Source organism: Pseudomonas sp. KU26590 (assembly GCF_026153515.1).
In the GTDB taxonomy this organism is placed as follows: Bacteria; Pseudomonadota; Gammaproteobacteria; order Pseudomonadales; family Pseudomonadaceae; genus Aquipseudomonas.
The window spans coordinates 4,645,264-4,702,934 of sequence record NZ_CP110644.1 but is presented as its reverse complement, the minus strand read 5'-3'; the positions used below and the strand labels follow the sequence as shown (position 1 = coordinate 4,702,934).

Sequence of the window (57,671 nt, the reverse complement as noted above, 5' to 3'; positions counted from 1 at the left end):
GCGGCGTGACACGCGAGGATTGCGCCGAGCTGCTGGGCACCCGCCACACTGTCTTTCTGCACAGCGTCGGCGTGGTCCCGAGCCAACCGCCGCCGCCCGTTGAATCGCTGATGCAATGGCTGCAGCTTGATGACGCCCAGCAGCAACAGGCGTTGTCCCTGGCGGGCCGGATCTGCTTTGGCCAGGGCGGGCAGGCGGGTGCTGATGACGCCGGGCACATGCATGAGCCCTGGTGCCGCGCGGTGGCCAAGGCGTTGCGGCCCGGCTTATGGCTGGACGCCTCGGTGAATGATGCGCGCACATTGCTGGCGGCGTGGGCGGGCGAGCCTTGCTGGTCGCGGCTGCGCCTGTCGTGGGCGCCGGATGCCTTGCCGCCACCCTGCGCCGAGCTCCCCGAGAACAAGCTGCAAACCCTGTGGCACTCGGTGTTATGGCGGGTGACGACGCCTTGATGATTGCGGTTACCTCATTTTCCCTAAGGAGCTGAACATGCTCGCCAAGCGTCGTCTCGTGTTGTCTTCATCCGCTGTGCTGGTCACCAACATCCTCCGTCGTGAAGACCTGGCTGGTACCGTGCTCGCCGCTGAAGTGCTGGACAATGCCCGGGCAGAAGCCGAGCAGATTCTGGCCGCTGCCCACGCTCAGGCGCAGCACGAAAAGGATCAGGCGCTGGCGCAATTCTGGGACAGTGCCAACGGTTTTCTGCAGCAACTGGAACAGCAGCGGCAGGCATTGGCCGAAGAGTCGATGGAGGCCGTGGAAGCTTTGCTCAACGAGGCCCTTGCCGAATTGCTCGACCAGACCACACTCGCCGAGCGCAGCCGCGCGCTGATGAGAAATCTCGCCGCCGGCCAGACCGTCGAAACCAAAGCGGTGCTCAGCGCCCATCCCGACATGCTCGACAGCCTCGGCGAGTGGTTGTCGGCCAGTCGATTCGCTGATCACTGGCAGCTCAAGGCCGACCCGGCGCTGGCGCCGCAGACCCTGCGCCTGAGCGATGCCAACGGCGCGTTCGACATCGACTGGGACAGCCTGCGCCGCGGGCTCGCGGGCCCTTCGACGCATTCATGAGCTTTTCTTGACCCGGTTGTGACGGTTCATGGAACCGGAGCGGCCGCAGGTTCCACTCAGGGGGTGAATCCCTTAGTTGGAGCCACCGGCATGATCAGTTTCAAATCCCTGCAAAACCACCTCGATCACTCCTATTCCCGCGCCCAGGACGACATGCAGGACGCCGCCGAAACCGCCTCGGAAAGCGGCAGCATGGAAGACTTTCAGGCGTTCAGCGATGCCTCGCAGCAGACCAACGTTGCCAACATGATTCTCAACGAGGGGCTGCGCGCCAAGCACGGCATCACCAAAGCGATCATCGATGGAATTCAGTGAATTCAGCGCGATCCTCGCTCAGTGGTGCGAGCGCCGTCCGCTCGCGCCGCTGGACTGCTGGATCGACGACGCCAACGCGCGACTGGCGGTGTCGGGCAATGGCATTCGCCTGAGCCTCGATGTGCTTGATCCCTATGACGGCAGTGACCCTCAACGCCTCGACGCCGTGCTGACTCAGGGCGGCGCCGGGGTGGCCTGTGCCTGTGAGGGCGGACTGGCGATCGACCCCGACACCCGCTGCGTGGTGTTGGTCAGTTGGATTCCCGACCCCTGTAATCCCACGCAACTGCTTGAACGTCTGGAGCGCCTGGCCAATCAGCGCGCCGCGATGCTCAGCCTCATGCAGACCTCGATTCGCGGCGCGACCGCCTCGGCGTCCCGCTCGACCCTCAAAACCTGGCAACCGGGAGTGTGAAATGCGCAAGGCCTTAATGTGGTTGCCTTTGCTGATGATCGGCATCGGCGCGCCGGCGCTGGCAGCGGTGCCGGACGCCTGGAAACACACCGCCTACGCCTACGATGCGCGGCAGACCGAACTGGCGACTGCGCTGGCAGACTTTGCCAAGGAGTTCGGCATCGGCCTGGACATGCCGGCGATGCCGGGCACGCTGGACGGGCGCATTCGTGCGCAGAACCCGCAGGAATTCCTCGACCGGCTGGGTCAGGAGCATCACTTCCAGTGGTTCGTCTACAACGAAACCCTGTACATCAGCCCGACCAGCGAGCAGACCTCGGCGCGCATCGAAGTGTCGCCGGAAGCGGTCGATGACCTGCAGCAGGCGCTGTCCGATGTCGGCCTGCTGGACAAGCGCTTCGGCTGGGGCGCATTGCCCGACGAAGGCGTGGTGCTGGTGCGCGGTCCGGCCAAGTACGTCGACTTCGTGCGCAGTTACAGCAAGAAGGTCGAGGCGCCGGAAAAAGCCGAGAAGCAGGACATCGTGGTCCTGCCGCTGAAGTACGCCAACGCCGCCGACCGCACCATTCGTTATCGCGATCAACAGCTCACTGTCGCCGGCGTCGCCAGCATTCTTCAGGAACTGCTGGAAAGCCGCTCCCGGGGCGAGTCCATCAACGGCGTCAACCTGCTGCAAGGGCAGGGCGGCGCAGGGGGATCTGCGGGCGGCGGCACCACGTCCTCGGGCCTGAATTACGGCGGCATGCAAAGCCAGGGGTTTGACACCGGCGCCATCGAACAGGGGCTGGATAAGGTGCTGGGTGCCAAGGGCAAACGCGGCGGTTCCTCCAGCGAATCGGCGAGCCGTTCGAAAATCCGCGTCAGCGCCGACGTGCGCAACAACTCGGTGTTGATCTACGACCTGCCCAAGCGCCGGGCGATGTACGAGAAGCTGGTCAAGGAACTGGATACACCGCGCAACCTGATCGAGATCGACGCGGTGATTCTCGACATCGACCGCAACGAGCTGGCGCAGCTGTCCAGCCGCTGGAATTTCAAGGGCGGCAGCGTGAGCGGCGGCGCCAACCTGTTCGACCAAGGCACCAGCACCACGCTGTTCATTCAGGACGCCGGCAAGTTCTCGGCGGATCTGCATGCCCTCGAAGGCAACGGCGCGGCGTCGGTGATCGGCAATCCTTCGATCTTGACCCTGGAGAACCAGCCGGCGGTGATCGACTTCAGTCGCACCGAGTACCTCACCGCCACCTCCGAGCGGGTCGCGGACATTGTGCCGATCACGGCGGGCACCAGCTTGCAGGTTATTCCGCGCTCCCTGGACCAGAACGGCAAATCCCAGGTGCAACTGATCGTCGACATCGAAGACGGCCAGATCGACACCTCGCAAATCAACGAAGACCAGCCGTCGGTGCGCAAGGGCAACGTCAGCACCCAGGCGGTGATCGCCGAGCATGGCTCGTTGGTCATCGGCGGATTCCACGGGCTGGAAACCACCGACAAGGTCAACAAGATCCCGTTGCTGGGCGACATTCCGGTGATCGGCAAACTGCTGTTCCAGTCCCGCAGTCGCGAGCTGAACCAGCGTGAGCGCCTGTTCATCCTGACGCCGCGGCTGATCGGCGATCAGATCAACCCGGCGCGCTACGTACAGAACGGCAACCCCCACGATGTCGATGAGCAGATGAAGCGCATCAAGGAGCGCCGCGACGGTGGTGAACAGCCAACCCGCAGCGACGTGCAGAACGCCTTCACCCAGTTGCTCGACGGCGTCACCCCGGTGGGCTTTAACAGCGGCGAGACCCTGCCGTTCGAAGCTGACAGCCTGTGCGATCCGGGTATTGGCCTGACCATGGATCGCCAGCGTTCGCAGTGGTTTACCCGCAAGGATTGGGGTGTCGCGGTGGTCGTGGCGCGCAACACCACCAGCAAGCCGGTGCGCATCGACGAAAGCCGCTGCGGTGGTCGCTGGGTGATGGGTGTCAGCGCCTGGCCCCATGCGTGGCTGCAGCCGGGGGCGGAGAGTGAAATCTACATCGCCCTGCGCCAGCCGCAGGTGTCGAGCAAGGCCAAACAGAACCGACCTTCGCTGCTCAAGGGGGCTACACGATGAACCTGCGCGGTTTGCTTTTGCTGTTTCTGGTGGCCGCCACGTTGGCGGGGTGTGCCACCCATGGGTGCTCGGGTTATTCGTGCAAGCGGCCGGATTCCAATGACCGGGAGCTGGTGATCTGGTGGCCGCCGGACATGCGGCAAGGGATTGATGAGCGTGACCATGAGCAGGATTTTACTGTGGTGCCATTGAAGGACTGAGCATGATTCGGGTATCGGAAAAGTCAGCGTTTTACGCCCACGTCGCCGCCGAGCGTGCGGCGATCTGGCCGGTGGCAACGGGCGTGGCGTTTGTCAGTCGACGTGAGCACCGGGACTGGGGCATCGCGCTGCATATAGAGGGCCGCGCCTTGCGGCCGGAGCAGTTGCGCGATGCGTTGGAGCGGCGGTTTTCGCAGGCGGAGTTGTTCAACGATTTCTTTTTGTTTTTGGATGTGCAGCGGGATTTTGTGGTCTGGCATGCGGTGCCGGATGCGCAGGGGGCGGGGGTGAGTCTGGACAGTATTCGTCGGCAGGAGCTGGAGCTGGCGGGGTTGGGGCATCTCAGTGATGCTTTGCAGTAATTCAAGATCAAGAGCCTCGGCCTAACGGCCTCGTGTTTCGCCTTCGGCGAGTTACTTGGAAAAGCACCCCAAGTAACCAAGGGTGCCTGCTCCTGGTTAGGCCCTTCCTTCGTCAGGGTTCCTTCACTCCGGTCTCGCTCCGTGGGCCCGCCGCCATCCGCCATCCATGGCGGGGGGCGGCTCTCGCGGCATCCATGCCGCTCGGCCCACTGCGCGAAACCTGCGTTCAGCCTGCACCCAAGTCGCGTTCTGCGGTGTCTGGACTTTTTGCGTAGGAAGATCAAGAGCAGAGCAACAGCTTCCCGGCTGAAGCCGTTTCTACGGGGGCGCCGCCGGTTTCAGTGACTGCACGCGTTGCTTTTTAGTGGGACCGGCTTTAGCCGGGAAGAGGCCCGTCCAGGCGCTGATGATCGTTCCCCACGCTCCGCGTGGGAATGCATCCCGTGACGCTCCGCGTCACTTCCCCAGGCCTGAATGCGCGTCGTATGAGGGACGCGGAGCGTCCGGGGCGGTGTTACCACGCGGAGCGTGGGAACGATCAGGAGATCAACAGCAGAGGTAATCCCCTGTAGGAGCGCGCTTGCCCGCGATGGCGTCCTGTCAGCCTCATCTATGCAGCTGACCCACCGCAATTCGCGGGCAAGCGCGCTCCTACAACTGATCTTCATCAAGCCGGCTGATTTGGCGTCGACTCAGCAATCGCGTAGCTCAAAGCTGATCGTTCCCACGCTCCGCGTGGGAATGCCTCCTGTGACGCTCCGCGTCACCTCCCCAGCCCTGAACGCGCGTCGTCTGCGGAATGCGGGGCGTCTGGGGCGGCGTTACCACGCGGAGCGTGGGAACGATCAGGAGATCAACAGCAGATGTAATCCACTGTAGGAGCGCGCTTGCCCGCGATGGCGTCCTGTCAGCCTCATCTATGCAGCTGACCCACCGCAATTCGCGGGCAAGCGCGCTCCTACAACTGATCTTCATCAAGCCGGCTGATTTGGTGTCGACTCAGCAATCGCGTAGCTCAAAGCTGATCGTGCCCACGCTCTGCGTGCGAATGGATTCTGTGACGCTCTGCGTCACTTCCCAGGCCTGAATCGGCGTCATCGTCGTAGCTGGCGGAATGCATTTTTCTGTAGGAGCCGCCGGGGTGGCGCTCCACCTTGCTGGCGAACGCGGTGGGTCAGGTACGAATATATCGACTGACAGAATGCATTCGCCAGCAAGCCGGCTCCTACAGTGTGGACTGGGTACAGTCAGTAGGACCGGCTTCAGCCGGGAAGCTTTTGATCTGCACCAGATCTGCTTTTGATCTTGATCTTCATACACAAAAATCCCAGTCACCGCCGAACGCGACTTGGGTGCAGGCTGAACGCAGGTCTCGCTTCGTGGGCCGAGCCGCATGGATGCGGCGAGAGCTGCCCCCCGCCATGGATGGCGGATGGCAGCGGGCCCACGGAGCGGGACCGGAGTGAAGGAACCCGACGAAGTCGGGCCCAACCAGGAGCAGGCACTTTTGCTTACTTTTGGTGCTTTTCAAAAGTAAGTCGCCGAAGGCGAAACAGTCTGCCCCCAGGCAGACGCTGTTGATCTCGATCCTGATCAAACATCGTCTATACGAATGACTTCGTCCGTCACTTCCTCAAGCTGCCGCACGATCTGATAAATATTCGCCACCGCCAACAGCGTCGTCCTCGGGATGTACTTGCCCGCCTTGACCTTATAAAGCGTCCGCGCCAGCCAGATACTCTGCACCACCGGAATCCCTGCCTTCTTCGCCCGCGCAATCAACGCCAGCGCCTCATCATCCTCACCCTTACAGTGAATCTGCGGCAGCGGCGTCGTGCCCGGACGGTAATACAGCGCCACCGCATAATGCGTCGGATTCACCACCAGCATGTCCGCATCCTCTACCGGCTTGGCCGGCGCGGTCGGTGCCTGGTTCAACAACTCATGGGCCAGTTGCCGACGATGCCCCTTCACATGGGGGTCACCCTCGGCCTGCTTGTATTCCTTCTTGATGTCCTCATGGCTCATCCGCAGCTTCTTCGCGTGGAAGTACTTCTGCAGCGCAAAATCCACCGCGCCGATCACCAACAGCAACCCCAGCGTCGCCCGCAAGATGTGCCGGAACACCTGCAACAGCGCATGCCAGTACGTCGTCAGGTCGGTGCTCGAGAGCAAAATCAGCGTGCCCAGCGACGGCTTCACCACCACATACAGCGTCGCCGCGATGGCCGTGGCTTTCAGGATGCTGAGGAGTAGCGTGGTCAGGCTCTGCGCCGAGAACATCTGCTTGGCGTGGGCGAACGGGTTGAGCTTGTTGAAGTCCAGCTTCAATGCCTTGGGCGCGAACAGGAACCCGATCTGAATCCAGCTGCCCACCAGGCGCATCAACATCGCGACGCCGACGCTGCTCAGAATGAACCCTATCAACACACTCGCGCCTTCACTGGCGACCTGTTCCAGCGTGTGCATGAAGGGCTGGCCAACGCCCTGGAACGACAGCGTCATCAAGTGCAGCAACCGCGCGACGCTTTCGTCCGCCAGGCCGAACGTCACTTCGCTGACGACCAGCAACACCAGCAGTTTGCTCAGGTCCTGGCTCTGCCCGACCTGGCCTTTTTCGCGGGCGTCGCGCAGTTGTTTGGGCGTGGCCTTTTCGGTTTTTTCGCTCACGGCACATGCACCAGTTGGCCGAGCAAATGCTTCAGATCGGCGAATTGCATGATCTGGCCGTTGCCCAGTTCCAGCAGCGTCGGCAGGTAGATGAGCAGGAAGGCAATGCCCGCCATGCTCTTGGCAGGCATCGCCAGAATCGACACGTTCAGTTGCTGCGCGTACAGGCCGATGATCGCCAGCGCGGCCTCGATCAACAGCAGCAAGCCAATGAACGGCGCCGCGTAGAGCATCATGTGCTGGAGGGTCTGGTTGAGTTGTTCGAGAAACAGGTCCAGCCCATCGACCGTCATGCCGGGCAGCCAGGCGGTGGGCGGCCAGACCAGATAGCTGTCCCAGATCACTTGAGTGATCAGCGACAACCCGCCGGACAGGATCACCAGCATGATCAACGTTTCCTGGAACAATTCGCCGAGCGGCGTCGCGTCAGGCCCCAGCGCCGGGTTCAGCTGGCCGCCGCTCAAGGCGCCGCGCTGGCTGTCGAGCAGCGCGCCCACCGAGGCGAACATCCAGAACGGCGCGTAGAGCAACAGGCCGAGCAGGGTGCCGAGCACGGCCTCTTTGAGCAGCAGCGCGCCGATGGAAAACCAGTCGTCGTTCATTCCCGACAGCGCGCGGCTGATGCTCGGCGCCGGCACCATCGACACCACCAGCACCACCGCATAACGCAGCGGGCCCTTGAGGTATTTGAAGCAGAACGCCGGCACTAGAATCATGCACGGCAGGATGCGTGCGGCGGCCAGTCCCATGCCCAGCATCAGTTCGAACAGGCCCTGGGCGTCGAAGGGCATCTAGTGCGCGCCGCCGGACCGGGCGATCAGGTCGAAGGCCAGGTTGATGAACTGGATCAGCTCGACGCCGATCCAGCGCCCGGTCATGGCCAGGGTCAGGCCGACGGCGGCGAGCTTGATGCCGAAGGGCAGGGTCTGGTCCTGGATCTGCATCAACGCCTGCAACAGCGAGGTGATGACGCCGACCAGTACGGCGACCCCCAACGGCGGCGCCGTGAGAATCACCACCAGAAACATGCCCTGTTTGAACAACGCCAGCGCTTCCATCACTGCCTCACATGTACGAGTAGAAAAGGCTGTCGAGCAGGCGCGTCCAGCCTTGCACCAGCACGAACAGCAGCAGTTTGAGGGGCAGCGAAATGGTCATCGGCGAGACCATCTGCATGCCCAGCGCCAGCAGCAAGTTGGAGACGATCAGGTCGATGACGATGAACGGGATGTAGATCAGAAAGCCGATCTGAAAACCGGCCTGCAACTCGGACAGAACGAAGGCGGGCACGGCCAGCAGCAGGTCGCTTTTGCTGGCCTGATCGGCCATGTCCTTGGGCCACATACGCTGGGTGTTGTCGAGCAGATGCGCCACAACTTCCGGGTCGGTGTTACGGCTCATGAAGCGCTGCAGCGGCTCGATGACGGTGTTGGCGCTGGCCTGCAATTTCTCGGTGCTGCCCATCTCCAGCGGGCGGTCGTGAACCCGCTGCTGAATTTCGTGGGCAACGGGGGCCATGACGAACATGGTCGCGGCCAGGGCGATGCCGTAGAGCGCCATGTTCGGCGGCACTTGCTGCACGCCGATGGCGTTGCGGGTGATCAGCAGGGTCATGGAGATCTTGAGGAAGGCCGTGCAGACGATCAACAGAAACGGAATCAACGACAGGGCGCCGAGAAACAGCGCCAGCATCACCGGGTTCATCCCGTCCATGATCATGTGTTGGACGCCATGCGCGTGATTTGCAGACCGAGCCGGCCCTCGACGCTGACCAGCTCGCCCTCCGCGACGATGCGCTCGCCATGGCACAGGGTGGCGAAGCCAGGCGTGACGCCGTTGACGGGTAAGACGGTGCCGGCAGCGATGCGGCGCAGGTCGCCGAGGGTCAGTTCGAGGCTGCCGCAGCGCAGGGTCAGGGCCATCGGGAGTTGATCGAGGGAATCGAGGGAGGTTTGGGTTGTTGATTGAGGCGCGTAGGATTCGTCCGCGTGGCCATCGGCGGCGGTTTCATCCTGCCACTCGTTTTCAGTGGCGTGAGGGTCCGGTGCTTCAACAGCTTCCCGGCTAAAGCCGGTCCCACGGTCAACGGTCTCAGGGCTGAAGCCGGTCCTACCGTTTAAACCGTGCTCGTTCGACTCATCGTCGGCGAGATCCTCGATCTCGTCTTCGTACAATTCTTCATTGACCATGTCCCAAGTCTTCCTCGTGGCTGAACCGTACATACAGCTGCTCTGCGCGGCTGTCCGTCTGCACTGCCCATTGCCGACCCGCCAGTTGCAGCCGCCCGCCGCCTTCATCATCGAAATGACACAGCGACGGCAGCAGCACGTCCCCCGGTTGCAGCGACGCCAACTGATCAAGGCTCAACGACAGCTCGCCCAACACCAGCGGCTGGCGGATGGGCCAGTCTGGCGACACGTCCTGCCGGTGCGGCTGCCAGTGGTGGCCGCCGAGCAGTTGCAGCAGGACCCGCGCGTCGGCGCAGAGCTGTGCGTGCAACACCTGCGAACCCAGCCGCAGGTGCAATCGGCAGGTCATCGGCGCGGTATCCGGGCTTTCGTCCTCGGCGGACAGCGCAGTGATATCGCTGAGTGGCCGCAGAGGGCAAAGCAGTTCCGCCAGTTGTGTACTCATGCGTTGATTCACCAACTGCCAGTACCACGGCTGGTGCTCGCCGCCGAGGGTGACCGGCAGTTCGCCGAGCAGGCTGAGCACCGCTTCGGCGTCGCTCAGGGCGAAGGGGCCGGTGGCGCTATCGAACCACGTCAGCGATGACGCGTTCCCGGCTAAAGCCGGTCCCGCGAGGGGCGAGCCATCCCGGTTTGCATCGTCGGGCATCAATCGCAGGGTCAGTTCGCCGTGCTGGCCCTGGGCGGTGTAGCCGCAGCTCACGCCGGCACCCAGCAGGCGCGAGGCCTCAGCGACGTCGCCGCTGACTTCCCGCAGCTGCAGCGGACTGAATGACGGGTTCCCGGCTAAAGCCGGTCCTACAGTGTTCGGACGGCTGATGTTCAGGTGGTTCACGTCCAATCCACCCATGTCCACGTTGCTCACATCCGAATTTATGTCCGAGTTCATGGCCGAATTCATGCTGGCGACTCCTCGTGCAACGACAAATCAACGTCACAGCCCAGCGCCTGTTCCAGTGCGCTTTCGCAGTTGCGTTGATGGGGCTGCAAGCGTTTCAGTACGCCGCGCCTTGCGAAGCCCAGTTCGATGCTCCACTGGTTGTCGCGCTTGTTGGCGTTGACCTGCACCTTGCCCAGGTTGGGCATCAGCAAGGTCAGGCTCAACGGGCCGTCCGGCTGCTGGGGCAGACGCTGGGCGAGCTCGTCGATGAGCTGCGTCGGCACGCCTTCAGCGGGGAACAACGTGCTGAAGCTGCTGCCGGCGAAGCCCGATTCGCTTTGCTCTTCGGTCACCGGCGGCACCAACAGTTGGGAAAAAAACATCCCGTCTGCACTCAACGACTCAGGCAAGGCGGATTCATCGCACAGCCGACGCAGGCGATCAGCATCGGTGCGACGCACAGTGGCCGACGGCTGGCGCGTATCGCCCGGCGCGGCAGGGGATGGCGAAGGCGTGGGCGCGCGGGGCGTCTCGGCACGGGGCTGCGGCTGAGGGCGAGGCGTGTGTTGGACCGGGCTGTTCATGTCGATTCACCTTGTTCGTTGAGGGCCTCGGCCAGGCAGGCGAGTTTTTCCACGGCGCGTTGGGATGCTTTCGCTGCGTCCTTCGCCTCGGCCAGACGCTGCTGTTGTTCCTCGATACCCAACGCCTGGCGGGCCATGTCCTGGCGGATATAGGCCAGCCGGTCGAGCATGCGGTTTTCCTTCTCGTGCCAGCGTTCGAGGTCGTCCAGCGACATCGCTTTGTTGACGTGGGCGCTGCTCAACACCTGCCGGCGTTCGCGCTGGTTATGGCGTTCCTGCCCGTATGAATCGCGAGTCTGTTGCAGGTGTTCGTGCATCTGCTCCAGGGTTTTCTGCGCCTGCCGTTGCGCGCGTTCGGCACTGGCCTGGCGATGCTGACGCAGCGGCGTGAGCACGCTGATGACTTGTTCCATGGCGAGGGTTTGCGGGTCGACTTCGAGCGCTTCTTCCACGCCATCACTCCGGGAGTTGCGACGTGAGTTGCATCAGCGCGGCCAGCGTCTCTTCTAGCGGCACCGGCTCGCGCAGGTCCTGGCGCAGAAACGCATTGATCGGCTCGTTCAGCCGGACGGCGCAGTCGGTGACCGGGTCGCTGCCGGGCTGGTATTCGCCCAGGCGCAGGAGCATTTCCACTTGCTTGTACGCCGCCATCAAACGGCGCAATCGGTTGTTCGCCTGCTGGTGCTCGCGGCCGGTGACGTTGCTGATGATCCGGCTGATGCTGGCCTGCACGTCGATGGCCGGGTAATGCCCGCGCTCGGCCAGTTTGCGCGATAGCACGATGTGGCCGTCCAGCAGCGAGCGCACTTCGTCGGCGACCGGGTCGTTCATTGAGTCCTGTTCGATCAGCACGGTGTACAGCGCGGTGATCGAGCCGTTTTCGCTCATGCCCGCCCGCTCGACCAGCCGCGGCAACAGGGTGTAGACCGAAGGCGGCAGGCCGCCACGGCCGAGGGGTTCGCCGGCGGCAATACCGATCTCGCGCTGGGCCCGGGCGAAACGGGTCAGGGAATCAAGCAGCAACAGCACCTTCAGGCCGCGCTCACGAAAGGCTTCGGCGATGGCCGTGGCGGTGAAGGCCGCGCGGGCGCGCTCCATGCTGGAACGGTCGGAGGTGGCGCAGACCAGCACCGAACGCGCGCGCAAGGTGGCGTCCAGTTCGTGGTCGAGAAACTCGCGCAGCTCACGGCCCCGTTCGCCGATGAGGCCGAAGACGATCACGTCGCAATCCATGTTGCGCGCCAGCTCCGCCATCAACGTGGTCTTGCCGCAACCGGCGCCGGCGAACAGCCCGACGCGCTGGCCTTCGCCGAGCAGAATCGCGCTGTCGATGGCGCGCACGCCGGTGGGCAACGCCCTGCTGATCCGCGGCCGCTGGGTCGGCGGCAGGGCGTCGGCGATCACCGGCAGGGTCACGCGGCGATCACCGGGGCCGGCGAACGCGCCTTCTGAATCGCCCAGCAACGGGCGGCCGAAACCGTCGAGCACGCTGCCCAGCAAACTGTCATCGACGCCGATGCGGTGGGCCATGCCCAGCGGCCGAATGTGCGCGCCGACCTGAATCCCATCCGGTGTGCCGAGCGCACTGAGCAACGTGCACTCGCGGGTAAAACCGACGATTTCAGCGAGCATGGTGCTGCCGTCGGATTTGCTCACTTCACACAGGTCACCGACCTTGGCTGCGGGAATCTGGCACTCCAGCAAGATGCCGCTGACGGCACTGACCCGGCCGCTGACTTTCACCGCAGAAAAGCCCTTCAGGCGCTGACGGTGAGCGGATTTCCATTGATCCAGCGCCGCGTTCACCAGCTCACCTCGTAGTGGCGATCGCCGTCGAATTGAATGCGGTTGTCGTCGATGCGGGTCAGGCGCAGCCCGGCCAGCTCGTCGCCGACGTACAGCCGGCGACCGTCCGCCGTGACCAGGTGCGCGTTGGGCCCGGACATGATCTGCACGATGGTGAACGGCAGGCCACTGGTCCCGGCGGCGACGTTGTCGATCAGCGCGACCGGCGTGTCATAGCGGTCCTTGAAACGCTGCAGCATGCGCTGATACACCAGTTGCGATTCAGGCTTGAGGTTGCCGCTCAACGCCAGGCCTTCCGGAGTTTGCTCCACGCTGACATCGCTCAGCAGTCGTTCGCTGAGCATCGTGTTGAGCTGGCGTTTGACGTCATCGACGCTGGTCAGCCGGATACGTTTTTTGGCCGACGCCTCGGTCGTTTTGCTCTTCTCGTTCGAAGGCTTGGCCGGCTGATTGCCCTGCTGCGCAAGTAGCTGCGCCGGCGTGCTGATCGCCATTTGCTCTGATACGGGCGTAGCGCTACGACTCAGGCTCCAGGCGCTGCCGGCGATGCCGAGCAGCAGGCCGATGACCACGCCCGTGGTGCGATTGAAAAAGCGCGAGCGCGACTCGACCTTCTCCAGCGGCGCGCTGGCCGGCGCTTCAGTCTGCGCCGTCTGCTCGGACTTCGCTTGGGGAATCACCGCCGGCAGTGAAGGCCACGGGTCTTCTGCCGGGGAAACGCAGAGCCACACCGAACCCAGCACAAATGCGGTGTTGGGGGTGAGCAGGGTGCTCGCGTGAAGATGCCCTTCCTCATCGGCGATGGGGCCTTCGGCCGCGTTGAGCAGCCAGCCTTCGCCCTGGCGTTGCAGCCGACAGTGCAGCTGTTCGACGCCGGGATCGTGCAGCGCCAGATCCTGATCGGCGTCAGCGCCAATGCCCCATTGCTCACCCACCAGCGGCAGCGCGGCGCCCTGGTGCAGGCCGGTCAATACGCGTAATTCAAACATGTGACGCTCTCCAGGCACTCAAGCGGCGTACTCGTTATCCAGCGCGTGCGGATCGTCTTCTTGATCGCTCTCAAAGTCGTCTTCCAGGTCGAAGCGCCCCAGCACCTTGACCTGCGCCGCGTTGCTGATCTCGGCAAACGACAGCACCGGCACGTGATAGAACTCATCCTGCAGCAGGGTGCGCAGCGGGCTGCGCAAATCCTGGGCGACCAGCAGCACGGCGCGTTGGGCGCTGCGCAGCGGGAAGGCGATGTGCAGCTGTTGCACCAGCAACTGACTGGTCTCGTTGTCCAGCGCGAAGAAGGTTTCGGTCTGGGTCTGGCGCAAGCCGTCGCGCAGAATGCCTTCGCTTTCCGGCGTCAGTACCCAGACCAGCAAGCCCTCGGGGCCGGAGTACTGATGGTAAATCTGTGATTTCAACGCGATGCGCACGTAGTCGGCGAGCACCGTGACTTCGCGTTCGTGCTGGCCGTGTTCGATGAGGGTTTCGGCGATGACCCGGATGGCCCGCAGCGGCACGCACTCCGAGGCCAGGCGTTGCAGCACTGCCGAAAAGCGCGCCAGCGGCAGCACGCGCTGCATTTCCTGGGCAAGCTCCGGCTGCTCCGATTCCAGCCAGCCGAGGATCGCCTTGGTTTCCTGCAGACCGATGAACTGCGGCCCGCAGGACTGCAGCGCGCGCTCCATGCGCTCAATGATCAGCGTCGTCGCGTCGATGCGTTCGATGTGTGCTTCCTGCAGTTGCGGCGAGTCGGTCGGCAGCCACAACCATTGGCCTTCCTCGCGCTCGAGGCTGCCGTACACGGCCAACTCCGGCGAACCTTCCACCGAACGCGCGTCCACCGCGACGTGGGTCTGGCTGAGCGTGGCCCGCAGCAGCGGCACTTCGTAGACCGAAAAGCGAAACTCGTCCGGCGGCAACAGCTCGCTGGTTTCAATGATGAACGAGGGCAGGGTCAGGCCGTATTGCACGACCAGCCGATTACGTCGCTGACGGATTTCGCTGACCAGCGCCTCGATCTGCGCCGGGTTCTGGCTGGGGTGAAAGTGCAGCACGAACTGGCGGCTGGGGGAGAAGGTGCGCAGGTCTTCGCGGCCGTTCATTTCCGGCGCGACGGCCACCACCTGGGCTTGCTCGGCCTTGGGCTTGGCGCGGTGCAACTGGAGCAGGCCGCCGACGCCGCAGATGATCGAGATGACCACGAACACCGCCGTCGGCATGCCCGGCAACGCGGCGAAGCCGAGCATCGCGACTGCTGCGATGATCCACGCCTTGGGCTGGCTGGTGATCTGCTCGGCGATCTCCCGGCCGATGTTGGCTTCGACGCCGTTTTCGCCGCTGGGCACGCGGGTGATGATCATGCCGCAGGTGACCGAAATCAGCAGCGCCGGAATCTGCGCGATCAGGCCGTCGCCGATGGTCAGCACGGTGTAGACCTGCAAGGCGTCGCCGGCGGTCATGTTGTGCTGCACCACGCCGATGGCGATGCCGCCGATCATGTTGATGGCGACGATGATCAGGCTGGCGATGGCGTCGCCGTTGACGAACTTCATGGCCCCGTCCATGGCGCCGAACAGCTGACTTTCCTTGCCCAGTTCGGCGCGGCGTTTGCGCGCTTCGTGGACGCTGATCAGGTTGGCGCGCAGGTCACTGTCGATGGACATCTGCTTGCCCGGCATCGCGTCGAGGGTAAACCGCGCGCCGACTTCCGCGACCCGCTCCGAACCCTTGGTGATCACCAGAAAATTCACCACCGTGAGGATCAGGAAGATCACCAGGCCCACCGCCAGGTTGCCGCCCACCACGAACTGGCCGAACGCTTCGACAATGTGCCCGGCGTCCTGATTGAGCAGGATCAGGCGGGTGGTGGAGATCGACAACGCCAGACGAAACATCGTCGTCAGCAGCAGCACCGCCGGAAAGGTCGAGAACGCCAACGGGCGCGGCAGGTGCATCGCCAGCATGATCAACAGGCACGAGATGCAGATGTTGATGGCGATCAGCACGTCCACCAGCCCGGTGGGCAGCGGCGTGATCATCATGAAGACGATGGCGATGACCACGAATGCACCGACGATTTCCGAGCGGCGCATGGCCGCGTGCGCGATCGAATTGAGCAGGTTAATGACACGATCCATCAGGCGAGGCCCCCCTGGAGCTGGTTCTGTTCCTGCCGAGTCAGTTCGGCCATGAGAATGAGCAGGTTGCCCAAGGCGTTCTGGCGGCTTTTCAGATCGCGCCAGAGCAGAATCGGCAGCTGTTGCAGCATGGGCCGCAGCCCGTTGAGAAATGCCAGTTGATGCTTGAGCTGCTTGCCGCCGATGTGCTGGGTCAGTTGCAGGGTTTCACCCAGGCTCATGCCCTTGCCCGACAGTGCCAGCAGGTGTTTGAGAAAGGCCGCCGCGTCCACTTGCAGCCCGGGGTTCTTGTTGCGCATGCGGCCCAGCAGATGCTCGCAACTGCGCAGCAGGGTGGTGACGTGCCGCGCGGTGTTCAGGCCGTGCATCAAGGTGCGCAGTTGCTGGGGCGAGGTGGACGGCGTGAGCGATGAAAGATCGTCGGCGAGGGCGCTGCGCATGTCCCGCAGGTTCAGCTCGAATTCGCCGGGCTCTTCCTGCTCGTTGATCAGCGCGTCGATCAGTCCGGTGATGTTCTGCTGCCCGGCCACCGCCACGCTGTACAGATTGCGCAGGGCGCCGCGCCGCTTTTCCGAGGTCGGCCGGGAAAACGCCTTGGCGCTGTTGATGCCGGCGCGGGTGCGTTTGCCGTATTGGCGACGCAGCTGCTTGAGCTGCTGGCTCAGCACCACGTGCTCGCCCATTTCACCGTCGGCCTGGGCCTGCTTTCTCGCCGCTTGCAGCATCACATGGGCTTTGGCCGGGTCGCCGTCGGTGTAACTCAGAATCTGCGCCAGGCTCGACGCGTTCTGGTTTTGCAGCTGCTTGCGCAGGTTACGCGCGGCATCGTCGAGGCCTTTGTCCTGACTGCCCATCAACAGCTGGTACAGCTCGCCCAGTTTCACCGCCCTTGATTGCAGGGCGTTGCCGCTGGCGAGCAGTTCCCGCTGGCTGAGGCTGCGGCTCTGCTGAACCAATGCCGAAGCGAACCGCGCGACCTGTTGCGGCGAGGTCCCATTGACGTTCGGCGGATTGACATGCAGCGGCGCCGGCGCAGGCGCCTGCATTTTTGCCGGCGTGATCGCAGGGGTTTGCAATGCCTGTGGGGCAGAGGGGGCGGCGATCTTCATAAGTCGGCTCTGGATAGCTCGGTTCGGGGCCTGGTCATGGGCTCTGAGTGGAGCGCGGCAGCAAAGCGGTTCCATCTATTTGCGCGCAGAGGCATCTGTGCCAAATCTCGTCGGAGAAACAGCGTGTTCGCGCAAAGATTTGCACAGCCTTGTTCTTGAAAATTTATTTATCTTATAAAAATCAATGGTTTATATGATTTTTATGGATGGCACGCATATCGCTATAGGGCTAATACACTCAAAACAAGGAAGAGCCCTGATGTTTTCCAACCTTGCGATTCTCGACATTGACTCCCCAGTGCGCCGTCCGGCCCAGGGGATTCGTCACCTGACCAGTGATCAGATCAAGATGATTCGCGGCTTCATTCAGAAGCGGGTCATGAACCCGGAAGATGTCGACGACATTCTGCAAAGCACCTTTCTCGAAGCGCTGCGCAGCGAGCACAAGTTTCAACACGCGAGCAAACCCCAGACCTGGCTGTGCGGCATCGCGCTGAACCTGATCCGCAACCACTTTCGCAAGATGTACCGCCAGCCGTATCAGGAAAGCTGGGAAGACCACACCCATTCCGAACCCGACAGCCATGGCGACATCGGCCATCAGGTCGACGGCCATCGTCAGTTGATGCAGGTCGTCAGGGCGATCGGCACGCTGCCGGCGAACATGCAGCGGGTGATCGAGGTGTCGCTGGAAATGGACGGCAATTATCAGGAAACCGCGTCGTCCCTCGGCGTGCCGATCGGCACCGTGCGCTCACGCCTGTCCCGGGCTCGGGAGCAACTCAAGCGGCAGATGGACCCGTTTGCCTGACTCTGGTGAGACTGGTTGAACGCGGACTGTGTAGGACCGGCTTTAGCCGGGAAGGCGTCGGGCGTCATGCTGCAGAATCGATGGCGCTCACACAGGCCTCTTCCCGGCTGAAGCCAGTCCCACTAAAAGCATCGCGTGCATCCAGTGGCACTGACGGACCGCAAACTTTGTGGGACCGGCTTTAGCCGGGAAGACGTGGGGCGTCACGCCGCAGGATTGATGGCGCTCACACAGGCCTCTTCCCGGCTGAAGCCGGTCCCACTAAAAGCATCGCGTGCATCCAGTGGCACTGACGGACCGCAAACTTTGTGGGACCGGCTTTAGCCGGGAAGGCGTCGGGCGTCACGCCGCAGAATCGATGGCGCTCACACAGGCCTCTTCCCGGCTGAAGCCGGTCCCACTAAAAGCATCGCGTGCATCCAGTGGCGCTGACGGACCGCAAACTTTGTGGGACCGGCTTTAGCCGGGAAGGCGTCGGGCGTCACGCCGCAGGATTGAGGGTGTTCATTCAGGCCTCTTCCCGGCTGAAGCCGGTCCCACTAAAAAGCATCGCGTATCAAGCGGGGCTGGCTGCCCGCTCGGTAGTTGAGAAACAAACTGCAACATTTATCGGAACCGACGCGGCGCAGCAGCCACACAGTTGCCATCCCCATACCCGGATGACGACCTCATGCGTATCTCAAGCACTCCTTACAACGGCGTTGCCCCTCAGTCTGCCGGCGCGGATGTCGCCGAGGGATCGCCGCTGACCGACGCCAAACCGGCGCTGTTACAGAAGGGGGGCGTCGATCCGAATATCCGCTTCGGCGCCTCGAACCAGCAGTTGCCGGCGAACAGTGCATTTGTTGGCAACAGCCCTTCTGGAAAGGCTCAAAGCACTGAACAGCAATTGCTTTCATCGCTGACTCAGCTCATACAGCTGTTCAAGGGGCAGGCTCAGTCGGCGCCCGGGACCGCCACATCATCTCCAGACACCGCTACGCAAAACGCGCCCACGTCTGGTGCCGTTCCTACGGGCAATCCGCAGCCTGTCGCCCAGGTGAACGCCGCTGCCCCCGCAGCGCCGGTCGAGGCGGCGAAACCGGCCGAGGACGCTAAAGCCGAGGAACCCAAAGCCACCGAAGCTGCGTTTCTCGATGACTCGAAATATTCGTCGCCCAAGGAGCTTGAACGCTGGGCGCCAATGGTCGCCAACCTGCCAGCGGATCAACGCGACCAAGCGGCCAAGGAGCTGAATCGACCCATCGCCGCCGCGCGCATGGCCGCGGAAAAAGGCCCGGACGCGGCCAAGGCCATGGACTTCATCAACGCCAACCCGTCGCTGAAAACCGCTGTCGACACGGGCAAGCACGGTGGCAAGGCGGACGGCAAGATCACCGACGGCGACCTCAAGGCCTTCGCCAAGAACATGCAAAAAGCCGCCGACAGCGCGGACAAGGACATTGCCAACTACCAGAAAGATCATCCGGACGCCGACCCTCAATCCCTTGAAATGGTCCGCAGCGCTGCGATGATGCGTGCCAACGAACCCCTGACCAAGGCCGCCGACCCCAAGCATGCGCTAGGCGCCGACGGCAAAACCAAGGTCGATGGCCTGACCAGCGCCGATGGCCTCAAGGCGATTCAGAACGACAACCCGGGCCTGGGCGGGCCGTTGAAGCAGGCGGCGAAAACCTGGTCGCAGCCCGGGTTTCTCACCCAGATCGATCAGGGTGGCCTGAGCGGTCGTTCGCTGGCTGCCCACAGCCCGGACAAGCTGTTCAACGCCAAAAACATCAGCGACTGGATCAAAAAGCAGGCGCCCACCAACGGCGGCGAATTTGCCAGCGTGCTCAGCGATGCCGCCACCCTCAATTCAGTGGCCAACGTCGACATCTCCAAGCTGGGCAAGGACGTCTTCGACAACCCGTCGGCCTACAGCGGCGAGCAGAAAGCCGCGGTCATGGTCAAGCTGCAGCAGACCCAGCAGAGCGTCGTCGCCGGCCAGGACCTGCGCAAAACCGGCAAGACCGAAGATGCGCTGAACGAAAAGATCGGCCAGCTGCAGGCCGATCCGGACGTGCAAGCCTTCCTCGACAAACAGATACCGCAGCAGTCGCGGGCGCTGGTCGCCAGCACGCCGACGTTGCAGAAAGCCGTCAACGAACAGATGCAGAAGGTCAACAGCGGCGAGGCCCTGCAGGCTGACCTCAACACCGCCGACAAGGCTACCAAAAAGGACAAGCCGAACGCTGATTACAGCAGCGCCTTGGGCGGGTTGTCGGCGCAGCTGCAGATGCAGAAAGACTTGCTCGGCGACAATGCCACTGTGCCGACAGCGCAGCAGGTACTGGGGCAGCGGCCTGATCTGCAGGGCAAGGTTCAGGATTCGTACGTGCGCAACTTCAGTGAGGGCGGTGCCGTCCGGCAATTGCTCGATCAGAAAAAAGCCGATGGCGAGGAGGCGCTGCAGAGCGCCGACGCGCAGAAGGCCGCCTACGACAGCGTACTGCCGGACACCTTCGTGCAGAGCCAGCAATCGCGCTATGTGGATTCGACCTTCCACCATCTGCAAGACACCAAGAGCGGCCGCAAGGTGCTGGAAAACGCCCAAGGCGATAAAGACCACGCGCCGTCGATGGCCGCACAAGTCGCCTCGAATATGGGGCCGTCGGCGCTGCGCTCGGTGGCAGGCTTTGCCTCGGTCTCGGACATGCTCGCCCGCGGCGACAAATCCGATGCCGCCAGGACGATTTACGACAGCACCAAATCCGGCCTGTCTGCGGCCAAGACCGGTTACGACGCCGTGGCGAAATCCGCCGGGCGCGCAGGGCTGGGCGAGGTGGCGGCGAAAGTCGGCGGTCGCGTTGCCGGCATGGTCGTGGGAGAGGCCGCAGGGCTGGCCGCCGGTGCGGCCATTGGTGCCTCGATTCCGGTGATTGGCTGGATCGCCGACGCCGCCATGAGCCTGGGTTTCGGCATCTCCGCCATCATCGAAGCCGTCAAGAAGCACAAGGCCCAGAAGGCCTTCGATCACAACGTCGACCCGGTCCTCGATCAGTTCGGCATCCCCAAAGCCCATTGATGTTTCCTCACCCGAAAGAGGTAAGTGATCATGAGTATCGGTATTTCCCAGATCCGGCCGTTGAGCGATCCCGCCGCCCATCCGGATTTTTCATCCCTGAGCGGCAAGCCCGGCCAGAGCAATTCGTTGGGCGGCGGCGCCGGCGCCGGTCAGGCCCTCGACGCGAGTTCGATTCTGTTCGCCCATGCCGGGCAGTCCCAGGTCAATTTCGGATCGCCTGAAAACCAGGACGCGAACACCAACGCCGCCAACCCTCTTGCGGGTGGCGCGGATCAGAACGGCATCGCCCAGCAGCTCATGGCATTGATCATTCAATTGATGCAAATGCTGATGCAGAACAACCCCAACCAGACCGGTAATCAGGCCGCGCAGAACAACGCGGTTACTGGGGGCGGCGGAGGAGGTGGCGGTGCGACCGAGGGTGCGGGCGGTGGTGGTGGCGCTGCGGAAGGTGCCGGCGGTGGTGCTGAAAGTGCTGGCGCTGCTCAAGCCGCCGCCGCGCCCGCTGCCAACGCTGGCGCGGTAAACAGCGACACATCCCTCAGCGGTTCAGGCGACTTGCATTTGCCGCCCCAGCTGGAAGACTACCGCGAGGACATCATGGAAGCGTCCAACGCCACCAGCGTACCGCCGAGCATTCTGGCCGGACAAATCTGGGCCGAGTCGCGCGGCCAGCTGGGCCAGGACACTACCAACGTCAACGGCAAGACCGATGCGGGCGTGATGCAGGTCAACGCCGACACATTCGCGGCCCTCAAGCGAGACAACCCCAAAGAGCTCGGCAACGCTGACGTGAACAACGCCCACGACAACATCATGGCCGGCGCGCTGTACATGCGTGACCAGAAAGAGACCTTCGGTGACTGGAACTCGGCGCTGCGCGCCTACAACTCGGGCCCGGACAAGGTCAACAAGGACAACCCCGCGGATGCCGGCGGCGTGGGCGATCCGAAGTACGTCGAGAACGTCATGAACTTCGCAAAAATCATCGAGAGCGGTCAGGGGCAATTGCCGGCCTGATTTTCGGCGTGAGTCCATGGGGAGCGGGGTGGGAAGGTGTCGCGCTCTTCTCACTGCGGCAGGAGCTTTTCCATGAACACGCTGTTGGGATCGTCCTGGTAATCACCAAAGGGGCCCCGACGCTGATACCCGTTGCGCGCGTAAAACGAGATGGCTTCGTGTTGCAGATACCCGGTCTCAAGCATGACTCGCACGCAGCTTCGTCGCCGGGCCTCGTCTTCCAGAACAGTCAGAATCCTGCCGGCCAGACCCTGCCCGCGGAATGCAGGTTGCGTGAACATGCGCTTCAGCTCGGCGTAGGTCGGGTGCACCACCAGCGCTCCGCACGCCACGGCCTTTCCATCACTGGCGCGTGCAACGGCGAAGCCGGTATTGTCCGAAGCCAGTGCTTTTATGTCGATGCCATGGTGACTCTCCGCCGGGTAGAGCGGCATTTGATAGGCATCCAGCGCTTCAATGAGGGCGATGACTTCCGGCTGGTCAGGTGATTCTAGGGAAACGGTGGGTGGATTCAAAAGCCTGCGCTCCGTTGGCCAGATGCCGGATCAATGGGGATACGACGGATATTCGCCCTATCAAGTCCCATGAATCAACCCACGCCATGGGAGCGTAACGGCCCTTGTGCATTCCAGGCAGGATTGCCCTGCCTGGAATCATGCTTCATCGATTGCGAGTGACCCGCCACACGGTGTTCGACAGGTCATCGGCGATGATCAGTGCACCGCGTGGGTCGACCGTCACGCCGACTGGCCGCCCACGGGTTTTTCCGTCGGCACCCCGAAAGCCGGTTGCGAAGTCAATCGGCGCACCGTTAGGGCGGCCATTGCTGAACGGTACGAAAACGACTTTGTATCCCACCGGATTCTCCCGGTTCCAACTGCCGTGTTCGCCAATGAACACGCCTTCGGCGTACTTCTCGCCCATCGCCGGGATGGAAAAATCCACGCCAAGCGCAGCGGCGTGAGACCCGAGGCTGTAGTCGGGCTTGATGGCGGCGGCGACCATTTTCGGGTTTTGCGGTTGAGCACGCGTGTCCACGTTCTGACCCCAATAGCTGTAAGGCCAGCCATAAAATGCACCCTCGCGCACCGAGGTCAGGTAATCCGGTACCAGATCCGGCCCCAGTTCATCGCGCTCGTTGACCACTGCCCACAACTGGCCGGTTTTCGGCTGGATGGTCAACGCCGTCGGGTTACGTATGCCGGTCGCGTACGCTTTGTGGGCCCCGGCCTCGGCATCTACCTGCCAGACCCGCGCCCGGTCGAGTTCGACCTCCATACCGCGTTCTGTGACGTTGCTGTTCGAACCGATGCCGACATACAGGGTGCGTCCGTCATCGCTGACGGCCAGTGACTTGGTCCAGTGGTGGTTGATTTCAGCGGGAAGGTCCGTGACCTTGATCGGTGGGCCGCTGGCTTTGGTCTGACCCTCTGCATAGTCGAAACGGACCAGTTCGTCCTGGTTGGCCACGTACAACTTGCCGTTGGCAAACGCCAGGCCGTAGGGCGCGTTAAGGTTTTCCGCGAACACAGTCTTCGTCTCGTAGACGCCGTCCCCGTCAGCATCGCGCAGCAAGGTCAGGCGGTTGCCGCCTTTGACCTTAGTATTGCCTTGGGCCTTGATATACCCCGCGATCACGTCCTTGGGTTTGAGCTTCGCAGCGCTTCCGCCACGACCTTCAGCCACGAGAATATCGCCATTGGGCAGCACGAGCGTCTGGCGAGGAATCTGCAGGTCGGCGGCGATGGCCGTCACGCTGTAACCCTCCGGGACTGTCGGCTTTTGATCGCCCCACAACGCCGGTTCTGCAATCTTCATGCTGGGTAAAAGACCGCGCTGGGCGGCCGGCATTTTCGGGTCAGGACCCAACGACTGGGTGTTATCCCCTGCGTCACCGCAGCCGCTTAACAACAACGCCATGCTGATCGCGGTCAGTTTGATCGAGTGGCTCATTGTCCTTCTCCCGAACGGATACTGGTGAGTCCCAGCCACGCCGTCACGCCAATCAATAGCGTGGTCAGAGCAGAGAGAATGAGGCCCGACGGCATGCTGGCGAAGGCATCCTTGGCGTGTTCAAAAGCGTTGACGAGCCCCAGTGCCCAGGTCACCACCAACAGGACGAGGTAGACCACGGGGCGACCGGCTTTGCGATCGGCGCGGATCAGATTGACCAGTGCAAACAGCACGGCGAGTCCGCAGAACACCAGCCCGCCGGCGATAAGCCAGGAGGCGAAGTTGCTCCATTGAATCTGGTACGTCTGAAAGTAAGTGATGTCGCTCAGCAATGCGCCGAGAAACAGCGGGACGGTGCCGGCCAGCAATATTGCGTGCAGCGGACCTGGCGGGCTTCGGTAATCAAGATGGGTAGTAGTGTTCAAAACGGCTCCCTATTTTACTGATGCTTACGCTGTGCAGATGAACTGACCCATCAGGGCCGCGCAGGGTGCGCATGGTTTGGGATCAACTCCCAAGGAACATAGTTCACCGCATTTAGGCGTCATGCATATGCAGTTACAACTGCTCTCTCGGGGACCAGGACCGCTGGACTGGACTTTACCCAGACGGTCACTGATGTTTAGCGGTACGACCGACCCGCGCCAAATGCCTCATCGACCCGCGCCAGTTGCTCGGCGGTCAAGGTGCCGGCGTAGTAATGCAATTTGATCCAGGCCATCAAGTACTCATATCGAGTCTTCGCCAGGTCCTGACGCGTGCTGTAAAGCTGTTGCTGCGCATTCAGCTCGTCCAGGTTGACCCGCTCGCCACCCTTGATGCTGTATTGGGTGGAGACAACCAAGGCCTGCGCTGAAGCCAATGCCTTGTCGTAAGCGCGGATTTTCCGTACGCCCGTGGCGCAAGCGTTGAACTGGCGGCGCAGCTGGATCAGCGTCTCACGGGTTTTGCCCTCAAGGTCATACTCCGCCTGTTCCAGACTACGACTGGCCTGGCGGCTGGAGGCACTGACGCCACCGCCGGCGTACAGCGGCAGGCTGATTTCCAGGCCAATGGTATTGGTGTCGTAACGCTGGTTGTAGGTATTGCCGCTGTCGGATTCCATGCTGCGCACCGTGGCGTAGGCGTTGAGCTTGGGCAGATGCCCGGCGACATTGCGTTTCACCTCCTGGTGCGCGACTTCCAGCAGTTGGCGCTGGGAGGCGAGGTCAGCGTTCTCACTCAGGGCGATGGCATTCCACGCCTCATAGGTGGTGGGCGTCAGCGCCAGGAAGTTGAACGGCGTGCGCAGGGGCGCCAGTTCGTCGATGCGCACCTCGGGCACGCCGATCAAGGCCCCCAGCTCACGCAACGCAGCGTCCTGCTCATTCTGCGCTTCGATTTCCTCGGCACCGGCCAGTTCGTAACGTGATTCGGCTTCCAGAATGTCGGTACGGGTGCCTTCGCCCTGATCGAACATCTGTCGGTTTTGCTCGAACTGCCGCTCGAATGCTTTCTTCTTCGCTTCGGCAATCTCGATCTGGTCGCGACTGAACAGCGCCTGGCTGTACGCGGACAACACCCGCACCAGCAGCTCCTGACTTTTGCCTCGAAAGGCCTGGTCGGCAAACAAGGCCTGTGCCACGCCCTTGCGGTAATTGGCGTAGGCCTCGTAGTCGATGATCGGCTGCTGCACGCTCAACGTCGAACCGAAACTGTTGTAGTGACGGTCCTCGCGGGAGCTGGGGCGCTCGTCGCTTTTGTACGTGGCCCTGGAGTCGTTGCGGCCCTTGTTGTAGTTCCAGGCCACCTGAGGCAACAGCCCTGCACGGCCGATATTACGATTCTCCAGCCCCGCGTCACGCTCTTTCATGGCGCCGAGGAAGACCGGGTCGTTACGCAAGGCTTGCTCATAAACGTCAAACAAGCCCATTGCCTGGGCCTGCATGTTGGCGCTGATCCACAGCAGCGCTGCCAGCCAGATTTTCATGTACCGAAACATCCTATTCCTCGGTCAGTGCCATGCCTGCGCGATCCATCAAAGGCTTGAACAGGTAATTGAGAAGAGAGCGCTCGCCGGTGCGGACGAACATCTGCGCCGGCATGCCGGGCTTGATCACCAGGCCCTTGAGTTTGGCCAGCGCCTGGTCGGTGACAGTGCTGCGCACGATGTAATACGGCTGGCCACTGCGCTCGTCGAGCAGCTGATCGGCGGAAATCAGGCTGACCGTGGCGTTCACCCGCGGCGTACGGCTTTGATTGAACGCGGTGAATAGCACATCCACTGGCAGCTGTTCGGCCACCTTGTCGACCATGTTCACCGGCAGGTGGCCTTCGATCTCAAGGCCTTCGCCCTGGGGCACGATTTCCAGCAGCGATTCACCGGCATGCACCACCGCGCCTTCGGTGTGCACCGAGAGGTTCACGGCGATGCCATCGGCGGGTGCGTTGATTTCACTGTGGGTCAGGCTGAATTGTGCCGAGGCCAGTTGCTGACTCAGCGTGATGCTTTTCAGCTCCGCATCGGCCAGTTGTCCGCGCACCTCCTTTTGATACTCCTCGACACCTTGTTGCAGGCTCAGCCGTGATTGCTCGATCTGCTGAGCGACCCGGCCTGTGTCACCGGTGTTCTGTGCCAGATCACGTTGCACCTGCGACAGTTGCCGGTCGTAGTCCATCAAGCGGTTGCGGGCGATGTAGCCGCGCTCGGCCAGCGGCCGGAGGTTTTCCAGTTGCTGGCGCAATGACTCGGCCTGGGCTTGAAGGTCATTGCGCGCCTGGCGCATGCCGGCGAGTTGGGCAATGCCACCTTCGATGCTTGCATGAATGCCTGCCTGGGATCGCTGAAACGCCTGGTGACGGCTGCTGAACAACTGCCGCTGGCCTTCCAGTACGCCGAGCAACTGTGGAGATGCCTTCTGTAACAGGGCCTCGGGAAAGCGCACTTGCACACTGCCGTCCCGTTCTGCCTGGAGCCTGGCGATGCTGGCCTGGGCCAGTTCGTACTGGGCGCGCAACGATTGCACGTCGGCCTGGACCTGGGTGTGGTCAAGCAGGAACAACGGTTGGCCCTGATGCACCACTTGGCCCTCGCGCACCATGATGCGACTGACCACGCCGCTGTCCACCGACTGCACCGCTTTGCGCTTGCCCGAAACCACCACCGTGCCAGGCACTGCAATGCCTTGGTCGAGCGGGGCAAGGGCAGCCCAGAGGAAAAAGCTCCCGGCACCGAGCAGGGCCAGCCACCAGCCTGCGCTGACGAAAAACTGTGCGCTGCGTTCGGGTTTAAGGATGTGTTCATTCATGGCGCTGACCTCCTTGCTGCGCGCCGAGCTGGCGACTGAAGCTCACCCCCTGCGGCCGTTCAGGCGCGGGCTGGGCACCGGAGAGCGCCCTCAAGACATCACCCGCGGGACCGAACAATTGCAGACGTCCGTCGTTGAGTACCAACAGGCGGTCTGCCTGATTCAGGACGGCAGAGCCATGGGTAATCAGAATCACTGTGCAGCCGCGGGCCTTGAGCTGGGCGATGGCAGCGGCCAATGCGGCTTCGCCGTTGCTGTCGAGGTTGGAGTTGGGCTCGTCAAGCACCACCAGCTTCGGCTCGCCGTACAGCGCACGGGCCAGAGCCACGCGCTGTTTCTGACCGCCGGACAGCCCGGAGCCGCCGTCGCCCAATGGCGTGTCATAGCCTTGGGGCAGACGCAGGATCATTTCGTGCACGCCTGCCAGGCGGGCAGCGGTCACCACCTGGTGCGGATCAGCGCGGGTAAAGCGTGCGATGTTGTCGGCGATGGTGCCGCTGAACAGTTCGATGTCCTGGGGCAGATAACCGACATGGGCGCCCAGAGCGTTGCGGTCCCAGCGATGCAGTTCTGCACCGTCCAGACGAACCACCCCGGCCAGGGGTTGCCAGACCCCGATCAACACCCGGGCCAACGTTGACTTGCCGGAGCCGGACGCACCCAGCACACCCAGGGTTTCTCCGGCATTTACGGCGAAAGTCAGTTGCTGCAGCGTCACGGTGGTCCGCCCCGGCGGTGCGGCACTGATTTGCTCGACACTGATATGCCCGGTGGGAGCGGGCAGGGGCATGGGCGCTGGACGCTCGGGGTGCGCGATCAACAGGGCGTCGAGCCGCTGCCAGGCTAGCCGCGCTGAACTCCACTGTTTCCAGACCGCGATGAGTTGATCGATCGGGGCCAGCGCACGCCCCATCAGGATGGAGCCGGCGATCATCATGCCGCCGCTCATCTGGCCTTCGATGACCAGCAGGGCACCCAGCCCCAGCACCAGTGATTGCAGGCACAAACGCAGGCATTTGCTGAACGAGCCGATCAGCGCGCCGATGTCGCTCGCGCGGTTTTGCCGCTCCAGAAACCGGCTGTGCAAGGCGAACCAGCGCTGGCGCAGCGGCACCAGCATGCCCATGGCCTGGATCGCTTCGGCATTATTCAGGTGGCTGCCGGACAACTGGCTCGATGCCACAGAAAAATGCCCGGCCTGGGCAAGCGGCTTGCGGGTCAGCGTTTCATTCAGCCAGGCCAGGGCGATCAGTGCCAACGCACCCACCGTGGCAAACAGGCCGAGCCAGGGGTTGAACAGAAAGATCACCGCCAGGTAGATGGGGAACCACGGCGCATCGAAGAAGGCGAACAATGCCGGGCCGGTGGCGAACTGCCGGACCAGGGTCAAATCGCCCAGCGCCTGTGCGGCATTGCCTTCGCCCTGGCTGAGGTTGCGTTCGAAGGCCGCCTGATACACCTGCAGGTTCAGTCGCCGCTCCATATCGCTGCCGATACGGATGACCACAAAGCTGCGTATGGCCTCCATCAGCCCGATGAACATGAAAAACGCGACAACCATCACGGTCAGCATTGCCAGCGTGGTTTCGTTTTGCGATGACAGCACCCGGTCGTAAACCTGCAGCATGTAGACCGAGGGCACCAGCATTAACAGGTTGATGAGCGCGGTGAAGGCGCCGACGCTGAGCAGGATGCCTTTATAGGCCTTGAGCGTGGCCCACATAGGCGCGCGCGGCAGGGGGCTTGGCCGGCCTTGGGTCATAAGGTTTCATCCTTGAAAAAAAGAGTCAGGAACGTGGGGTGGCGCTTGCGGCTTCGCGTTGCAGAAAAAGGGTGCGGCCATCGGGCAGCTGGGCCATGTAGAACCCTTCTCGCTGGCGACCCATGTGCACCAGCAGTTCGTCGTGGTTGTCGACCAGCGCGATGCCATCAGGCGTCGGGTACCAGGTTGCCGGTGTTCCGCCCAACCAGTGACCGGCGCAGGCCAGATCCCCGGCGAGCTGGCCGTCCTGTTCTTGCAGAATCAACGTGCAGGGTTTCTGCGCGTCGTCCTTGGCGTAAAACTGCCAGGGTCCCGCCAGTTCGGCGGGGCTCGCGAGACGTAGGCTGCTGGCCATGAGGGGTGCTCCGCTTAAGGTGAAAAGCGTCGTGAACAGACACGCCGCGGTTTTCCAATTCATTGATCTGCTCCGGGTCAGGCGGGGACGGCGTTTGCACGCCGCCCCCTCAGGCTTAAACCACGATGTCAGTCGTGGCGGCCTGCCCTACGGTGTTAACCAGGAAATCGGCCGCACGGTCGCCCGTGAAGTCAATCGACAAGGTGCTGCCCGTGCTGATCTGGGACAGCATGGCCTGACCCGCCGTGCCGCTGAACGCACTGACGAACGTCAGCGGAATGTGGCTTGTCGCAAACTCCGGCATGGCTGACAGATCGATTTTGTCCTGACCGCTGACAAAGTCCATGATCTGGTCCGGGGCCGACGGCCGTGAGTCGCTGCTGGCCGCGAACACAAACGTATCCGCGCCCGTACCACCCCACAGTTTGTCGGCACCGCCGCCACCGAAGATGATGTCGTTGCCGGCGTTACCACGGAGTTCGTTGGCTGCGCCATTGCCAATGATCAGGTCATTGCCCGAGCCGCCAATGGCGTTTTCGATGACCACACCTTTGGCAATGGACACGTTGCCCACCAGGCCGCCGACATCCGAAAACGAAGCCTCGTTGAGGTTGATTTTCTGGTTGTTGGTATAGCCGGAGAAGTCCAGGGTGTCCTTTCCACCGCCATCCCATACCGCGAACACCACCTTGGACGACGAGGACGTCGCCGAGTAGTGGTCACGATCTGCCGTGGAGTTGAACCCGTAGGTGGTGTCTGCGGCACGTGTCGCGAGATTGGCACCGTACAGCTTCTGTACGGCGGCAATGTCGTCGAGCAAGGGGGCCGAGGCGTAGGCCCCCTTGGCGTTCTGCCCGGTGTTGGTTTCGCTCCAGTAGCTCATCACGCTATAGCCGCGAGTGTCCTGGGCATAGGTGGCATCGGCATAGGTCGGGTTGCCGTTGCCGGCGTTGTAATCGCCGGGGTGCGACAGGCCCAGGGTATGGCCGATTTCGTGGGTGAGGGTCTGGCGCCCGTAGTTGTTGGTGCCAGGGTTGGCGTTGACCTGGTAGCTGCTGTTGATCATGTACCAGGACTGGCCTGCATACGAGCCGCTGTCAGGGAGGTAGGCAAACGCCGCGCCGCCGTTGTCACCGCTGTAGTTGCCGAACGTCATGTGCCCGTCACCGCCGGAGTTGGCTTGGGTGAAGGTGACTTTCGCGACATCGGCCCACGACTGCATCGACAGCTTGGCCTGGGATTGTTGCAGCGCCGAAAAGGCGCTGAACGTGCCCAGGGTGCGATCGAAATCGGCGGGTCTGCTGGTCAGGAAGGTGTAGGTCAACTCGATCGTGCCGCTCTTGTTTGAGTCTGCCCATGCGGCATGGTCCCGCAAGATGTAGTCGGCTGCCTGGTCCACCGTGTACGACGGTTTTCCATTGATCGGGCTGCCGCCTCGATCGTACTGGTGGCTGAACGTGTTGATTTGGTTGTAGGCAGCGCTTGGGCCCTGCGGCGTTACGCCGAGGGCATTGAGTTTAAGTTTCGACATTCAGACATATCCTTGTCTGCGTGGAAAAAACGACCGAATGACCTCAGATGCGAGGTCATCCAATCACTCGCTTGATGCATGAAGCGAGGAAAAACTGGCACAGGGTTGGGACGATCGTCCAGCGATTTTGCGGAAAATGTATCAAGATTTCTCAAGTCTGTAACAAATTCGACAAACATTTGTAATGAAGTGACACGCTGGCGTTACACCTCAGGCAGGGTGGAGTGGTCAAACGCTCAGCGTGACGGATTTATTCACAGCGGAAAATTGAGGGTGATCGGCCCGGTCTTTCCTTGGCAGCGCTGAAGGGAAAAATCAACAATGGATGGTCATGCCTCGGTTGGTCTGAACTTTGCTACAGCCCTGTTACAGGCGGCCTCGATCACTGAAAATTGGCGCGAAGGCACTCCTGAAATCACCTTTAGTTTTGAATCGGCATGCGCTACGACACGCATGCCAGGAGCCGGCCATGAGTACTCTCTCGGAAATTGCAGCAAACCTCTTGAAACGCGAAGACAGTCCCGAGAAAGCCGCTAAGCAGGCTGGCCCCCGTGGACCGATGGGCTGGGAGCAACTGATGATGCTCTCCAAAGAGAAAGACATATTGAAGTGGCAAGCCGCGTTGTCCCGGCTCATTGCAGACAATCCCGGCCAGCGTCGCGTGACCGTGATGCGCGTGATCCAGGGCGGTCTGGCCTGAAATAACTAGGATTAATCGCTGAGCCGTTTGTCGACGCAACGTCTGACAAGCGGCTCCCGCTCGTTCTAGTGGGACCGGTGTTAGCCGGGAAGGAGCCGGTAGTAGCAGTGCGCATGCGGATGTGTCCGTTAGGCGCTATTGATCGACATATTGGCGTTAGTCGGTAAGTGCATTGCGCGCTAAAGTGGCGGGCATGTTCCTGGCACCTTCGGACGACGCAGATGACCCGCCCCCGTTTTCTCCCCGACAACTTCACCCTCATGCTGATCACGGTGGTGATCATCGCCAGCTTCCTGCCGGCCACCGGCCAAGTGGCCGTTGGCTTCGGCTGGCTGACCAACATTGCCATCGCGCTGTTGTTCTTTCTTCACGGCGCCAAACTCTCCCGCGAATCGATCATCGCCGGGGCAGGGCACTGGCGCCTGCACCTGCTGGTCTTCGGCCTGACATTCGTGCTGTTTCCCTTGCTAGGTCTGGCGCTCAAACCCGTGCTGTCGCCGCTGATCGGCAAAGACCTGTACATGGGCATCCTGTACCTGTGTGCGCTGCCCGCGACGGTGCAGTCGGCGATCGCCTTCACCTCACTGGCGCGCGGCAATATTCCGGCGGCGATCTGCAGCGCGGCGGCCTCCAGCCTGTTCGGGATATTCCTGACGCCGCTGCTGGTCACGCTGTTGCTGAACGTCCACGGCGAAGGCGGCTCGACCCTCGATGCGATCTTGAAGATCAGCGTGCAATTGCTGCTGCCGTTTATTGCCGGCCAGATCATGCGGCGCTGGATCGGCGCCTGGATCGGACGCAACAAGAACTGGCTAAAATTCGTCGATCAAGGCTCGATCCTGCTGGTGGTCTACGGCGCGTTCAGTGAAGCGGTCAACGAAGGCATTTGGCAGAAAACACCGATCTGGGACTTGGCCGGGCTGGTGGGAGTGTGCTGCCTGCTGCTGACACTGGTGCTCGTGGCGGCGACCTTGCTGTCCAAGCTGTTCGGCTTCAATCAGGAAGACCGCATCACCATCCTGTTCTGCGGCTCGAAGAAGAGCCTGGCGACCGGCGTGCCGATGGCGCAGGTGCTGTTTGCGGGGAGTACCATTGGGCTGTTGATCTTGCCGCTGATGCTGTTTCACCAGATTCAGCTGATGGTCTGCGCGGTGGTGGCGCAGCGGTATGCGAAGCGTACGGAGCCGGTGGTGGAGTTGATGGCGCAGGTTGATCCTTGATTCTGGTGATCAACCAAATGGCGTGATGGAAAAGCCCCGATGGTTCGGGGCTTTTTGCGTTTGGAGGGGGGGTGGGCTATGGCAAATTAGTCTGGAATGGTTGATTGCATCAGTCTAAAAGGACTGTCCCCGTCAGACTGATTTCCTGGTTTCGTATTGCCTCCTTGCAGTGTCAGCCACATCTTCATCCTCATCACTTAACAGGTTTGCAAGTACTTCCAAAGGAGCCTTTTTGTTCAGAGCGATTCCACTTCTCACCATAGGATCAGGATCTTGCGAAAGGAGCGCAAACAACTCCAGCGACAGTTTTCGCTTACTTGCTATGAAATACCTGCTTTCAGGATGGGACTCGCATAACTCTTCTAGGATCTCAAGTGGAATTGTTTTGTTGTGTATTACCCATTGCACGTAATCGGGATATCCCGTGATCACTTCACGCCATACAGCAAGAGGCGCTTCCTCCATGGCAGACCTGTCGTATTCAGCCTTGAGACGGCTAGCGCGTAGGGTTACAAATTCTTCAGCCGATGTAATCATGTTTGCCTTGCATATAAAATTTCTGGATGTCGATGGGTTAAGCTGTTTAACCTTAGGTTAAAAGTATTAAAGGGGTCCGTCCCCTTTTAGCCCTGATATGCGCAAGAAGTTGCACGCCTCTGCGCTACTTGTAGCGCACGTCGGCGAGCACGCCTCGCCAGAGAGACCAAGCTGGTCAAAGGGCCATCCCCACATATTTGAGTGCTAACGCTCGAAATGCGAATCATCGAATGTTATTTTGCTACCAGTGAATCAATTTCCGTGGGCTATCTACAAAATCAATCTTCGCATAGCCTTCAATCGCGGCATCGAACTCTTTAAAAAAGAAGTCAAGGTTGCGTGAGAATACGATAAATGCGCCACTGCCGTGCTCCCCGGTTCTGTCTCGTACTGTCACATAGTGACAAGTCTCTTGCAGGGCGTCATATAGCTCCTTGCCCCGGATCCGGAGGTGAGTACTCTGCAAAATACTTGAGAGTATAGCGGGGTTGGGACTTTCGGCATGTCTGTGCCTGATGAGGACCTGATGTTTTCTGAGATTCCTGTCGTACTTTTCATGGTCCTCAAGCAGTCTTTTAAAGCCGTCATTCTTAGCTCTGAACATTAGGCAAGGCATGTTTCCTGAACGCGTACGAACAGGTGGCTCGATGGTCGTCTTGCGGGGCTCGACCCAAAAGCATTTTGAGACAAGGGCGTCGATCGCTGCGTCACCGTGAGGTGTTCTGTTAAATCCAATCCCGCCATCCAAACTGACGGCCATAATTAAGGCAAATTGATCTTGCTCATTTGCAGACAGCTCCGCTATGGGGTCATTAGCATGATGTTTGAATTCACTGAATTCTGACGTGTAGCATAGGATTCGATAGGTTTTCATGTTGCTTTCTGATACTCCTTGCAGACGAACCAGGTACGGAATAACCGTCATTAGCTCTAATTAAATTCCAGCGTCTAGCCATAATATTCAGATGCGATATATGAGTGGCTGCTAGTTAAAGGGCTTGGCTGTTTAAATTTTTTTGTGCGTAGGTGGCTTGTGATTGATGTTTTTGATCTATGTTGCTTAGTATTTGATTGTGCGGTCTCCGCACACATTAGGATCTGCTTGATGATTCGCTATCAAGCATACGATCTCCCATGCACTATTCCCCACGATCAGGTATCCGCATACGAGATTTGTCTGGGAGTCAAAGGGGCGCTCCCTTTAATTCTTCAAATCAGTTACGTTCCGTGACTGGGCCGTCTACATGCAAGTTTGATTATTGAGATCTAATCCATTTGCACATTTCTTTTTTGATTTCATCCAGTAAAGCCACTTTTCCTACTAGGGAAGGTCTGAAGTAGGCACGCGTTTTTAACAGCCCCGTTGCTTGAGGCTCAAAAAATGTCGACTCAATCGAAAATTAGACCTTTTGCTCTCTCAATCCCCGCTTTTTTCTGCGTACAAGCGCTTTTCAGCACTCATTTTCCGCATTAAAGGCGTACCTCTCCTGCATTGAGTAATCGTTTTCGCATCATCCACAGGTTCGACAGAGCAAACAGCGTGGTCTGCTGCGCAGTGTTTTTCAGCAGGCCTCGGAAGCGTACTTTCGTATAACCAAACTGGCGCTTGATTACTCGAAACGGATGCTCAACCTTGGCGCGCAGTTGAGCTTTCGCGTATTCGATTTTGCGACGCATGCGCCCGATCAGACTCTTCTTTGCATGCTTTTTATAGCTGCTGGGCCGCGCAGCAATCGACCAGATCATTTGGCGATCTTGATGCTCGGGGCGCTTTTCGACGCCGGTGTAACCGGCATCGCCAGAGACGTAAGTTTCTTCTCCGTGCAGTAACTGATCGACCTGGGTTACGTCCGCCACATTCGCCGCAGTGCCCACTACGCTATGCACCAAACCGGATTCGGCATCGACACCGATGTGCGATTTCATCCCGAAATAGTATTGATTTCCCTTCTTGGTTTGATGCATTTCAGGGTCGCGTTTGCCGTCCTTGTTCTTGGTCGAACTCGGCGCATGAATGATCGTCGCATCGACCACGGTGCCTTGGCGCAACAACAAACCACGGTCGCCCAAATAGCCATTGATGACCTGCAAAATCCCACCGGCCAGCTCATGTTTTTCGAGCAATCTGCGGAAGTTGAGGATCGTGGTTTCGTCTGGAATCCGATCCAGATGCAGCCCGGCAAACTGGCGCAGAATCGTAGTTTCGTACAGCGATTCTTCCATAGCTGGGTCGCTATAACCGAACCAGTTCTGCATCAGATGAACCCGCAACATCGCCATCAACGGGTATGCCGGACGACCACCTTCTCCCGTTGGATAGTGCGGCTCGATCAGTTTGACCAAGCCATTCCAGGGCACGACCTGATCCATCTCGATCAGGAAGCGTTCACGGCGGGTTTGTTTGCGTTTGCCAGCGTATTCGGCGTCAGCGAAGGACATCTGCTTCATCGGGACTCAACCGTTCAGTGCTTGGGACTGGCGTATTTCACCAGATTTGGAAGTCTTTTTCAGAGTTTCCCTAGGACGAGTTCACAGTTCATTTCTTTGTCATGATACGACACCAACGTATCGATATCCTCATCAAGCACTATTCTTAAAATTTGACCAGTGCTCTCATTTCTGGTTGAGAATATTGGATTACCGTCTCGACATGGCGTCCCATCCGAAAATTTCGTATTGCAGTACGGTATTTTAAATTTGCTGGCGTCCAGTCCGTGCGCCTGCCCCTCCGAATAAAATAACTCATATAAATGTCGTTCCAGTTCGACGTAGGATTGCGCGTTATCTAGATAGCCGTTGAACATATATTTACTCCGCGAAAGCCTTACCGGTTATAAACTCAATGTCGACACGCTCATGCTTGGCGTCCTTCACCATAAATGTATGGTTGATATGGGAATATGCTCCACCTTTGGCCGGATTATAAATGTGCTTGGTTGCCTTTTTGAAAATCCTCCCGAGCGGCGAGATCTCTTTTATTAAGTTTATTCTTAAGTTAAAGGGGGCGCCCCCTTTAACCGTAAACAGAGCAGAAGAATTAAAGGGGGTCCGCCCCCATTATCCCCATTAGTAAAACTCCAGTTTTGATACGCTATCAACGAAAGTTATTTCGGCATGGTGATCAATGGCTGATCTGAACTCTTGGAAGAAATAATCGAGATTATTTGAAAAGGCAATGAATGCATCAGGTCCGTGCTCTCCCGATAAGACAGGAACTAGCAGGTAATGGCATGCATTCATTAGGGCGTCGTATAACTCGCCGCCGGATATTAAAAGACGCTGGTCTTGTAATATGCTTGCCAGCATTGATGTTTTAGGTTTCTCAGTAGGTCGATGTCTCGCCATTACTTGGTATTTACGCAAATTTTTTTCGTATTCAATATGTTCCTGGTATAGCTTTTCGAAGCCGCCATTGTTATCTCTAAACAAAAGTGAGGGCATGCAGCCGTAGTAGTTGTCTGAAGGTGGCTGAATGTTGAGCTTATGTAGATTAACCCAGTAACATTTTTCAACAAGAGCGTTTATAGCAGAAGAGCCTTGGGGTGTTTCATCAAAACCAATAGCGCCTTCTAATGTTATCGCCATCAGCAAAGCAAATTGATCATGAGCTTTGGCAGACATTTTTGCTAGGCGCTCGCTTGCATGGTTTTTAAAAATTTTAAACTCGGAGTGGTAGCACAAGATTTTATAGCAGGTCATTTTTATCGTCCCGGCCGTGCTGCTGGGTAAGTGAATATTATCATTTCACCTTTTTTGTTCTTTCCGTGGACATGTGGACGTTCATGATGCTCCGGCTGGCCTGGTCCGACCAAGTCAGGATGTCCGTCAGGATGGTCAAACACAAAAAACTTCTTGTTTTCTGTACCACTCCAACGCCCGAGGGTGGTGATACCCCGACTCTTTAGACAGGCACAATTAACCCCGCGACTACTAGGGTGAAGGTCGTCCATAACAATGTCACTTCCACCTTTGCTCACTCGCGGAACCTGAGCATGTTCCTGTGCTTTCTTCATTGCGCTCCTACGGCTGTTTGTTGCGATGACTTTATGCAAACCGAGTGGGTCGATCCACTCCACCGGGTTTGCAGCATATGCGTAAAGATTTAGCCCGCCTGAGTACCCAATCGGGTCCTTGCTGATAAACCGCCCGACCTTTGGATCATAGTACCGATGCCGGTTGTAGTGCAGGCCGGTCTCGTGGTCGTGGTACTGGCCCTGAAACCTGATCGGGTTGGTCAGGCCGACTTGCTGTGCGAATTCAGAGCGCTGTTCGGTTGCTTCGCCCCATGCTTTGTATTGGGCGCTCCAGGCGGTGTTGCCGATTTGGTCGGTGATTTCCTGCGGCGTACCGAGGTGGTCGCATTGGTACCAGGCGAGTGCGTCGATTGGCAATGCGACCGGTTTGTAGTTCCAGAGCGGGTCTTCTTTGAAGTTGTAGCGACCTTCGTATGCCGGCTGGCTGACGAGGCGGATGGTTTCGTGTCGGATGGCCTGGGCCACCGGAACGAAAGTGCCGGGCTCGTGGATGTAGTGGACGGTTCGGCCTAGGGCGCCGGCGTACGGAGGTGGGCTGCTTTCCCACGCGAGGTTGTCGCCGTCCCAGCCATACAGGGTGAAGCCGCAGCCGAGTTCGCGCTCTTTGCGGGCGTGTTCGTTTTCGTTCCAGCCGGTGCCGGCTTCCGGGCGCGGGCGCGGGCGGTAGTGGGCTTTGGAGAACTTGTAGAGGCGACGTCCGAGGGGGTCGTAGCCGAAGTCGACAGTCAGACGCGGATCGTAGAAATGCACCAGGCGATCGAAGAGGTCCCAATGCAGTTCGCTGCGTAACCCGTTGGTCCAGCGCTCGGTCAGGTTGCCGCGTTCGTCATATTCGTAGTGGCCGCCGGCGTAGTCGCGCAGCAGGTTGTCCACGAGTTTGTTTTGAGTCGGCTCGGGATCTAGCGGACGGCGGACGGGCGCGTCGGTTTCGTTGAGCAGATTGCTTGCGGGGTCGAAAGCGAAGGTTTCCATGCCGAGGCGACTGGTAGCGCTAAGCAGACGGCTGACCGGGTCGTATTTATAGGCGAGCGGGCCGCGGCGGCTGTCGTTGATATTGGTAAGTTGGCCGGCGGCGTCGTAGGTGTAGGCGCGTTTGATGAGCGTGGTTTTGTCGTCGGTGCGTCCTAGCAGTTGTTCATTCAGGCGCCCGGCTGCATCCCAACTTTGGGTTTGCAGCAGTTGGTTGCCCTGATGGCGAGCGACTTCGCGATGCAGGTCATCGCGTTCATAACTGAGGAGTTCGTGCTCGTCCAGCTTCAGCCCCAGCAGATGACCGCTGCCAAAGGTCAGCCAACTGACGCGATGGCCGTCAGGACGGATAGTCGCGACGCGGTTGTTCAGCGCGTCGTACTCGTGCTGCCAAACGGCAACCAGCGGTTTATCCAGATTCGAGTAGTGCTGGTGCTCTCGCAGCAGGTTGCCAGCCGGGTCGTGAAACCATTGCAAGCGACTCACGGCGTTGGTTGCCATGACCAGATGGCCGTTGCCGTCGTAGGCGAAGGTTTCGCTCTGGGACTTCTCGCCGAGGGTGGCGCGGCGTTCGGTCAGGCGGCCCATGGGGTCGAAGGTCAAAGCAATGGAGCGCTGGCCGTTGATGGTCTCGGCAAGGCGTCCGGTTTCGGGATCGTACTGATAGCGGGTGGATCGCCCGTCGAAGCCGCTTTCTTGCTGCAGCCGACCGACCGGGTCGTAGTGAAAGTGCGCACGGCGTTCGTTTTCGTTTTCCAGCGCAACGAGACGGCCGAGCTTGTCCCAGCGGTAGCGCAGGGTTTGTTCGGCGGCATCGACACGCTCGGCGATAAAGCCGGCGGCGGTGTAGCGCCAGGTGGTGCAGCGTTCCAGACCATCCGAATGAGCGAGCAAACGACCTTCGGCGTCGCGGCTAAAGCGTTCTTCGGTTTTGTCCGGGTGCTTGATCAGGACAAGCTGACCGGCTTTGTATTCATACGTGGTGCTGTGCCTGGCAGGGTCAGTAAAGCGAACCATCTGGCCGCGATCGTCGTATTCCCAAACACTGACCTTGCCCGAGCAGTCGGTGTATTTAACGAGTTGTCCAGCTTCGTTGTAGGCCAACGCTTTCGTGTTGCCGTTTGCGTCCTTGATGGCTGTAGGAAGGCCGAATTTGTTGTAGGCGTATTCGGTGATGTTCTCTAACGGGTCGATCGCCTCGATCAGATTTCCGCGAAGGTCGTAGTCCCGTTTCCACAGCCCACCCTCGCCATCGCTGATCTTGATCAGATGGCTTTTGTCGTCGTAGGCGTAATTCATCACGCTGTGATCAGCGCGGGTGTGTTCGGTCAGATTGCTGAGCTTGTCGTAGCGATACCGGTCGGTGCTGCCGTCGGTGTGGACATGCCGGATGATGTTCTTCGCCGCATCGCGGAAGAACCACTCCGAGCGACCATCGGCATGGCAAATGCGATAGGTGTACCCAAGGCTGTCGTAGTAGTGCCGGGTTTCGTGGCCCAAAGCGTCAGTGACATAGGTCAGGCGGATGTTTTCGTCCCACGCCAGCCGCGTGTCGAAGCTGCCGTCGTCCGCCCATTCGCGAATGGCTTTCGCATCAGGACCGGAACCTTGCCATTGCAGGTTCAAACCGCGATTGGTGCGGTCGGTATAGCGGGTAATCAGGTGGTGTTCGTACTGATAACGCCAGGCCGAGCCGTTCTCGTCTTGGGCCAGAACAAGATCGCCGGAATCATCGTACTGATACGCACAGAGTTGGCGTTTAACCTCGCCATCACGAACTTCCCAAAGCCCCGTCAACCGTCCTTGATCATCAATCAAAGTGCCAAGTCGCAGATGGACCTTGTTTAAATCTTTCTCCGAGTAAGTCACTAACTCGGATAGCACCAAACGCCCCTCATGCCGATGCTCGTAATGCAGCATCACCCCAGCGCCGTTGGGCAGCATTTTGTTGATCAGAACAAAGCGCTTGCCCCGCCGAACATAGGTCTCCCTGTGATCCAGGCCACGCATCAGCAACAGCCGATCCTTGCTGAGTCGAATGACGGTCAGATTTTCAATGGCGTTGAAATGAAAAAGCTTGACCTTGGGAAGAGGGAATTCATGGCTACGCCCATCGGAGTCATGAAACACCAAACCATCACCGACGAGATCAAAGCGTGTCGTAAACGGCGTGATCCAGCGTGCGCCGATAACATCCCCATCGAACGCATCCAGACTCGAGCAATAAGTCCGCGTCCATTCAATGGGAAACGGCCCCGGCAAACTGAAATCGGTATGACTGACCGACTCCGAGCCCATCGCAAAACTGATGCTGTTCGCCGTCGACGCGCAGTTACAAGCGCAGGGACATGCACAGGCGCATTTCTTCAGTACGTTGGGCCGGCCCTTCGCAGGCTTCTCGTGCTGAACAACTTCAAGTTTGCCTTCGCCGCCGCGGCGCCTGGCCTGATTAGTCACCCCAGGCTTGATGTTGAAGGACTGGCCATGCCCGTTGCGCGCACGCCAACTGACGACCGCTCCCTCCAAGATAACCAGCAACGCAGCGATGGAGTGCTGAGCCCCGGGATCCGCCAGCCCCTTAATTTGCGTGCAAACCTGAGGAGCGAGGTCACGCAATAACTTGGCCTGCCTGCCCACCTCTTTTTTAACCGCTTCAGGCACAAGGTATTCAGCAGCGCCATTCACCGCACCCTTGCCGGCAGCAACACAAACCGCCGCAGCCGCAACGAAGATATTGCCGATCGCAGCCTTTGGATCGTAGGCCCAGACATCCCCAGCGTCATGGACCAACTGCTCTGCTTCAAGCAGATCAGCCTTGGTGTTCAGGCCCGGATTGACCAATTTCTCCAGGCCGTCGGCAATCTGAAAAAGCACGCCTTCGCCCAGCTTCCCCGCATCCTCAAGAATCCCGGGGAGCTTCCCCTGCGCCTGGCTCACAAAGTCATCGAGTGTCCCGACAATGGTGGCATTCAGGTGCCCGATCAAAATCTCGATCAGCGCATCCCCCAACACTATCTTTCCCGCCTGACGCATCTCCTGACGCACCAGAAACAGCATCGGACGCAGCGTCATTCGCGCTGCCGCCATGCCCGGCGGGATGGGAATCATGCCGATCAGATTGATGCCCAAACTGACCCAGTCCAGAGGATCGCGTTTGTCACTGGTCGCCAGTCGAGCAATGTCATTCAGCGCATCAACCAGCGCCATGATGTTGCCGACCACCGGCAGCCCGCCGGCGAAAGTCTTGATTCGCTCGAGCGTGACAACCCCGCCACTGATCTCCTGCAGCCAGGCGTCAACGTTGGCCGCACCGGCGCCAACGTCTTCTAGCTGAATCTGATCAAGTGGAACGATCGCCACTTGGGGTTCGCGTTTCTCACCACCAACGCGCAGATTTAGGGGGGTCGCCAAGGATGCTCTCCGTGCTCAAAAACCATCCGAAAAGGCGTGAATGCCAATCCGGGGGCCACGGAGATATCAAGGGTTGTGCCAGCTATAAAATAGCCAAACAAAATCAATAGCTTAAGAAAAAAACCTGCAGGTTTAACGAGTGGCTAACCGGGAGAACCCAGCAAAGGTGCGCAAGAAGTTGCGCACCCCTGAGCAACTTCTTGCGCACTCGTCTGCAGGCCATACACGACGTGGCCTGCAGAGCATCTAGCAGCCAAATTTGAGCTTCGGAGTGCGCAACTTCTTGCGCACTCCGATCAACCCATAACCAACCACTCTTCACCACCAAGAGCGCATCCCCAGCAAAATACGGCAGCAAAAACATAGCCAAAAAAAAGCCCCGAACGTTCGGGGCTTTGAGCATTCAGAGCGGCTTAAGCTTTAGCCAATTGCTCCTCATACTCCTTGTGATACTCACGGGCCAGCGACTGCTTCTGCTTGTCGTCCAGCAGTTTGCCCGCTGACTGGAAGAACTTCTGCTCTTCTTCCTTCAGGTGGTGATGAACCTTCTCAGACAGCTTCTTGGCCGTGGCCATCCATGACGGGCTGGACATCTCGGTCTCGTCGAGCTCTTCCATCATCTCGTCCATTTCATGGTGCTCGGAAATGGCATGGCGGCTGAGGTCGACGCCGTTGTCGAACTGCATCAGCGGGATATAGAAGAAGCGCTCTTCGGCGGTTTCGTGGGCCTGCAGTTCAGCTTTCAGCTGCTTGTAGACCTCGACACGCTCCTCACTGTCGCCATGGGTTTGGATCAAGGCATCGGCATAGCCGCGTTGCCGGTCATGACTTTCTCTCAGGGCTTCGAAAATATTCACGGGTGCTCCTTGGTTCGGCGACGGACTGATGTGCTTATCCCTAGACCGCAGCGGGTATTCAGCCGTTCCGTTTTACTTCGAGCCTATGCGTGTTCCCCATGCCTGACCAACATGAAAACCCGCCGCCGTACAGCCCCCCGACAGCTCCGCCCGGTCACTGACGGGCTGACATTCGCGACATGCTGCGTATGATGAGCCCGACGTTTTCCGGAAAAAGGCTCACGCTCATGATGAAGTTTTTCGCCGCGCTGCTGTGTGTGTTCACCGGCATGGCCCACGCAGAACCCGCGCTGCTCACCGATCTTGCCCTGCCGTATCTGGCGGCGGCGCCTGCTGAATCCAAAGACAAACCCCTGATTATTTTCTTGCACGGCTATGGCAGCGACGAGCGCGACCTGCTGGATATCAAAAACGATCTCTCACCGAATGACACCTTCCTCTCCGTGCGTGCGCCGCAGGAAGTCGACGGCGGGGGCTACAAGTGGTTCAGCCAGGACACCGATCAGGCCGAATACGAAGGCGTGACCAGCGACGTCGACAAAAGCACTGACCTGCTGCGCACCTTCATCCAGCAGGCCACCGAGAAATACCAGACCCAGCCCGACAAAGTGATCCTGGTCGGCTTCAGCCAGGGCGCGATGATGAGCTACCAGATCGGCCTGCAATACCCGGAACTGGTGCATGGCATCGCACCGCTCAGCGGCAAGATTCTCGGGTCCCTCCATTCACGGCTGAAGCCCGACGAGCGCCTGAAATCGCTGAAAGTGTTCATCGGCCACGGCTCGGCCGACACCCGCGTGCCTTACTCGGGCGCAACCGATGCCAAGGCGGTGCTGGAGAATCTGCTGATCGTTCCGGAGTTTCATGCCTACGCCGGGGCTGGGCATACGATTACGACGGCAGAGGTGGCGGACTTGAAGCATTGGCTGGAGAGCGAGTTGAACAGCAAGGCTGCTGATTGACCCAGCGTGCGCCGGGACTCACGTAGATTTATTCGATTGCTATAAATATGTACCGCAAGAAGGCCTGATGCCTTCGTCATCATTTGCTGCTTTGTTATGCGGTGAATGTGGCAATGAGGAGACAGGGAAAGGGGACTGATCTGCGCAATCAGGTCCTCAAGTCGAAAGCGCGCCAACTGGTTAATCAAACCCTTGAGAGGTCCGTCGAAGTACGATCACTCGGTATAGACAGGGGAACTGTGAGATTCATGCCTATTGATCCCGCGGCGCTCGCAATCAGCGATGAATGGGAACGCTGCCCCTATCCTTGGCGGGCGGTGCCGGAATGGAAGCTAAAAGATCCGAAAGGTCTTGACCTCGCCCTGTGGCATGCTCAGGAGCTTTGCGGTTTATGTTACGCAACACCGCGTCGAAGCCGTTTGCGGATCAAGATTATCTTGCTGGAAGGTCAACCGACCGAGAGTCATCCCCTGAAAAGGTTGGTGGCTCCATTGATGTTGACGGCGGTAGGGGTTTACGCGCAGCTGCTGAGATGCAAAGTCATCCAGATCGAACGCCCCGAGCCAGGCGTCGTGAACTACTATCAGACGCTGGGGTTCGAGTTCGATACAGCTGGATGCCTTGTTATTTCAGCCGATCGTTTCTAGGATGTCCCCCAGGACCAAAGCAGGGAGGTGCTCATGAACATTAAGAAACGTAAGGCTAAAATTCGGGAAATGACAGAATTCAGTGCCGAAGCGCACAGGCGCGCTGCGGAATATGCTCAGGCTCAATTGCACTTTCTGCGCTTAGCGCTGGAGATCGGCAGAGACCTCGGACCCACTGGCCCCATGGCTGGTTTCAGGGGCTGACTCCTCAAAAGAAAACCGCCGATATCGGCGGTTTTTTCTTGCGCTGCAATCAGCGCCTCACCCCTATGGCCTGAGCATCATGCGCGTGCCGTGCTCCATTCTTCATGGCCGTGAGTTCTTCAAAAACCCCAACAACGCCAACACCGGAAACACGCTCCCCACGATAACAATCCACGTCCAGCCACCATGGTCATACAGCGCGCTGGCTACCACTGAGCCGATCGCGCCGCCGATGAAGATGCTGGTCATGTACAGCGCATTAAGCCGGCTGCGGCTTTTGGCATCCAGGGCGTAGACCGCGCGCTGACCGAGGACCATGTTCATCTGTACGCAGAAATCGAGGATGACCCCGGTGACGGCCATGCCGATCACGGCGTAGCCCGGCTCGATCAGGCTGGGCAGAAAGCTCAGTGCGGCGAACAGCATGGCGCACAGACTGGCGATGCGGGTGTGGCCGGCATCGGCCAGGCGGCCGGCGATGGGTGCTGCAATGGCGCCGATGGCCCCGACCAGGGCGAAGAGGGCGATCTGGCTTTGCGACAGGCCGTGATTTCGCGCGAGCTCAAGCGGCACGGCGGTCCAGAACAGGCTGAAGGTGGCGAACATGCACGCCTGATAAAACGCGCGCTGGCGCAAAACTGGCTGTTTGCGCAGCAGGGTCCACAGCGATTTGAGCAATTGGCCATAGGTGGCGCTGTGGGCAGGCTGATGTTTCGGAATGGTGGTCGCCAGCACCACGCTGATCAGCAGCATCACCACGGCAGCCGTGCCGAACACCGCGCGCCAGCCGAAGTGGTCGGCGATCAGACTGGCCGCGGGCCTGGCCAGCAGAATGCCCAGTAGCAGGCCGCCCATGATGCTGCCGACCACGCGCCCGCGTGTTTCTTCCGGCGCCAGGTTGGCGGCCAGTGGCACCAGAATCTGCACTGCCACCGAGCTGAAACCCACCAGCAGCGAGGCAAGCAGGAACAGGTTAGGCGTTTGCGCGAAGGCGGCGCTGAGCAGACTGAGGATGGCGACGCCGGTGGTGACGATCATCAGGCGACGGTTTTCCAGCAAGTCGCCCAACGGCACGAGGAAGAACAGGCCGAGGGCATAGCCGATCTGGGTCAGCGACACGATGAAGCTGGCCAGCGTACCGGACAGGCCGATGTCCGGGGCAATCAAGCCAATGATGGGCTGGGCGTAATACAGGTTGGCCACGATCGCGCCGCAGCAGAACGCGAACAGCATCGCCAGGCCCTTGGTCATTGTGGCGCCGTGGCTTGCGGGAGAATTGGACGTCATGGGAATACCGGAGAGGTCGCAGGCCTGGCAGAGACGGCTCTGTTACGGCGTGCAGAAAGGAGTGGCGGGAGGTTAACGCTTTTTCGTTGCGTTAAGAAGGGGCTCCGGCAAATACGCACCCCATCTGTCCAGGCGCGCCTGGACTTGACACGTCTTCCGCACCAAAGGCGTGCAGCCCGCGGCCATTTGTATTGATGCAGGCGGCTCTCCGGTCGCTGGCCCGAAACTTTTCCGCCTGCGCTTCGGTCACTGCTTACACATACCCCCTTACACCCCATCGGAACTACAACTATGCCTCGGGCAATCTGGAAAGGCGCGATCAGTTTTGGGCTGGTGCATATTCCTGTGGCGCTGGTGTCAGCGACGTCGCGGCAAGGTGTCGACTTCGACTGGCTGGACAAGCGCAGCATGGACCCGGTCGGTTACAAGCGCATCAACAAGGTCTCCGGCAAGGAGATCAATAAAGAAAACATCGTCAAGGGCGTGCAGTACCAGAAGGGCCGTTACGTCGTCATCAGTGAGGAAGAAATTCGCTCGGCGCACCCGAAATCGACCCAGACCATCGACATCTTCGGTTTCGTCGACAGCGATCAGATTCCGCTCCAGCACATTGACACGCCGTACTTCCTGGCCCCCGACAAGCGCGGCGAAAAGGTTTACGCGCTGTTGCGCCAGGCGCTGGTCGATACCGGCAAGGTGGCGCTGGCCCATGTGGTGATTCGCACCAGTCAACACCTGGCGGCGGTGATGCCGCTGGAGTCGGCGATCGTGCTCGTGCTGCTGCGCTGGCCCTCGGAAGTGCGCGGGCTCGACAGCCTGGAGCTGCCCAAGGAGGCCACCGACGTCAAGCTCAGCAAGAGCGAGCTGGACATGGCCAAGCGCCTGATCAAGGACATGAGCACCGAGTGGTCGCCGGACGCCGAGGAGTACCGCGACACCTTTCAGGACCAGATCATGTCGCTGGTGGAAACCAAGGCCCGCGAAGGCAAGATCGAGAATGTCGAGACGGACGCAGGCGACACCGAGCGTAAGTCGGCTGATGTCATCGACCTGACCGAGCTGCTCAAACGCAGCCTGGGTGGTCGCGGCGCTGCAGCGAAGGCGGCGCCAGCCAAAGCCAAACCGGCCAGCAAAAGCAAAGCCGAGTCCAAGGACGATGCGCCGGCGAAGCGCCGTGCACCGCCCCGCAAGAAGACCACCAAGGCCTCTTGAACGCGTGTCCTGTTTTAGCGTTAAAAGATGCACCGTTCCAATGCGCAGAGGTTCATCGTCATGACAAAACCTGTGAGTGAATACACCCGCAAGCGCAACTTCGATGTCACGTCCGAGCCGCCGGAAAGCGAGGGCAAGACGCGAAGCAAGAAAGGCAAGGCGCTGAGTTTCGTCATTCACAAGCACGATGCGCGCAATCTGCACTACGACTTTCGCCTTGAGCTGGATGGCACGCTGAAAAGCTGGGCGGTGCCGAAGGGGCCGAGCCTGGACCCGAAAAACAAGCGCCTGGCGGTGCACGTCGAAGACCACCCCCTCGGCTACGGCACCTTTGAGGGCAGCATTCCCGAGGGCGAATACGGCGCCGGCGACGTGATCGTCTGGGATCGCGGCATCTGGCAGCCCCACGGCGATCCGCAAGAGACCTACAAGGCAGGCAAGCTCAAATTCACCCTGATCGGCGAAAAGCTTACCGGCGACTGGGCGTTGGTGCGGACCCGTTTGCCGGGTAACAGCAACAAGGAACAGTGGCTGTTGATCAAGGAAAAGGACGATGCCGTGCGCTCGGGCGAGGAATACGACATCGTCGTCGACAAGCCGGCAAGCGTGGTCAGTGGCGCGACGGTGGGCGAGGCAGGCAAGCCGGCCAGGAACGCCAAACGTAAATCGGCGGCGTCTGAACCCGTCGCTGAAACCTCGGCCGGGAAGAAGCCCGCAAAAAAGCCAGTGGAAAAGAAATCCAGGACGCCTTCGCCCAAAAAGAGCGGCGTGCCGGCCAAGCTCTCACCGCAGTTGGCGACGCTGATGGACGCTCCGCCCGAAGGCAAATGGCTCTATGAAATCAAGTACGACGGCTATCGGATCCTGACCCGCATCATCGAGGGCGAGGTGAGGTTTTTCACCCGCAATGGCAATGACTGGACCGATCGATTGCCGCTGCAGGCCAAGGCCGTTGGCGACCTGAAACTGGACAACACCTGGCTGGACGGCGAAGTCGTGGTGCTCAACGACGCCGGGTTGCCGGATTTTCAGGCGTTGCAGAATGCGTTCGACATCGACCGCAGCATGGACATTATCTATTACCTGTTTGACGTGCCTTTCCTGAATGGGGAAGACCTGCGCGAAACGCCCGTCGAAGACCGCCGCGCCGCCCTGAAGAAAGTGCTGGGGCGACAGAAAAAGGGCCTGCTGCGGTTCTCCGAAGCCTTCTCCGCCGGCCATCGCGACATCATCGAAAGCGCGAGTCTGATGTCCCTTGAAGGGGTGATCGGCAAGCGTGCCGGCAGCGTGTATCAGTCCAGCCGTAATGCCGACTGGATCAAGCTCAAGTGCAAGCTGCGGCAGGAGTTCGTCATTGCCGGCTTCACCAAACCCCAGGGCGCGCGCAATGGGTTTGGCGCGCTGTTGCTGGCGGTGAACGAGGAGGGCGCGGGTCTGGTGTATGCCGGTCGGGTCGGCACCGGGTTCAATCAGCAAATGCTCGGCGACTTGCTCGAGCAGATGAAACCGCTGGAACAGGACGCATCGCCGCTGGCGAAAAAAGTGACGAGCGCTCAGGCGCGCGGCGTGCACTGGATAAAACCGACATTGGTGGCGGAAGTCGAGTTCGGCGAATGGACCCGCGACGGCATCGTTCGTCATTCGGCGTTTGTCTCGTTGCGCAGCGACAAGCCGGCCAGCGAGGTAGTCCACGAATACCCCAGGACGCCGAAAGACATCAAGGCGCCGTTCAAGCCCCGTGGCGCGAAGGCCGCAGCGCCCGCCAGGAAGTCCGCGGCCAGCGACAATGCCGCAGCCGAGAAACCCAAGCCGGGCAGCAAACGTGCAGGTAAAGACCGCATCGAAGTGGCCGGCGTGATGGTCAGCCATCCCGAACGGGTGATCGACGCCGAAAGCGGTCTGCACAAGATTGAGCTGGCGCAGTATTACGAGTCAGTGGCTGACTGGATTTTGCCGCACCTCGACCATCGGCCCGTGGCGCTGTTGCGTTGCCCCGAGGGCGTGGAAGGCGAGCAGTTTTTCCAGAAGCATTCCGAGCGCATGGCGATCCCCAACATCAAGCAGCTGGACCCCAAACTCGACCCCGGCCACGCGCGTTTGATGGAGATCGACAGCGTCAAGGCGCTGGTCGGTGCGGCGCAGATGGGCACCATCGAACTGCACACCTGGGGCGCGACCTACGATCAGATCGAGCTGCCGGACCACTTCGTCCTCGATCTCGACCCGGACGATCAGTTGCCTTGGCGCAGCATGATCGAAGCCACGCAACTGACGTTGTCGACCCTCGACGAGTTGGGCCTGGATGCGTACGTCAAGACCAGTGGCGGCAAAGGCATGCACATCGTTGTGCCGCTGGCGCGCCGGGCTGATTGGGAGTCGGTCAAAGCCTTCGCCAAGGCGCTGGCGCAATTCATGTCGCGGGAGTTGCCGGACCGATTCACCGCCACGTCCGGGCCGAAGAACCGGGTCGGCAAGATCTTCATCGATTATCTGCGTAACAGTCGGGGCGCCAGCACGGTCGTGGCCTATTCAGCGAGGGCGCGGCCGGGGTTGCCGGTGTCGGTGCCGATCAGCCGTGACGAGCTGACCGAGGTGAAGTCGTCAGCGCAGTGGAACATCGCCAACCTGCAGCAGCGGTTGCGCAAGCTGAAGGCGGATCCGTGGGCCGGTTACAAGCACAGCCAACGCTTGACCAAACCGATGTGGAAACGCCTGGGTGCCACGCCTCCGGCTTGAAGCCTTGGGTCAGTCTTCGATATCGCTGATCAGGCTGCGACGCAACTGACCGGGCGCCATGCCGTAGGTGTCCTTGAAGACTTTGCTGAAGGCTGCCTGGGATTGGTAACCGACCTGAGCGGCGATGTCGCTCAGGCCTTCTTTCGACCGACTCAACAACCCATAAGCCCGTTGCATGCGGACTTGGGTCAGCAGCGTCCACGGCGAGCTGCCGCTAAGTTTTGCGAAGGCGCGCATGAAGGTCGCCCGGGACATGCTCGCCAGCTCTGCCAAGGCGTCGACGTTCCAGTCATGGGCCGGGTTTTCCAGCATCGCTTGCCACGCCCGACCCAGGCGCTTGTCCGTCAGCAGCGCCAGGCTGCCCGTATGTTGCGGGGACTGGCGAAGGTGCTCCCGCAACACCAGGGTGAACAACGCCGAGGTCAGCGCGTTGACCATGAACTGGCCCCCCGCCAGGTTGGCGTCCGCTTCATTGCGCAACAGCGCGACCAATGCTGGCAACGGGTCGCCGCGGCCCAGCGCCTGGGTCGAGACGTTCAGATGACCGGGGAGGGACGAGAACAGCATCGCGTGGGGCTGATGGATGAAGCGGCCGCAGAGTAAATCCAGCTCCACCCCGTCGCCGAAGCGCTGCACCGGCAGTAAACCTGCGTCAGTCCCGCGCTGGGGCCGGGAAGGCGTCACGTGCTGGCCGGGGCTTAATAACAGGTGTTGGCTGCCTCGCGGCAGAACCAGAATGTCCCCGGCCGTCAGGGTCAATCGCTGTCGGTCGGCCAGCTCCACGTGGCAGTGGCCGGCCAGCACAATGTGGTAGGGCGAGGTGCCTGCAGGTTCCTGAGCATGGTCCAGGGCCCAGTCGCCCTGAAACTGGCAGCGCAGGTCGAGGCTGCCGCGGATGTCGGCGAGGGCGATGAGCGTATCGATGGCGTTCATAGGCGACTTTCGGACAAAAGAATGAGCCAAACGAGCAAGTCGCCGCGCCGTGCCTGGCGGAGACTGAAGATGTTCCGGCGCAGTTTAGTCGCCGCCCTCAGGAGACACCAACATGTTCAGCAACTGGCCCGATCTGGTTTCCACCATCAAGCAATCGTTTGGTGCGCTGTCCAAATCAAACCCGAAAATGGTCAAGGCCTACATGGCCCTTGGCGAAGCCGCTGCGGAAAACAACGTCCTCGACGCCAAGACCCGCGAGCTGATTTCCCTCGCCGTCGCGGTCACCACTCGCTGTGACGGATGCCTCGCCAGCCACGCCCAGGCCGCCATCGCTGCAGGCGCCACCCGCGAAGAAGTCGCCGCCGCCCTCGCCACCGCGATCTCGTTGAACGCCGGCGCCGCGTACATCTATTCGATGCACGCGCTGGAAGCCTATGACGCGCTGAAGCAGTGAGCTTCAGGCGTTAGAAATGCCGGAATTTCCAAAAGCAGAGATTCCGGCTGTTTCGGATGAGACGCGGACTTGTAGGCGCCGGATTGCTGGTGACGCTGTTCGCAATCATCGGGTTTCCGGGTTTACTCCCGCTGCGCGCCGCGTTGCGGGACAAGGCTCGCTCCTTGGCCGATTGGGCAGAGGCAGAGCGCGATCCAATCCGTTTCATGCTGCGACTTCAGACCTGCCGAGTGGACATCCAACGCGGATTACCAACAGAAACCCAGATTGATGGACGGCGCAAATCAACTGTAGGAGCGCGCTTGCCCGCGAATGCGGTCGGTCAGTCGCCTCCATACACCGAGAGGACGCATTGGCCAGCACGCCGGCTTCTAAAGGGTCGCGGAGGGTCAATTTTTCAGCGGCAACTGTGCCGACGCCTTCGCGGGCAAGCGCGCTCCTACACTGAGTTTTGCGGCGTGAGCGCAATCACAGTCCTACGCAAAATCGGCTTGTGGCAAACGCAAAATCAATAGGGCCGGCTTGCTGGCGAACCCATGGGGTGAGGCACTGCAACAGTGCCTCACCCACCGCGTTCGCCAGCAAGCCGGCTCCTACGGACCGAGTTTAAACCCGGAAGGTAGGCGTCAGTCGCACCGACGCTCCATCAGATTACTTCACCCCATCCGTCCGTTCGCCCACTTCCGCCGGATAAAACTCCCCCTCAAGCCCGGCGGTCAGCAGCCGTTCCCGTACGTGGGTTTCAACTTCCAGCACCTGATCCGGGTCGTCAATGTTGTCGAGCACCAGCCAGACCGGCATGACGTTCTGGCCATGGGTGCCTTCGCTGAGCATGTCGTGGGAGAAGACCTGATTGGCGCGCCACAGGCACAGTTCGTCCTCGCTGTGACCGGCTTCGCGGACGGCGGCGGGGGAGGTCAGCCAGATTTCGGTGTAGGGACGCAGGTCGGCGCCGGCGAGTTCGTTCAGGGTGATGACGGTTTTCATTTCGTGTCCTCCAGTGTTCAAGATGCAGTTGTGACGCATCAGGCTGACCAGCGTTCCCCCGATCTGCGCAGGTGGTCGTACCGACTTGAACCGACGGCGCACGCAAGGGGTCGATCAATCACTGTGCGCTCACGTCCGACCGACCCGGAGACACGCCCGTGACCGACCCACATCTGCTTACCCGCAGAAGACTGATCACCCTGGCGGCAGGTGCTTCCGCGGCGCTGGTATTGGACGCCGCCGTGCGCCGTGCGCAGGCATCCGCAGCCCCATCCACCGGCGCATTGCCCGGTCAAGCAGGAGAACGGAACATGCTCACCCGAGACATTCCATCCAGTGGCGAAGCCTTGCCGATGATCGGGCTTGGCACGTATCGCGGGTTCGACGTCGAGCCCGGCAGCGACGCGTACAAATTGCTGCCTGCGGTGGTGGACCAGCTTTTCCACGCCGGCGGCACGGTGATCGACAGCTCGCCGATGTACGGCCGCGCCGAGGAAACCACCGGCGAGTTGCTGTCGATCCATCAGCCGTCCTCGCCAGCGTTCCTGGCGACCAAGGTCTGGACCCGAGGACGTGACGAAGGCATCGCCCAGATGGAAGCTTCGTTTCGGCTGTTGCGGACCCAGCGCATTGACCTCATGCAGATCCATAATCTGCTCGACTGGAAAACCCACCTGCCGACGTTGCGTCAGTGGAAAGAGGAAGGGCGCATTCGCTACATCGGTCTGACGCACTACACCCCGTCGGCCTACGCCGAGGTGGAGGCCGCGCTGAAGGCCGAGGCGTTCGATTTTCTGCAGATCAACTACGCGCTGGACGATCGCTCGGTCGAAGCGCGGCTGCTGCCGCTGTGCCGTGAGCGAGGGGTGGCAGTGATCTGCAATCGGCCGTTTGGTGGCGGCGGTCTGCTGGGGCGCTTGCGCGACACGCCGCTGCCGGGCTGGGCGGGGGAAGTGCAGGCCAGGAGCTGGGCGCAACTGGCGTTGAAGTTTCTGATTTCACACCCGGCGGTGACGTGCGCGATCCCCGGTACGGGAAATCCGAAATACATGAAGGAAAACGCCGAGGCAGCCAGAGGGCCTTTGCTTACCGATGCCCAGCGCCAGCAGCTGATTGCCCTGATCGGCTGATCCTGCCTACCGCCGGTTGGGCCATTTCATATCATCGGCGCCAGCTGAGTCGATCAGCGTTTGACCGGCGCAGGCAAAGTGACCAGATTCACGTACGCGTCCCAGAACTTCTTCTGGTCCACGGCATACACCACTTTCGCCTTCTGCGTGCCGACGGGGGCGCCTTTCTTGTAGCCCATGGAGCGGCCGTAATCCGGTCCGAAGTGGGCGTCGACATCGACCCACAGGTCTTTGGACTCGGTGACCAGTTCCGGACGCACCAGGTACAGCGCGGGCAGGCTGTCCCAGGTGAAGCTGTGATGGTTCGGGTCCTTGTCGAACTCAGGCCCCAGCACCGTTTTGTACAGGTCGGGAATCACGCCTTTGCTGGCGACGATGCGCTGGTAGACCGAGGCGTCGAAGATGACCTTTTCGCAGACATCGTTGGGGAAAATCACGTGCTCGATGGGCGAGCGCAGGACGATTTTTGCGGCCTCGGGGTCGAACCACCAGTTGAATTCCGCCGCTGGCGTCGTGTTGCCGGGAATCTCGATGGCGCCGCCCATGTACACGATGCGCTTGATCAGCGGCACGATTTCCGGCGCGCTGCGAATCGCCAGAGCGATGTTGGTCAATGGGCCAACGGCCAGGAGGGTCACTTCGTGAGGGTTTTCCTTCACGCTGTCGACGATGAACTGCGCGGCGGATTTGCTGCGCAATGCAGTGTGCGTAGCAACCCCGTCCGGCGGCGAAACCAACTGTGAGGCCGAGGTCGGGCGCGGGGTCTTGAACGCCCCCGGCCAGCCAGCGCCGAACAGGGCTTTTTCCTGTTCATAGGTGGCGAAGTCGTGCAGCAGCGGGTATGCCGCGCCGGAGTACACGCCGATGTCCTTTTCCACGCCCATGCGCTCGACAGCCTTCAGCGCATCGACCTGCTCCTGATCCACCCACGCGTTGCCACTGACGAGGGTCATGCCCAACAGGTCGATGCGCTTTTGCGCGTGCAGTTGCGCCAGCATGATGAAGGCCTGGCCGTCGTCGTTGAGCACGTTGAAATCGGTGTCGAAGATGACCTTTTCCGCCGCGTGTAAAGAGGTCGCGGACAGTCCCAGCGTCAGGGCCAGGGCACAGCTTTTCACAAACGCCTGCATGAGCGGTTTCCACCGTTGTTATTGGAGAAATACAATTCCCATGTAGGAGCCGGCTTGCTGGCGAACCCGGTGGTTCAGTCAACATCTTATTCACTGAACCACCGGGTTTGCCAGCAAGCCAGCTCCTACAGGATCTACGTCCATCAGGGCGAATTATCTGTTCACCAACTTCGCCGGCAGCGCTACCACCAGCAGGCTGCTCAAAATCAGGCACCCGGCAAAGAACCACAACGCCCCGGCGCTGCTGCCGGTCACGTCGATGGCGATGCCCATCATCGAGTTGCTCACCAGGCCGGCGATGTTCGCCAGCGAGCAGGCGAGGGCGAAACCTGTCGCCGCTGCCCGGCCCTTGAGGAACGTCGCCGGCAGGCTGAAGAACACCGGCACCGCGCCAATGATCGCGGCTGAAGCGACGGCAAACAGCGCGACCGTCGCGACCAGGTTATGGGTGAAGAACGGACTGGCCGCCATCGCCACGGCGCCAATCCAGAAGGGCACGATGATGTGCCAGCGTCGTTCGCGACGGCGGTCGGAGCTGGCGCCGATCATCAGCATGCCGATCAGCGCCGCCACGCTGGGCAACGCGGTCAACACGCCGATGTGGAAGGTGTCGGTGACCCCGGCGTTCTTGATGAACGTCGGCATCCAGAAGCCCATCGCATAGGCGCTGAGCAGGATCGAGAAGTCGATGCCGCCGAGCATCCAGACCTTCAGATTGAAAAACCCGTCGCGAAAACTGTGCTTGCTGTCTTTGCCCTCGGCATCGTCCAGGCGCAGCTCGCCTTCCAGCAAGGCTTGTTCGGCGCTGTTCAGCCATTTGGCCTCTTTCGGATTATTCGGCAGCGCCCAGAACGTCATCACGCCGAGCAGCACGCTGGGAATGCCTTCGATCAAGAACAGCCACTGCCAGCCGCGCAGCCCGGCGGTCTGGTCGAAATGGCCCATGATCCAGCCCGACAGCGGGCCGCCGATGACGCTGGAAAGCGGCAGGCCGATCATGAACAGCGCGATGATGCGGCCACGGCGGTAGGTCGGGAACCAAGTGGTCAGGTAAAACAGCACGCCCGGTAGAAAGCCCGCTTCAGCGGCGCCGAGGAGAAACCGGAGCACATAGAACTGCGTCGGCGTGCTGACGAACAGCGTGCAGGACGACAGCAACCCCCAGGTGATCATGATCCGCGCGATCCAGATCTTCGCGCCGACCTTTTCCAGCACCAGGTTGCTCGGCACTTCGAACAGGATATAACCGACGAAGAACAGGCCAGCGCCGAGCCCGAACGCGGTCTCGCTGAAGTGCAACTGGTCGAGCATCTGCAGCTTGGCGAAGCCGATGTTGATGCGGTCCAGGTAAGCGGCCAGGTAGCAGAAACACAGGAAGGGGATGAGCTTCCAGGTGATCTTGCTGTACAGCGCTTTGATCGGGTCCGCGGCTAAGTTCGCGGAGGTTTCTACATTCGCAGAGGGCATGGGTGTCTCCTGGCGGTTCTTCGACCGGTGAGCGCGGCGGCTGATTTTGCCTGCGTTTGCGGTGTTGTCATATGGGGGGAGAAGCGGCAAGCGGTAAGCCTCAAGCTGCAAGAGGGGACCGCGCGCGCTTCACTTGCAACTTGTGGCTTACCGCGTGGAGCTCACGGCCAGCAATTGCGCTATGGCTTCCTGCTTGCCGACCACATCCCCGTACTTGCTGTCGATGTCGAACAGGTTCGCTTCATGGGGATCGGGATGTCGGTCGCCCACGCATTCGCGCACCACGATGGTCCGGAAACCATGCTGCACGGCATCCACCGCTGTCGCCCGGATGCAGCCGCTGGTGGAGCAACCGGCCAGCACGACGGTGTCGATCCCTTGAGCGTGCAGCATTGATGCCAGTGACGTGCCGAAGAACGAACTCGCGTACTGCTTGCTGATGACGACCTCTTCGGGCAATGGCTGCACCTCCGCGCAGAAAGCAGCCAGGGGATTGCCTTCGACCATGTCTTTCATCACCGGCGCTTTTTTCACCCACATGCCGCCGTCCGCGAAATGCGTGGGGTGGTAGCGGATGTTGGTGTGCACCACGAAGATGCCGTGTTCCCGTGCACAGGCCAGCAGCTCGACGCTTTCGGCCACGGCGCTGACCACCCCGGGCGCATATAACGGTGCACCGGGTTGGGTGTAGCCCTGCATGAAATCGATCATGAGGAGGGCCGGTTTCGCACCAAAACCGATGCGATTGCCCCAGACGCCCTGATAGTTGGCGTCCGCGCTTTGTGAGTCGGTCATTGCGTTCACCTCGGTCAATAGGGTTGAAGTCGATTTTGCGTCGCGCCGGATAAATATCTTGAACAGCCTCCGGGCCTGAGCACGGAGATGCTTGTCAACGCAGGACACCTGTAGGCGCGCGCTTGCCCGCGAAACGCGCCGGGTCAGTTGGCGGTGATGTGTCTGTAGCATCCCTTCGCGGGCAAGCGCGCTCCTACAGGTCCAGCACCTGACATAAATCCGGTTCAGGCCTGTTCGGTGATCTGCCTCAGGTCAGCGGCGTGCCCAGAAAATCCCCGAACGCGGCAAAGAACCCCGGCAGGTTGTCCCACGGGATCATGTGCCCGGCGTTTTCCACCCGCGCGATCAGCATGTTCGGTTGCAACTGTCGGATTTCGGCTTCGTCTTCCGCCTGAATCACACCCCCGCGCTCAGCGACGATGAGCAGGGCAGGGACCGGAAGGTTCGGCAGGTCCTGATGGAAATCCACGTCATGGAAGTCGTTGAAGGCGCGGACGATGGCGGGTTCGTAGCAGGTGTGCAGCCACTCGGCGCGCAACTGCAGTTGCTCCTCGGTCCAGGTTGCGCAAAACGCGCGCATGTCTTCGGCGCTCATGCCCTGCTGTGCCTGGCGGATCGAATCGACGTACCACGGCAGCTTGGCCGGGTATTCACGACGCCCCGGACCGGACACCGGCGGATCGATGAGCACCAGGCTTCTCAGCCCCTGGGGACAGCGAACCGAGACCCGAACGGCAAAGCGCGCGCCCATCGAGTGACCGGCCAGGTGATAGCTGTCGATGCCCATGACGGCGGCGAACGCACCGATGTCATCGGCGCAGGTGTCGACGCTGTAATCCAGATCCGGGCCGGAGGAAGAAAGCCCGCGACCGCGTGCATCCAGCACGTAGGTATCGAAATGCTGGCCCAGACGTTCGGCGACGAAACCCCAGGTGATCGCCGGGCTGGTGATGCCCGGAATCAGGATCAGCGCCGGTTTGCCGGAGTGTTTGTCGCCGCCGTAGCGCAGGTAATGCTGACGGATGCCGTTGGCCTGGACGTTGCCGCCGTGAATGAATGTGCTCACGCGGCCACCCCCGATTTCAGCTCCTGGCCGTAGAGGTCATAACCGTAAACCCAGGCCGGATCTTCCTGGGTGCGTAGCCAGGTGTTGGCGTTGGAAACCGCTTGCACGCGAGACGCGCGCTCCTTGCGATTGGCTTCGTACAGCTGGAACGCGGTGCGGTAATCGGTGAGGCCGGTTTCCTGCAGGCAGCGGGTGAGCATCGCGGCGTCTTCAATGGCCATGCCGGCGCCCTGGGCCATGTGCGGCTTCATCGGGTGGCAGGCATCGCCGAGCAAAACAAGGCGGCCGCGACTCCACAACGGCAGCGGATTACG

At 60.5% G+C, this 57,671-nt stretch carries 53 protein-coding genes (2 of these 53 only partly in view); 19 read left to right on the top strand and 34 right to left on the bottom strand.

From position 1 onward, the window contains the following. The 7 genes from OKW98_RS20930 to OKW98_RS20900 all read left to right on the top strand — a co-directional run. Nucleotides 1–452, top strand: partial view of a type III secretion protein gene (locus OKW98_RS20930; protein WP_265386483.1) — the 3' portion only. 91 nt of this gene lie to the left of the window's left edge; the window shows 452 of its 543 coding nt (coding positions 92–543); its start codon lies off the left edge, out of view; it ends in the stop codon at nt 450–452. 37 nt (nt 453–489) lie between these two features. Then, nucleotides 490–1,071, top strand: coding sequence for a type III secretion system stator protein SctL (sctL, locus tag OKW98_RS20925; protein ID WP_265386482.1), 582 nt, complete (start codon nt 490–492; stop codon nt 1,069–1,071). 90 nt (nt 1,072–1,161) lie between these two features. After that, the gene (locus tag OKW98_RS20920; RefSeq protein ID WP_133777273.1) at nt 1,162–1,386 is read left to right on the top strand and encodes a type III secretion protein; all 225 of its coding nucleotides are present in this window, start codon (nt 1,162–1,164) and stop codon (nt 1,384–1,386) included. After that, entirely contained in the window at nt 1,373–1,801 is a 429-nt protein-coding gene (locus OKW98_RS20915; RefSeq protein WP_265386481.1) for a type III secretion protein, read from the top strand. Before OKW98_RS20920 ends, OKW98_RS20915 begins: the two co-directional genes overlap by 14 nt. A 1-nt stretch (nt 1,802) precedes the next feature. Further along, nucleotides 1,803–3,908, top strand: coding sequence for a type III secretion system outer membrane ring subunit SctC (gene sctC, locus OKW98_RS20910; protein WP_265386480.1), 2,106 nt, complete (start codon nt 1,803–1,805; stop codon nt 3,906–3,908). Then, on the top strand, nt 3,905–4,108 hold the full coding sequence (gene hrpT / locus OKW98_RS20905; RefSeq protein ID WP_265386479.1) for an HrpT family type III secretion system protein: 204 nt from the start codon (nt 3,905–3,907) through the stop codon (nt 4,106–4,108). Before sctC ends, hrpT begins: the two co-directional genes overlap by 4 nt. Nucleotides 4,109–4,110: 2 nt before the next feature. Then, on the top strand, nt 4,111–4,470 hold the full coding sequence (locus OKW98_RS20900; protein ID WP_133777278.1) for a type III secretion protein HrpV: 360 nt from the start codon (nt 4,111–4,113) through the stop codon (nt 4,468–4,470). Nucleotides 4,471–6,063: 1,593 nt separating this feature from the next. Here OKW98_RS20900 and sctU read toward each other — a convergent pair. From sctU to sctW, 12 genes are read right to left on the bottom strand one after another with little or no spacing between them, the layout of a single operon-like run. Further along, complete coding sequence (sctU, locus tag OKW98_RS20895; RefSeq protein ID WP_265386478.1) at nt 6,064–7,140, bottom strand: type III secretion system export apparatus subunit SctU; 1,077 nt, start codon at nt 7,138–7,140, stop codon at nt 6,064–6,066. Continuing rightward, nucleotides 7,137–7,931 (bottom strand): type III secretion system export apparatus subunit SctT, encoded by a 795-nt coding sequence (sctT, locus tag OKW98_RS20890; protein ID WP_265386477.1) that lies wholly within the window; start codon nt 7,929–7,931, stop codon nt 7,137–7,139. Before sctT ends, sctU begins: the two co-directional genes overlap by 4 nt. Continuing rightward, nucleotides 7,932–8,198: a type III secretion system export apparatus subunit SctS gene (gene sctS / locus OKW98_RS20885; protein WP_065989232.1), complete on the bottom strand. Its 267-nt coding sequence runs from the start codon at nt 8,196–8,198 to the stop codon at nt 7,932–7,934. 7 nt (nt 8,199–8,205) lie between these two features. After that, entirely contained in the window at nt 8,206–8,859 is a 654-nt protein-coding gene (gene sctR / locus OKW98_RS20880; protein WP_065989234.1) for a type III secretion system export apparatus subunit SctR, read from the bottom strand. Beyond that, the gene (locus OKW98_RS20875; RefSeq protein WP_265386476.1) at nt 8,856–9,329 is read right to left on the bottom strand and encodes a FliM/FliN family flagellar motor switch protein; all 474 of its coding nucleotides are present in this window, start codon (nt 9,327–9,329) and stop codon (nt 8,856–8,858) included. The genes sctR and OKW98_RS20875 overlap by 4 nt, the downstream gene beginning before the upstream one ends. Continuing rightward, a complete protein-coding gene (locus OKW98_RS20870; RefSeq protein WP_265386475.1) occupies nt 9,319–10,230 on the bottom strand; it encodes a type III secretion system protein in 912 nt (303 codons plus the stop codon). The genes OKW98_RS20875 and OKW98_RS20870 overlap by 11 nt, the downstream gene beginning before the upstream one ends. Then, nucleotides 10,227–10,793: a type III secretion system HrpP C-terminal domain-containing protein gene (locus tag OKW98_RS20865; RefSeq protein WP_322114155.1), complete on the bottom strand. Its 567-nt coding sequence runs from the start codon at nt 10,791–10,793 to the stop codon at nt 10,227–10,229. Before OKW98_RS20865 ends, OKW98_RS20870 begins: the two co-directional genes overlap by 4 nt. Continuing rightward, entirely contained in the window at nt 10,790–11,245 is a 456-nt protein-coding gene (locus OKW98_RS20860) for a type III secretion protein (protein ID WP_265386474.1), read from the bottom strand. Before OKW98_RS20860 ends, OKW98_RS20865 begins: the two co-directional genes overlap by 4 nt. Nucleotides 11,246–11,249: 4 nt before the next feature. Then, nucleotides 11,250–12,599 carry a FliI/YscN family ATPase gene (locus OKW98_RS20855; RefSeq protein WP_265386473.1) on the bottom strand — a complete coding sequence of 450 codons (1,350 nt, stop codon included), beginning with the start codon at nt 12,597–12,599 and terminating at the stop codon, nt 11,250–11,252. Then, nucleotides 12,596–13,588: a type III secretion system inner membrane ring subunit SctD gene (gene sctD / locus OKW98_RS20850; RefSeq protein ID WP_265386472.1), complete on the bottom strand. Its 993-nt coding sequence runs from the start codon at nt 13,586–13,588 to the stop codon at nt 12,596–12,598. The genes OKW98_RS20855 and sctD overlap by 4 nt, the downstream gene beginning before the upstream one ends. A gap of 18 nt (nt 13,589–13,606) precedes the next feature. After that, nucleotides 13,607–15,727, bottom strand: coding sequence for a type III secretion system export apparatus subunit SctV (gene sctV / locus OKW98_RS20845; protein ID WP_265386471.1), 2,121 nt, complete (start codon nt 15,725–15,727; stop codon nt 13,607–13,609). Then, nucleotides 15,727–16,836 carry a type III secretion system gatekeeper subunit SctW gene (gene sctW, locus OKW98_RS20840; protein ID WP_416147483.1) on the bottom strand — a complete coding sequence of 370 codons (1,110 nt, stop codon included), beginning with the start codon at nt 16,834–16,836 and terminating at the stop codon, nt 15,727–15,729. The genes sctV and sctW overlap by 1 nt, the downstream gene beginning before the upstream one ends. A 259-nt stretch (nt 16,837–17,095) precedes the next feature. Here sctW and OKW98_RS20835 point away from each other — a divergent pair, with 259 nt between their 5' ends. The 3 genes from OKW98_RS20835 to OKW98_RS20825 all read left to right on the top strand — a co-directional run bounded on the left by OKW98_RS20835 (nt 17,096) and on the right by OKW98_RS20825 (nt 21,731). Then, nucleotides 17,096–17,647 carry an RNA polymerase sigma factor gene (locus OKW98_RS20835; protein WP_265386470.1) on the top strand — a complete coding sequence of 184 codons (552 nt, stop codon included), beginning with the start codon at nt 17,096–17,098 and terminating at the stop codon, nt 17,645–17,647. Between the two features lie 670 nt (nt 17,648–18,317). Beyond that, on the top strand, nt 18,318–20,711 hold the full coding sequence (locus OKW98_RS20830) for a type III effector HrpK domain-containing protein (RefSeq protein WP_265386469.1): 2,394 nt from the start codon (nt 18,318–18,320) through the stop codon (nt 20,709–20,711). Nucleotides 20,712–20,882: 171 nt separating this feature from the next. Further along, on the top strand, nt 20,883–21,731 hold the full coding sequence (locus tag OKW98_RS20825) for a lytic transglycosylase domain-containing protein (protein ID WP_322114190.1): 849 nt from the start codon (nt 20,883–20,885) through the stop codon (nt 21,729–21,731). A gap of 50 nt (nt 21,732–21,781) precedes the next feature. Here OKW98_RS20825 and OKW98_RS20820 read toward each other — a convergent pair whose 3' ends face one another. The 8 genes from OKW98_RS20820 to OKW98_RS20785 all read right to left on the bottom strand — a co-directional run bounded on the left by OKW98_RS20820 (nt 21,782) and on the right by OKW98_RS20785 (nt 30,619). After that, complete coding sequence (locus OKW98_RS20820) at nt 21,782–22,246, bottom strand: GNAT family N-acetyltransferase (protein ID WP_265386467.1); 465 nt, start codon at nt 22,244–22,246, stop codon at nt 21,782–21,784. Nucleotides 22,247–22,391: 145 nt separating this feature from the next. Further along, nucleotides 22,392–23,684 carry a PQQ-dependent sugar dehydrogenase gene (locus OKW98_RS20815; protein WP_265386466.1) on the bottom strand — a complete coding sequence of 431 codons (1,293 nt, stop codon included), beginning with the start codon at nt 23,682–23,684 and terminating at the stop codon, nt 22,392–22,394. After that, on the bottom strand, nt 23,681–24,109 hold the full coding sequence (locus OKW98_RS20810; protein ID WP_265386465.1) for a DUF2231 domain-containing protein: 429 nt from the start codon (nt 24,107–24,109) through the stop codon (nt 23,681–23,683). The genes OKW98_RS20815 and OKW98_RS20810 overlap by 4 nt, the downstream gene beginning before the upstream one ends. A gap of 197 nt (nt 24,110–24,306) precedes the next feature. Next, nucleotides 24,307–25,653, bottom strand: a complete 1,347-nt coding sequence (locus OKW98_RS20805) for a TolC family outer membrane protein (RefSeq protein WP_265386464.1) — start codon at nt 25,651–25,653, stop codon at nt 24,307–24,309. A 13-nt stretch (nt 25,654–25,666) separates the two neighbouring features. Beyond that, the gene (locus OKW98_RS20800) at nt 25,667–26,971 is read right to left on the bottom strand and encodes an HlyD family type I secretion periplasmic adaptor subunit (RefSeq protein WP_108122881.1); all 1,305 of its coding nucleotides are present in this window, start codon (nt 26,969–26,971) and stop codon (nt 25,667–25,669) included. Next, entirely contained in the window at nt 26,964–28,733 is a 1,770-nt protein-coding gene (locus tag OKW98_RS20795; RefSeq protein ID WP_265386463.1) for a type I secretion system permease/ATPase, read from the bottom strand. The genes OKW98_RS20800 and OKW98_RS20795 overlap by 8 nt, the downstream gene beginning before the upstream one ends. A 25-nt stretch (nt 28,734–28,758) precedes the next feature. Continuing rightward, nucleotides 28,759–29,088 (bottom strand): AprI/Inh family metalloprotease inhibitor, encoded by a 330-nt coding sequence (locus tag OKW98_RS20790; RefSeq protein WP_265386462.1) that lies wholly within the window; start codon nt 29,086–29,088, stop codon nt 28,759–28,761. 115 nt (nt 29,089–29,203) lie between these two features. Next, on the bottom strand, nt 29,204–30,619 hold the full coding sequence (locus tag OKW98_RS20785) for a serralysin family metalloprotease (RefSeq protein ID WP_265386461.1): 1,416 nt from the start codon (nt 30,617–30,619) through the stop codon (nt 29,204–29,206). Nucleotides 30,620–31,088: 469 nt separating this feature from the next. Here OKW98_RS20785 and OKW98_RS20780 point away from each other — a divergent pair, with 469 nt between their 5' ends. Beyond that, on the top strand, nt 31,089–31,319 hold the full coding sequence (locus OKW98_RS20780; RefSeq protein ID WP_265386460.1) for a hypothetical protein: 231 nt from the start codon (nt 31,089–31,091) through the stop codon (nt 31,317–31,319). A gap of 221 nt (nt 31,320–31,540) precedes the next feature. Then, the gene (locus tag OKW98_RS20775) at nt 31,541–32,539 is read left to right on the top strand and encodes a bile acid:sodium symporter family protein (RefSeq protein ID WP_265386459.1); all 999 of its coding nucleotides are present in this window, start codon (nt 31,541–31,543) and stop codon (nt 32,537–32,539) included. A gap of 132 nt (nt 32,540–32,671) precedes the next feature. Here the strand turns inward: OKW98_RS20775 and OKW98_RS20770 are convergent, their stop codons facing one another. The 6 genes from OKW98_RS20770 to OKW98_RS20745 form a co-directional block, all read right to left on the bottom strand. Then, entirely contained in the window at nt 32,672–33,076 is a 405-nt protein-coding gene (locus OKW98_RS20770) for a hypothetical protein (protein WP_265386458.1), read from the bottom strand. 241 nt (nt 33,077–33,317) lie between these two features. Beyond that, a complete protein-coding gene (locus tag OKW98_RS20765; protein ID WP_265386457.1) occupies nt 33,318–33,950 on the bottom strand; it encodes a hypothetical protein in 633 nt (210 codons plus the stop codon). 596 nt (nt 33,951–34,546) lie between these two features. Beyond that, nucleotides 34,547–35,524: an IS5 family transposase gene (locus OKW98_RS20760; protein WP_265385849.1), complete on the bottom strand. Its 978-nt coding sequence runs from the start codon at nt 35,522–35,524 to the stop codon at nt 34,547–34,549. A gap of 618 nt (nt 35,525–36,142) precedes the next feature. Further along, entirely contained in the window at nt 36,143–36,775 is a 633-nt protein-coding gene (locus OKW98_RS20755; RefSeq protein WP_265386456.1) for a hypothetical protein, read from the bottom strand. A gap of 2 nt (nt 36,776–36,777) precedes the next feature. Beyond that, nucleotides 36,778–41,490 carry an RHS repeat-associated core domain-containing protein gene (locus OKW98_RS20750; RefSeq protein ID WP_265386455.1) on the bottom strand — a complete coding sequence of 1,571 codons (4,713 nt, stop codon included), beginning with the start codon at nt 41,488–41,490 and terminating at the stop codon, nt 36,778–36,780. Nucleotides 41,491–41,903: 413 nt separating this feature from the next. Beyond that, the gene (locus OKW98_RS20745) at nt 41,904–42,347 is read right to left on the bottom strand and encodes a hemerythrin domain-containing protein (protein WP_192174772.1); all 444 of its coding nucleotides are present in this window, start codon (nt 42,345–42,347) and stop codon (nt 41,904–41,906) included. Between the two features lie 227 nt (nt 42,348–42,574). Here OKW98_RS20745 and OKW98_RS20740 point away from each other — a divergent pair, with 227 nt between their 5' ends. From OKW98_RS20740 to OKW98_RS20730, 3 genes are all read left to right on the top strand, one after another. Continuing rightward, on the top strand, nt 42,575–43,309 hold the full coding sequence (locus OKW98_RS20740) for an alpha/beta hydrolase (RefSeq protein ID WP_265386454.1): 735 nt from the start codon (nt 42,575–42,577) through the stop codon (nt 43,307–43,309). Between the two features lie 248 nt (nt 43,310–43,557). Next, nucleotides 43,558–43,956 carry an N-acetyltransferase gene (locus OKW98_RS20735; protein WP_265386453.1) on the top strand — a complete coding sequence of 133 codons (399 nt, stop codon included), beginning with the start codon at nt 43,558–43,560 and terminating at the stop codon, nt 43,954–43,956. Nucleotides 43,957–43,989: 33 nt separating this feature from the next. Then, entirely contained in the window at nt 43,990–44,160 is a 171-nt protein-coding gene (locus tag OKW98_RS20730; RefSeq protein ID WP_265386452.1) for a hypothetical protein, read from the top strand. 102 nt (nt 44,161–44,262) lie between these two features. On the opposite strand, the gene OKW98_RS20725 is transcribed toward OKW98_RS20730, so the two are convergent. Next, a complete protein-coding gene (locus OKW98_RS20725) occupies nt 44,263–45,447 on the bottom strand; it encodes an MFS transporter (RefSeq protein ID WP_265386451.1) in 1,185 nt (394 codons plus the stop codon). 291 nt (nt 45,448–45,738) lie between these two features. Between OKW98_RS20725 and OKW98_RS20720 the strand changes: the two genes are divergently transcribed. Next, entirely contained in the window at nt 45,739–46,659 is a 921-nt protein-coding gene (locus tag OKW98_RS20720; protein WP_265386450.1) for a Ku protein, read from the top strand. 60 nt (nt 46,660–46,719) lie between these two features. Next, nucleotides 46,720–49,395 (top strand): DNA ligase D, encoded by a 2,676-nt coding sequence (gene ligD / locus OKW98_RS20715; RefSeq protein WP_265386449.1) that lies wholly within the window; start codon nt 46,720–46,722, stop codon nt 49,393–49,395. 9 nt (nt 49,396–49,404) lie between these two features. On the opposite strand, the gene OKW98_RS20710 is transcribed toward ligD, so the two are convergent. Beyond that, nucleotides 49,405–50,328, bottom strand: coding sequence for an AraC family transcriptional regulator (locus tag OKW98_RS20710; RefSeq protein WP_265386448.1), 924 nt, complete (start codon nt 50,326–50,328; stop codon nt 49,405–49,407). A 112-nt stretch (nt 50,329–50,440) separates the two neighbouring features. On the opposite strand from OKW98_RS20710, the gene OKW98_RS20705 reads away from it, so the two are divergent. Further along, nucleotides 50,441–50,782: a carboxymuconolactone decarboxylase family protein gene (locus tag OKW98_RS20705; protein WP_237252403.1), complete on the top strand. Its 342-nt coding sequence runs from the start codon at nt 50,441–50,443 to the stop codon at nt 50,780–50,782. Between the two features lie 651 nt (nt 50,783–51,433). On the opposite strand, the gene OKW98_RS20700 is transcribed toward OKW98_RS20705, so the two are convergent. Continuing rightward, entirely contained in the window at nt 51,434–51,769 is a 336-nt protein-coding gene (locus OKW98_RS20700) for a hypothetical protein (RefSeq protein WP_265386447.1), read from the bottom strand. 158 nt (nt 51,770–51,927) lie between these two features. On the opposite strand from OKW98_RS20700, the gene OKW98_RS20695 reads away from it, so the two are divergent. Further along, on the top strand, nt 51,928–52,899 hold the full coding sequence (locus tag OKW98_RS20695; protein ID WP_265386446.1) for an aldo/keto reductase: 972 nt from the start codon (nt 51,928–51,930) through the stop codon (nt 52,897–52,899). A gap of 53 nt (nt 52,900–52,952) precedes the next feature. On the opposite strand, the gene OKW98_RS20690 is transcribed toward OKW98_RS20695, so the two are convergent. The 5 genes from OKW98_RS20690 to OKW98_RS20670 form a co-directional block, all read right to left on the bottom strand. Then, nucleotides 52,953–54,029, bottom strand: coding sequence for a nucleoside hydrolase (locus OKW98_RS20690; protein WP_265386445.1), 1,077 nt, complete (start codon nt 54,027–54,029; stop codon nt 52,953–52,955). A 153-nt stretch (nt 54,030–54,182) separates the two neighbouring features. Next, entirely contained in the window at nt 54,183–55,496 is a 1,314-nt protein-coding gene (locus tag OKW98_RS20685; protein WP_265386444.1) for an MFS transporter, read from the bottom strand. Between the two features lie 147 nt (nt 55,497–55,643). Further along, complete coding sequence (locus tag OKW98_RS20680) at nt 55,644–56,291, bottom strand: N-carbamoylsarcosine amidohydrolase (protein ID WP_265386443.1); 648 nt, start codon at nt 56,289–56,291, stop codon at nt 55,644–55,646. Nucleotides 56,292–56,538: 247 nt separating this feature from the next. Continuing rightward, nucleotides 56,539–57,357 carry an alpha/beta fold hydrolase gene (locus tag OKW98_RS20675; RefSeq protein ID WP_265386442.1) on the bottom strand — a complete coding sequence of 273 codons (819 nt, stop codon included), beginning with the start codon at nt 57,355–57,357 and terminating at the stop codon, nt 56,539–56,541. Beyond that, nucleotides 57,354–57,671 carry the final stretch of an FAD-dependent monooxygenase gene (locus tag OKW98_RS20670; RefSeq protein WP_265386441.1) on the bottom strand. It continues 831 nt past the right edge of the window, so the window shows 318 of its 1,149 coding nt (coding positions 832–1,149); its start codon lies off the right edge, out of view; it ends in the stop codon at nt 57,354–57,356. The genes OKW98_RS20675 and OKW98_RS20670 overlap by 4 nt, the downstream gene beginning before the upstream one ends.

Bases quoted from the DNA above. Each gene is read 5' to 3' on its own strand.
- OKW98_RS20740 (WP_265386454.1), top strand. From the start codon at position 42,575: ATGATGAAGTTTTTCGCCGCGCTGCTGTGTGTGTTCACCGGCATGGCC.
- sctL (WP_265386482.1), top strand. From the start codon at position 490: ATGCTCGCCAAGCGTCGTCTCGTGTTGTCTTCATCCGCTGTGCTGGTC.
- OKW98_RS20805 (WP_265386464.1), bottom strand. From the start codon at position 25,653: ATGAAAATCTGGCTGGCAGCGCTGCTGTGGATCAGCGCCAACATGCAG.
- hrpT (WP_265386479.1), top strand. From the start codon at position 3,905: ATGAACCTGCGCGGTTTGCTTTTGCTGTTTCTGGTGGCCGCCACGTTG.
- OKW98_RS20835 (WP_265386470.1), top strand. From the start codon at position 17,096: ATGTTTTCCAACCTTGCGATTCTCGACATTGACTCCCCAGTGCGCCGT.
- OKW98_RS20705 (WP_237252403.1), top strand. From the start codon at position 50,441: ATGTTCAGCAACTGGCCCGATCTGGTTTCCACCATCAAGCAATCGTTT.
- OKW98_RS20775 (WP_265386459.1), top strand. From the start codon at position 31,541: ATGACCCGCCCCCGTTTTCTCCCCGACAACTTCACCCTCATGCTGATC.
- OKW98_RS20790 (WP_265386462.1), bottom strand. From the start codon at position 29,088: ATGGCCAGCAGCCTACGTCTCGCGAGCCCCGCCGAACTGGCGGGACCC.
- OKW98_RS20865 (WP_322114155.1), bottom strand. From the start codon at position 10,793: ATGAACAGCCCGGTCCAACACACGCCTCGCCCTCAGCCGCAGCCCCGT.
- OKW98_RS20920 (WP_133777273.1), top strand. From the start codon at position 1,162: ATGATCAGTTTCAAATCCCTGCAAAACCACCTCGATCACTCCTATTCC.
- OKW98_RS20710 (WP_265386448.1), bottom strand. From the start codon at position 50,328: ATGAACGCCATCGATACGCTCATCGCCCTCGCCGACATCCGCGGCAGC.
- ligD (WP_265386449.1), top strand. From the start codon at position 46,720: ATGACAAAACCTGTGAGTGAATACACCCGCAAGCGCAACTTCGATGTC.
- OKW98_RS20780 (WP_265386460.1), top strand. From the start codon at position 31,089: ATGAGTACTCTCTCGGAAATTGCAGCAAACCTCTTGAAACGCGAAGAC.
- OKW98_RS20685 (WP_265386444.1), bottom strand. From the start codon at position 55,496: ATGCCCTCTGCGAATGTAGAAACCTCCGCGAACTTAGCCGCGGACCCG.
- OKW98_RS20755 (WP_265386456.1), bottom strand. From the start codon at position 36,775: ATGACCTGCTATAAAATCTTGTGCTACCACTCCGAGTTTAAAATTTTT.
- sctT (WP_265386477.1), bottom strand. From the start codon at position 7,931: ATGCCCTTCGACGCCCAGGGCCTGTTCGAACTGATGCTGGGCATGGGA.
- OKW98_RS20730 (WP_265386452.1), top strand. From the start codon at position 43,990: ATGAACATTAAGAAACGTAAGGCTAAAATTCGGGAAATGACAGAATTC.
- sctR (WP_065989234.1), bottom strand. From the start codon at position 8,859: ATGATCATGGACGGGATGAACCCGGTGATGCTGGCGCTGTTTCTCGGC.
- OKW98_RS20875 (WP_265386476.1), bottom strand. From the start codon at position 9,329: ATGGTCAATGAAGAATTGTACGAAGACGAGATCGAGGATCTCGCCGAC.
- OKW98_RS20830 (WP_265386469.1), top strand. From the start codon at position 18,318: ATGCGTATCTCAAGCACTCCTTACAACGGCGTTGCCCCTCAGTCTGCC.
- OKW98_RS20800 (WP_108122881.1), bottom strand. From the start codon at position 26,971: ATGAATGAACACATCCTTAAACCCGAACGCAGCGCACAGTTTTTCGTC.
- OKW98_RS20720 (WP_265386450.1), top strand. From the start codon at position 45,739: ATGCCTCGGGCAATCTGGAAAGGCGCGATCAGTTTTGGGCTGGTGCAT.
- OKW98_RS20770 (WP_265386458.1), bottom strand. From the start codon at position 33,076: ATGATTACATCGGCTGAAGAATTTGTAACCCTACGCGCTAGCCGTCTC.
- OKW98_RS20900 (WP_133777278.1), top strand. From the start codon at position 4,111: ATGATTCGGGTATCGGAAAAGTCAGCGTTTTACGCCCACGTCGCCGCC.
- OKW98_RS20725 (WP_265386451.1), bottom strand. From the start codon at position 45,447: ATGACGTCCAATTCTCCCGCAAGCCACGGCGCCACAATGACCAAGGGC.
- OKW98_RS20760 (WP_265385849.1), bottom strand. From the start codon at position 35,524: ATGAAGCAGATGTCCTTCGCTGACGCCGAATACGCTGGCAAACGCAAA.
- sctS (WP_065989232.1), bottom strand. From the start codon at position 8,198: ATGGAAGCGCTGGCGTTGTTCAAACAGGGCATGTTTCTGGTGGTGATT.
- OKW98_RS20680 (WP_265386443.1), bottom strand. From the start codon at position 56,291: ATGACCGACTCACAAAGCGCGGACGCCAACTATCAGGGCGTCTGGGGC.
- OKW98_RS20690 (WP_265386445.1), bottom strand. From the start codon at position 54,029: ATGCAGGCGTTTGTGAAAAGCTGTGCCCTGGCCCTGACGCTGGGACTG.
- OKW98_RS20795 (WP_265386463.1), bottom strand. From the start codon at position 28,733: ATGACCCAAGGCCGGCCAAGCCCCCTGCCGCGCGCGCCTATGTGGGCC.
- OKW98_RS20700 (WP_265386447.1), bottom strand. From the start codon at position 51,769: ATGAAAACCGTCATCACCCTGAACGAACTCGCCGGCGCCGACCTGCGT.
- OKW98_RS20870 (WP_265386475.1), bottom strand. From the start codon at position 10,230: ATGAATTCGGCCATGAACTCGGACATAAATTCGGATGTGAGCAACGTG.
- sctW (WP_416147483.1), bottom strand. From the start codon at position 16,836: ATGAAGATCGCCGCCCCCTCTGCCCCACAGGCATTGCAAACCCCTGCG.
- OKW98_RS20735 (WP_265386453.1), top strand. From the start codon at position 43,558: ATGCCTATTGATCCCGCGGCGCTCGCAATCAGCGATGAATGGGAACGC.
- sctV (WP_265386471.1), bottom strand. From the start codon at position 15,727: ATGGATCGTGTCATTAACCTGCTCAATTCGATCGCGCACGCGGCCATG.
- sctD (WP_265386472.1), bottom strand. From the start codon at position 13,588: ATGTTTGAATTACGCGTATTGACCGGCCTGCACCAGGGCGCCGCGCTG.
- sctC (WP_265386480.1), top strand. From the start codon at position 1,803: ATGCGCAAGGCCTTAATGTGGTTGCCTTTGCTGATGATCGGCATCGGC.
- OKW98_RS20815 (WP_265386466.1), bottom strand. From the start codon at position 23,684: ATGAGCCACTCGATCAAACTGACCGCGATCAGCATGGCGTTGTTGTTA.
- OKW98_RS20765 (WP_265386457.1), bottom strand. From the start codon at position 33,950: ATGAAAACCTATCGAATCCTATGCTACACGTCAGAATTCAGTGAATTC.
- OKW98_RS20915 (WP_265386481.1), top strand. From the start codon at position 1,373: ATGGAATTCAGTGAATTCAGCGCGATCCTCGCTCAGTGGTGCGAGCGC.
- OKW98_RS20785 (WP_265386461.1), bottom strand. From the start codon at position 30,619: ATGTCGAAACTTAAACTCAATGCCCTCGGCGTAACGCCGCAGGGCCCA.